This window comes from Muricoccus nepalensis, from assembly GCF_006438825.1.
Lineage (GTDB): Bacteria > Pseudomonadota > Alphaproteobacteria > Acetobacterales > Acetobacteraceae > Roseomonas > Roseomonas nepalensis.
The window spans coordinates 167,678-212,233 of sequence record NZ_RCZP01000008.1; the positions used below are offsets into that span (position 1 = coordinate 167,678).

Below are 44,556 nucleotides of genomic sequence, written 5' to 3' on the forward strand. Positions count from 1 at the left end.
TGGGCCGCGACCTCGGCCGCCTCGGCCACCCGGCGGGTGATCTCGGTGATCGAGGCCGCCATCTCCTCGGCGGCGGCGGCGACCGCGCCGACCTCGCCGCTGGCGCGGGAGGCGGCCTCCGCCACCTCGGCGGCCTCGCGGCCGGAGCGGCCGGCCGTGTCGTGCACCCCGTCCGCCGAGCGGCGGAGCATCTCGACCTCGCCCGCCAGGTTCTCGACGACGGCGCCGACCTCGGCCTCGAAGGTGTCGGCCAGCCGGGCCTCCTCGGTCGCCAGGCGCCAGGTCAGCATCGGGCCGGCATAGGCGCCGGTGCCGTCGCGGATGGCGGAGGCCTGCAGGTCCACCACCTCCGCCGCGGCGCGGAGTCGGGCGCGGTGCGGCAGGCCCGCGGGGTCGGACAGCGTGCCGCAGAGGCCCGCGAGGCCCTCAATCGGCAGCGAGGAGAGGGACTGGCCGAGCACCGGCCCGGTCACGCCGAGGCGGGCCAGCACCGCGCCCATCTCGGCGTTCACGTGGGTCACGCAGAGGGAGGGGTCGACGGCCATTAGGCCGAGCGGCATCTGCTCGATCATCTGCGCCTGGGCGAAGGCGCGGCCGACCGTGCCGCGGAGATCCTCGAGCGCGGCCGCGATCCGGCCGGTCTCGTCCTTGCGGGTGCCGTCCGCCGTCTCGGCGCGGCCGGGCGGGGAGGTGTCGCCGGAGGCGATCGCCCGCACCCGCACGGCGGCCCGGCGGAGCGGGGCGCCGATCGCGCGCGCGGTCGCCCAGGAGAAGCCCAGGAGGATCAGCGCCACGGCGCCGCCCATCGAGAGGGTCACGCTCTCCACCGTCGCCATCGCCTCGTTCGTCAGGGCCCGGTGCCCGGCCTGGTCGTCGCGCAGCAGGCGGCTGGCCTCGTCGAGGGCGTCGCGCATGGCCTGGCTGGCGGGCTCCGCCTCCTCCCGCCGGATCTTCGCGAGGTCCGCCTGGGCGCTGAGGATCGTCTCGGACGCCTCGGCGAGGCCCGCCGCGATGGTGCCGAGCCGGTCCACGTCCTCCTTCAGCCGGGGGGAGAGCGCGAAGGACTGCACGCCGCGGAAGTGGACGCGCTGCTGGGCCAGGGCGCGCCGGGTGCGGCGGGCCTGGGTGTCCTCGCCGGTCACGAGGTAGCGCTGCACAGCCAGCCGCGCCTCGTTCACGCCGTTGCTGAAGGTGATAACCCGGGCGCGCACCTCGTCGAGCTGGGCGCGGTCGGGCACCTCGAACTCGAGGGCGCCGAGCACGGCCTCCATGCCCTGGTCGAACTCGCCGTTCACGCCGTAGAGCCGGTTGTCGCGCGCCTCGATCATGCGGGTCCGCGCCGCCAGCACCCGCGACAGAGCGCCCTCGTAGCGGCGGATGGCGGGGAGGGCGGCCAGGGCGGCGTCGCGGGCGGCCGGCAGCGGGGTCTGGGAGGCCGCGTCCTCGGCGATGCGGGCGGCGGCGGCGAGCGAGGCGCGGCCGCTCCGCTCGGCCTCCTGCGCGGCGGCCAGCGTCTGGGCGGTGCTGAGGTCGGCCTCGGCCAGCGGGGCGCGGCCGGCGTTGGTCGCGGCCTGCTCGATGAGGGCGACCACCCGGGTCGCGGTGGAGAGCTCGTCCTGCTGGCGGGACATCTCCCGCACTTCCATCCACACCATCCCGACGAGGCCCGCGAGCAGGGAGAGGCTCAGGCCCGCCGTGGCGGCCATCTTTTTGGCGACGGAGAGATTCTGGAAGACGTGCATGGTCCGGAGGAGGCTCCTGCGAATGGTCCCCTTGGAATGCCACGGCATTCCCTAATCCCCGGATAAGACCCCGCTCCCTTTGCGGAGAGGTCCGTTACCGCGCGGCTTGCGGCGGACGCGCGGAGGGGGCAGATCGGCCGGCGTGCTGCACCTCATCAAGCTGGCCGTGGGGCCGAAGGACGTGGAGGCCCTGGAGAAGGGCCAGGCCCGGCGCGCCCTGGCCGGCGAGGGGCTGCGCCACGTCACGCGGATGACGCCCCGGCGCGCGCCGGAGATCCTGCAGGGCGGGTCCATCTACTGGGTGGTCGCGGGGGTGCTGCGCGTGCGCCAGCGGATCGTCGCGATCGAGCCGGTGCGGCGCGCCGACGGCAGCGCCGCCACCGCCCTCGTCCTCCAACCGGGCCTCGTGCCCGTGCACCCGCGGCCGATGAAGCCCTTCCAGGGGTGGCGCTACCTCGAGGCCGCGGCCGCGCCCCCGGACCTGGCCGCGGGCGACCACGCGGCGGAGGGCATCGAGGCCCTGCCGCCGGCGCTGCGCCGCGCCCTCATGGACCTCGGCCTGCTCTAGCGCCTCCCTTCCTGGCGACCCGGTGACGCCCGGCCGGGCGCGTGCTAGGGCCGCATCACGCCATGGCCCGCATCCCATGTTCCGACGGCTGACGCGCCATCCGCGCTTCCTCTCCCTGGCCGCCCGGCTGCTGGGGCTCTACGTCGCCCTCGCCCACCGGACGACGCGCTGGACCCTCGTGGCCGACGGCGCGACCGAGGCGCTGCGCGGCGGCCTGGCGGAGGGCCCGGTGATCCTTGCCTTCTGGCACGAGCGGCTGACGCTGGGGCCGGGCCTCTGGGTCACGATGCGCGGGCGGGTCCCGGCGCTCGCGCCGAAGCGGCCGCAGGTCCTCGTCTCCCGCCACCGGGACGGCGTCTTCATCGGCGAGGTCGTGGCCCGCTTCGGGCTGGAGACGATCCACGGCTCGAGCGCGAAGGGCGGCGCCTCCAAGGGCGGCAGCGCGGCGCTGCGGGCGATGCTGCGGGTGCTGCGCGGGGGGGGCGTGGTGGCGGTCACGCCGGACGGTCCGCGCGGGCCGCGGCGGGTGGCCGCGCCCGGGGTCGGGCAGCTCGCGGCCCTCTCGGGCGCGCCGGTCTTCACCTACGGCGCCTCGACCACGCGCTGCCTTCGCCTGCGCTCCTGGGACAAGGCCATGATCCCCCTGCCCTTCGGCCGCGGGCTGATGGTGCTCCTGCCCCCCTTCGTCGTGCCGCCCGAGGCCGGCGAGGCCGGGCGCGCCGCGGTGGAGGCGCTGCTGACGGAGGCCTGCGACGCCGCCGATGCCTGGGCCGAGGCGGCCCGCGTGGGCCCCCGCGCAGGCCCTGGCGAGGCCGCGGCGCTGGCGGCGGCCCGCGCCCTGGCGAGCCGCGCCCCGCCCGCCCTCGCGACGGAGGCGGCCGCCTCCCGCCCGGACGAGGCGCGGCGCGCTTGAGCGGCGCCCCCGATGGCGGCTGGCGCGCCGCCCTGCCCCTGGCCGCCTGGCGCGGGGCCACGACGCTCGGCGCCGCCCTCCTGCCCCTCTGGCTCACCCACCGCGCCCGGCTCGGCAAGGAGGACCCGGCGCGGCTCGGCGAGCGCCGCGGCGCGGGGGCGGACCGGCCGGCGGGGCCGCTGCTCTGGCTGCACGGGGCGAGCGTGGGGGAGAGCCAGTCCGCGCTGCCGCTGCTGGAGGCCCTGGCCGAGCTCCGGCCCGACCTTCACTTCCTGTTGACCACGGGCACGCTGACCGCGGCGCGGCTGCTGGAGGACCGCCTGCCGGCCTCGCTCCGCCCGCGGGTGCGGCACCGCTTCGTGCCGCTCGACGTGCCCGCCCACGCCGCCCGCTTCCTCGATGGCTGGCGGCCGGACGCCGCCGTGCTGATCGAGAGCGAGATCTGGCCCAACCTCATCCTCGCGGCGCGGGCACGGGGCGTGCCGCTGGCGCTGGTGAACGCGCGGGTCTCGGCGGGGTCGGCACGCGGCTGGGGGCGGCTGCCGGCGGTGGCCCGGCGGCTCTTCGGCGCCTTCGGGCTCGTCATCGCCCAGACCGAGGAGGACGCGGCGCGGCTGCGCGCCCTGGGGGCGGAGGGCGCGCAGTCCTGGGGCAACCTCAAGTTCGCGGCGCGCCCCCTCCCCGCCCCCCGCGCCGCCCTGCGCGCGCTGCGGGAGGCGATCGGCGGGCGGCCGGTGCTGCTGGCCGCGAGCACCCATCCCGGGGAGGAGGCGCAGGTCGCCGCGGCGCGGGCGCAACTCCAGGAGAGGCTGCCGGGGCTGCTCACCATTCTCGCCCCGCGCCATCCCGAGCGCGGCCCGGCCCTGGCGCGGGAGCTGGAGGAGGCGGCGCCCGGCGCGGTCGCGCGGCGCGCGGCGGGCGACCTGCCGGGGCCGGGCACGGCCTTCTACGTCGCCGACACGATCGGGGAGCTCGGGCTGCTCTACCGGGTGGCGGGGGTGGCGCTCATCGGGGGCTCGCTGGTGCCGCACGGGGGGCAGAACCCGCTCGAGGCCGCGCGGCTGGGCTGCCCCGTGCTGCTCGGCCCCCACACCGACAACTTCGCGACCATCGCGGCCCGGATGGTCGAGGAGGGCGCGGCGGAGCGGGTGGCCGATTCGGGCGCGCTGGCCGAGGCGGCGGCGGCCGTGCTAACGGAACCCGACCGGGCCCGGTCCATGACCTCGGCCGCCGCCCGGATCGCGGCGGATGCGGGGGCCCTGCCCGAGCGGATGGCCGCCGCGATCGAAGCCCTGCTTCCCGAGCCCGCCCCTGCCTGGGACGGGATCCGGGCCGCCACCGCCACAGGATAAGGACGCCCGACGGCACCATGCGTGCCCCCGATTTCTGGACCGGGGATGGCAGCGGAATCGCGCCCTTCCTCCTCTCCCCCTTCGCGGCGCTCTACGCGGCGGCCACGGCGCGGCGCGTGGCCAGGCCCGGCTGGCGCGCCCCGGTGCCCGTGATCTGCTGCGGCAACGCGACGGCCGGCGGCGCGGGCAAGACCGGGCTCGCGCTCGACATCGGCATGCGCCTCGCGAACCGCGGCGTGGCCGTGCACTTCCTCACCCGCGGCTACGGCGGCACGCTGCGCGGCCCCGTGCGCGTGGAGCCCGGCCGGCACGACAGCAAGGCGGTCGGCGACGAGGCGCTGCTGCTGGCGGCCGAGCGCCCGACCTGGGTGGCCGCCGACCGCGCCGCCGGCGCGCGCGCGGCCATCGAGGCCGGCGCCCAGGCGCTGGTGATGGACGACGGGCTGCAGAACCCGACGCTCGAGAAGGACCTCTCCCTCCTCGCGATCGACGGCTCCTACGGCTTCGGCAACGGGCGGGTCATCCCGGCCGGGCCGCTGCGCGAGCCCGTGGCGGCCGCGGTCTCGCGCGCGCAGGCGGCGGTGCTGATGGGGGCGGACGAGTGCGGGGCGCTGGCCCAGCTTCCCCCGGGGATGCCGGTGCTGCGGGCGCGGACGGTGCCGGGGCCGGAGGCGGCGCAGCTCGCAGGCCAGGCGGTCTTCGCCTTCTGCGGCATCGCCAACCCCCGGAAGTTCTTCACCACGCTGTCGGAGGCGCGGGCGATCATCGCGGGGCGCGCGGCCTACGCCGACCACTACCCCTACGACGCCGGCGACATGCGGGAGCTGCTGGCCGAGGCCGACCGGCTACGCGCCATCCCCGTGACGACCAGGAAGGACTTCGTGCGCATCCCCCCCGCCTTCCGCGCGCGTGTGACGGTGGTGACGGTGACGCTCGCCTGGGACGAGCCGGCGCGGCTGGAGGCGATGCTCGACCCGCTGGCCGCGCGGGTTCCCGTTCCCGCATGAGCGTGCCCCGGCGCGCGGTGCTGCTGGACCTCGACGGCACGCTCGTCGATTCCCGGCCGGGCATCCTCGGCAGCTACGCGGCGGCGCTCCGCGCCCTCGGCCACGAGCCCGACCCGGCGGTGGACCTCACCTGGGTGATCGGCCCGCCGCTCGACGACGTCATGGGCGAGGTGCTGGCCCACTACGGCGACGACCGCGCGGCGGAGGCGGTCGCGGCCTACCGGGCGGACTACAACGCGCGCGGCTATCTCGGCTCCACCCCCTATCCCGGCATCGCGGAGGCGCTGGCGGCGCTGCGGGCGGAGGGGTTCGCGCTGCATGTCGCGACCTCCAAGCGGACGGTGCCGGCGCGCCTCATCCTCGAGCATCTCGGCCTCGACGCGATGCTCGACGGCATCCACGGCTCGGAGCCCGGCGGCGCGCTGGACCACAAGCCGGAGCTCCTCGCGGCGGTGCTGGCGCGGACGGGCCTCGCGCCGGAAGGCTGCGTCATGGTGGGCGACCGCCGCTTCGACATCGCGGGCGCGCAGGCCAACCGGGTGCGGTGCATCGGCGTGCTCTGGGGCTTCGGCGCGCGGGACGAACTGGAGCGGGCGGGCGCGGACCGGCTCGCGGGGTCGCCCGGCGAGCTCCCGGGGATGGCGGAAGCGCTGCTCGACCGGCGCTAGGCGCTGCCGCGCTGCAATCGAGAATGCGTCCCGATTGCGTCCAAGCACCTGATTCCTTTGCTATTTCCCTCGGCGCTCGCGCGGGCTACCAAGGGGCATGAAACGCTTCGAGGACCTCACCGAGGCCGAGACCCTCGCCCTGGCCATCGCCAACGAGGAGGAGGACTCGCGGATCTACGCGACCTTCGCCATGCGCCTGCGGACCGACTTCCCCGCCACTGCCGCCGTCTTCGACGGGATGGCGACCGAGGAGGGGGAGCACCGGAACCTCCTGCTGGCGCTCTACGAGCGGAAGTTCGGCAAGGAGCTGCCGCTGATCACCCGACAGGACGTGCGCGGCTTCCTGCGCCGCAACCCGATCTGGCTGGCCGAGGAGCTGCGGATCGAGGTGGTGCGGCGCCAGGCCGCGGTGATGGAGCTGGAGGCCGGCGAGTTCTACGCCCGCGCCGCCGCCCGCGCGCGCGACACCGAGGTGCGGCGCCTGCTCGGCGACCTCGCGCTGATCGAGAAGAAGCACGAGGGCGTGGCGGAGCGGCTGACCGAGACGCACCTCACGGAATCCGCGGTCGCCGACGAGAACGCGACGGCGCGGCGGCTGCTGGTGCTGCAGGTGGTGCAGCCGGCGCTGGCCGGGCTGATCGACGGCTCGGTCTCCACCCTCGCCCCGATCTTCGCCGCGGCCTTCGCGACCCATTCCCCGCACGAGACCTTCCTCGTCGGCCTAGCGGCCTCGGTCGGCGCGGGGATCTCGATGGGGCTGACGGAGGCGATGTCGGACGACGGCGCCATCACGGGGCGCGGCCGGCCCTGGATCCGCGGCCTCGCCTGTGGGCTGGCGACGGCCATCGGCGGCCTCGGCCACACGCTCCCCTACCTCATCCCCGACTTCTGGACGGCCACCATCGCCGCGGGCGCGATCGTAGTGCTGGAGCTGATCGCCATCGCCTGGATCCGTTGGCGCTACATGGAGACGCCCTTCGCGGCGGCGCTCGTGCAGATCGTGCTCGGCGGGCTGCTCGTCCTCCTGGCGGGGATCCTCATCGGCAGCGGGTGAGCGCGCCCCTCAGGCGAGGTAGCGCCCGCGCAGGTGCTCCATGAAGTCGGCCGCCTCCAGCGGGCGGCCGGTCGCGGCGCGCATCAGGTCCTGGAAGCCGAGCCGGGACCCCTGGCCGTGCACACGCGCGCGCAGCCAGCCCAGGAGGGGCGCGAAGTCGCCGCGCGCGAGGGCGCGGTCGAGGCCGGGCACCGCCGCGCGCGCCGCCGCCATGAGCTGCGCCGCGGCCATGGCGCCGAGCGTGTAGGAGGGGAAGTAGCCGAAGGCGCCGTCGTGCCAGTGAATGTCCTGCAGGCAGCCGCGGCGGTCGTCGGGCGGGGTGATGCCGAGGAGGCGCTCCATCCCCTCCGCCCAGGCGCCGGGAAGGTCGGCCACGGCCAGGTCGCCGCCGATGAGGGCCTGCTCCAGCCGGAAGCGGAGGATGACGTGGGCGGGGTAGGTCAGCTCGTCCGCCTCTGTCCGGATGAAGCCGCGCTCCACCCGGCGCCAGAGGCGGGCGAGGTTCTCCGGCGCGTAGGGGGCGGGATCGCCGCCGAAGGCCGCGTGCAGCTCGGGGCCGAGCCAGGAGAGGAAGGCGTCGGACCGGCTCGCCTGCATCTCGATGATGAGGCTCTGGGATTCGTGCGTTGCCATGCCCGAGGCCTCGCCCACCGGCTGGCGCGCCCATCCGGCGGGCAGCCCGCGCTCGTAGAGGGCGTGGCCGGTCTCGTGGAGGATGCCGAGCATCGCCTGCTCGAAGCTCTCGGGCACGTAGCGCGTGGTGATGCGGACGTCCGTCGGCGTGCCCCCGCAGAAGGGGTGCAGGCTCTCGTCGAGGCGGGCGTGGTCGTAGTCGAGGCCGACGCGCTCGGACAGGCGGCGGCCGAGGGCGCGCTGGGTCTCGGTGGCGAAGGGACCCTGCGGGCGCACCGGCGCCGGGCGGGAGGCCTGGATCTCCTCGGCGCGCGGCAGGGCGTCGGCGAGGAAGGCCTCGTAGGCCGTGAAGATGGGCTCCACGTCGGCCGCGCCGATGCCGGGCTGGAAGCCGTCCATCAGCGCGTCGTAGGGGGTGAGGCCGGTCGCGGCCGAGAGGGCGGCCGCCGCCTCGCGCTGGAGGGCGACCACGGTCTCGAGGAAGGGGCGGACGGCCGCGAAGTCGGAGGCGGCGCGGGCCTCGCGCCACACCTTCTCGCAGGCCGAGTTGGCGCGCGCCGTCGCTTCCACGAGGCTCTCGGGCAGGGCCGTCGCGCGGCGGTGGGCGCGACGCATGAGGGCCAGGTTGGCGGCGTCCCACTCGCCCTCGGCCGTGGCGGCGGCGAGGTCCTCGGCCATCTCGGGCGCGACCAGCAGGCCGTGGGCGACGCCGGCCAGCACCGCGAGTTGCTCCCCGCGCGCCGCGCCGCCGCCGGGCGGCATCATCGCCGAGGCGTCCCAGCCGAGCATGGCCGAGGCTTCGCCGAGGGTGGCGATGCGGGCGAAGCGGCCCTTCAGCCGCGCGTAGGGCTCGTTCATGTCTCGTCCTTGCGGAGGGCCCAGGCGACCAGCACCCCGACCAGGGAGGCGGCCAGGCCGTACCAGGTGATGGCGTAGCCGAGATGGGAGTTGGCTGGGCGCGGGAGGGTCGCGGCGCCCTGGGGAAGGGCGTCGGGGCGGGCGCCCGGGGACGCGAGGGCCACCAGCAGGTCCGGCATCACCCCGGGCAGGCCGAGGGCCGCGCCGATCGCGCGGGGATCGGCCGTGTAGAAGCGCCGGCCGGCGGTGTCGTCGGTCGCGGCGAAGGTGTCGCGGTCCTGGGGCGGGGAGACGTAGCCGGTGACGGAGACCGGCCCCTCCGGCCGCTCGATCGCCGCGCCCCGGCGCTCCAGCGGCACCCAGCCGCGGTCCACCAGGACGGCCGGGTGCCCGTCCCGCTCCAGCGGGGTGATCAGGCGCGTGCCGAGGACGGGGCCGCGCACCTCGACGCCGAGGATGGCCTCCAGGTCGTAGCGGAAGCGTCCCGTCGCCTCGACCTTGGAGAAGGCGACGGGGCGGTCGCCGAGCGGCACGGGGGGCCCGGCCTCGGCGCTGGCGATCTGCGCCAGGAGGTCGTTCTTCCAGTGGAGGCGCCGGACCTGCCAGGTGCCGAGCGCGAGGAGGATGGCGAGGACGGGGATGGAGGCGAGGACGGCCGGGAGGATGCGCCGGGCACGGGGCGACATGGGGGGCCTTTCAAACGACGAACCCCGCCCGGCCGGCCGAGGGATCGGCAGGCCGGACGGGGCTCGGGCGCGCGAGGGGGTCCTGCGTCAGTGCTGGGCGATCTCGCCCGCGCCGAACAGGTAGATGCAGATGAAGAGGAACAGCCAGACCACGTCGACGAAGTGCCAGTACCAGGCGGCCGCCTCGAAGCCGAAGTGGCGCTTGGGCGTGAAGTCGCCGCCCCAGGCGCGGATGAAGCAGACGAGCAGGAACAGCGTGCCGACGATGACGTGGAAGCCGTGGAAGCCCGTCGCCAGGAAGAAGGTCGAGGGGTAGATGCCGCCGCCCGAGAAGGCGAAGGGCGCCTCCGAGTACTCGATCGCCTGGAGAGTGGTGAAGAAGAGGCCGAGCCCGACGGTGAGCGCGAGGCCCTGCAGCATCCCCCTGCGGTCGCCCTCGATGAGGGAGTGGTGCGCCCAGGTGACCGTGCAGCCCGAGAGCAGCAGGATCATCGTGTTCAGGAAGGGCAGGCCGAAGGGGTCGAAGGTGTGGATGCCCTTGGGCGGCCAGATCGCCGTCTCGGCGCCCGCGACGTGCTCCGGGTAGAGGGCGAAGTGGAAGTAGGCCCAGAAGAAGGCCACGAAGAACATCACCTCGGAGGCGATGAACAGCGACATGCCGTAGCGCATGCCGATGCGCACGATCGGGGTGTGCACGCCGGGCTGCTTGGATTCGCGCACCACGTCGCGCCACCAGAAGGTGGCGGAGGCCAGAGTGCCCACGAGGCCGATCCCGAACATCCAGTGGATGTTGTAGTGGGCCCAGAGCACGATCCCGAAGAGCATCGCGCCCGCCGAGAAGGCGGAGACGAGCGGCCAGGGGGACGGGTCCACCAGGTGGTAGGGGTGCTTGTGCGGCGGCGGCGGCTCGGAGGCGTCGATCGCCATGCCGGCCGTGGTGGTGTCGAGAGCCATAGCGCGTCCTGGTGAAGCGGGGCCGAGCCCGTTGTGGCCTGGGGCTGGCGCCCCTTCGGTAACGCGGGACCAAGGCCCCGGCTGTGCGTCGCATCAATCCCGCAAACGGCCCCAGGGATCAAGGGTCCCGGGGCATCAAGGCGCCGGCGCGCCCTTGCCGCGGGGCGACCCGGCGGGAGCGCTCAGCGCGGCGGGGCGGCCGGCGAGGCGGCGCGGCCGACATGCGGGCCGGCGCTGGCGAGCGCCCCCGTGCGCTCGGCATCCGCCATGGTGCGGAAGAAGGTGTAGCTGAGGGTGATGGTCCGGATGTCGCGCGTCTCCGGGTCCTTCGCCATGGCGGGGTCCACCCAGAAGCTGACGGGCATCTCGACGGACTGGCCGGGCCGCAGGGTCTGGGCGTCGAAGCAGAAGCAGGCGGTCTTGTGGAAGTACTTGCCGACCACCTCCGGCGTCACGTTGTAGGTGGCCACCCCCTCCACGGCGCGCTCGGCCGGGTTGGCGGCGCGGTAGAAGGCCAAGCCGGATTCGCCGAGATGCACGGGCATGGCGTTCTGCGCGGCCTCGAAGCGCCAGGGCAGCGAGGGGTGCGTGGTCGCGGCGAAGCGGACCGTCACCTGCCGCTCGGTCGCGCCCGGCGCCGCCGGGCCGCCGGTCTGCACCGTGCCGTTGTAGCCGGTCACCCGGCAGAAGGCGGCGTAGAGGGGCACCGCGGCGAAGGAGAGGCCGACCATGCCGGCGACGGTCGCGAAGGTCGCGACGGCGATGCGGCGGTTCCCCGAGCGCTGGCGGGGGGAGGCCTCTCGCGGGGATCGGGGGATGGGCGCTTCGGGCATGGGGTTCAGATGTGCCTCGCGCGGCCCGCCTCAAGAGCCCGCCTCAGGAGACGGACGAGGTGAGCTTGGCCATGGTGATGAAGAAGAAGATGACGACGAGGGCGATCAGCACGATCAGCATGCCGATGTTGCGGCCGCGGCGGCGCCGGTAGAACTCGGCCTCCTCCTCCTTGCTCATGGAGGGGGCCGCCACGGGAAGTTGGGGCTGGGGCATCAGAGAAGTCCTGCCGAACGGAGCCAGTGGTCCACGGCGAGCGCGCCGAACAGGCCGGCGAGGTGAAGGAGGGAGAAGCGGAAGGCCCCCCGGGCCGCGGCGTCCCGCCGGAGGCTCACGCCCGCCGCGTCCTGCGGCTCCGCCAGCACGCGCCAGGCGTGGTAGAGGAAGCCGGCGCTGAGCGAGAGGGCGTAGGCGCCGTAGACCCAGCCGGCGAGGCCGAGGAGGGTCGGCAGCAGCGCCAGCGGCGCGAGCGCCACCGTGTAGAGCATGATCTGCCGCCGCGTCTCGCGGGCGCCGGCCACCACCGGCAGCATGGGCACGCCGGCGCGCTCGTAGTCCTCGTGCGCCCAGAGGCTGAGCGACCAGAAATGCGGCGGCGTCCAGGCGAAGACGATGGCGAAGAGGATCAGCGGCAGCACGTCGAGATGCCCGGTCACGGCGACCCAGCCGATGATCGGCGGGAAGGCGCCGGCGGCGCCGCCGATGACGATGTTCTGCGGCGTGCGGCGCTTCAGCCAGACCGTGTAGATCAGGACGTAGAAGAGGATGGAGCCGAGCAGCCAGGCGGCCGCGGCCCAGTTGGTGGCGAGCCCCATGAGGACGACCGACATGCCGCCGAGGAACACGCCGTAGGCGAGCCCCGCGCCGGGCTCGATCCGCCCGGCCGCGATGGGCCGGCGGGCGGTGCGGCGCATCATCGCGTCGATGTCGCGCTCGTACCACATGTTGATGCAGCCGGCCGCACCCGCGCCTACCGCGATGCAGAGGATCGCGACGGCGCCGAGGACGGGGTGGATGTGGCCGGGCGCGACCAGCATCCCGACCAGCCCCGAGAAGACGACGAGGGTCATCACCCGGGGCTTGAGGAGCGCGAACCAGTCGCGCAGCTCGGACCAGTCGGTGGCGGCCTGGAGGGGGGATACGGCGAGGGGGGCCGTGGCCCCCCTCCTCATCATGTCACTCATGGTGACGCTCCATATCGTTCCCGCGCGGCCATCCGCAACCGGGAAGCCGCCCCGCTCAGCGGATATGCGGCAGCTCGTCGAAGGTGTGGAACGGCGGGGGGGAGGAAACCTGCCACTCCAGCGTCGTCGCGCCCTCGCCCCAGGGGTTCGCCGCGGCCTTCTCCTTGCGGACGAAGGTCAGGACGACGACCCAGATGAAGAGCAGGAACGAGGCGGCCGAGATGTAGGACCCGATCGAGGCCACCATGTTCCAGCCCGCAAAGGCGTCAGGGTAGTCCGGGTAGCGGCGCGGCATGCCCTGGGCGCCCAGGAAGTGCATGGGGAAGAAGGTGATGTTGACGCCGACGAAGGTCGTCCAGAACTGCACCTTCCCCCAGAACTCCGGGTACTGGTAGCCGCTCATCTTGCCGATCCAGTAGTAGAAGCCGGCGTAGATCCCGAACACGGCGCCCAGCGACAGCACGTAGTGGAAGTGGGCGATGACGTAGTAGGTGTTGTGCAGGATCACGGTCACGCCCGCGTTCGCCAGCTTCACGCCGGTGACGCCGCCCACCGTGAACAGGAAGACGAAGCCGATCGCGTAGAGCATGGGCGTGCGGAGATCGAGCGAGCCGCCCCACATGGTCGCGATCCACGAGAAGATCTTGATGCCCGTGGGCACGGCGATGATCATCGTCGCCGCCATGAAGTAGGCCCGCGTGTCCACCGAGATGCCCGAGGTGAACATGTGGTGCGCCCAGACCACGAAGCCGACCACGCCGATGGCGACCATGGCGTAGGCCATGCCGAGGTAGCCGAAGATCGGCTTGCGGGAGAAGGTCGACAGCACGTGCGACACGATCCCGAAGGCTGGCAGGATCATGATGTAGACCTCGGGGTGCCCGAAGAACCAGAACAGGTGCTGGAACAGCACGGGGTCGCCGCCGCCCTCGGGCTTGAAGAAGGAGGTGCCGAAGTTGCGGTCGGTGATCAGCATGGTGATGGCGCCGCCGAGCACGGGCACGGACAGCAGCAGCAGGAAGGCGGTGACGAGCATCGCCCAGACGAAGAGCGGCATCTTGTGCAGCGTCATGCCGGGGGCGCGCATGTTGAAGATGGTCGTGATGAAGTTGGCCGCGCCGAGGATCGAGGACGCGCCCGCCAGGTGCAGCGCGAAGAGCGCCATGTCCATGGAGGGACCGGACTGGTAGGTGCTGTCCGAGAGCGGCGGGTAGATCGTCCAGCCCGCGCCGGCGCCCTGGCCGACGAACATCGACCCGACCAGCAGCATGAAGGCCGGCACGATCAGCCAGAACGAGATGTTGTTCAGGCGCGGGAAGGCCATGTCCGGCGCGCCGATCATGATCGGCACGAACCAGTTGCCGAAGCCGCCGATGAGGGCGGGCATGACCACGAAGAACACCATCACCAGCCCGTGGGCCGAGATCATGGCGTTCCAGGCCTGGCCGCCGGAGAAGATCTGCATCCCCGGCTGCTGCAGCTCGATCCGCATCAGGATCGAGAGCGTGACGCCCACGAAGGCCGCCACGACCGCGAAGATGATGTAGAGCGTGCCGATGTCTTTGTGGTTGGTCGAGAACAGCCAGCGGGACACGAAGCCCGGGGCGTGGTCGTGGTGGTCGTCGTGGCCGCTATGGGCCGTGTCGTGCGCGGCTTGCGCCATGGTCTCTCTCTTCCTGTCAGGCCGCCTTACCGGCGGGCCTCCACGGAGGGGGTAGCGGCAGCGGCCGGGGCCGCGCGCTCAGGGCTTGCGGCCGAGGCCGCGCCCTCAAGGCTTGCGACCGACGTGGCGCGGTCGCGCTCAGGCCAGCCGGGGGCGCTGCCCTCGGCGAACTTCGTCTTCGCCTCGGCCGCCCAGGCCTCGAACTCGGCCTTCGGCACGGCGCGGACGGCGATCGGCATGAACCAGTGGTTGTTGCCGCAGATCTGGTTGCACTGGCCGTAGAAGGTCCCCTCGCGGTCGGCGCGGAACCAGGTCTCCAGCGTGCGGCCGGGGATCGTGTACTTCTGCACGCCGAGGCTCGGCACGAAGAAGGAGTGGATCACGTCGTGCCCGGTGGTCAGCACCCGGATGGTGGCGCCCACCGGGATCACCAGGGGGTTGTCCACCGCCAGGTTGCGGAGCTGGCCGGGGCGCAGCTCGCCCTCGGGGATGGGGTAGCTGTCGAAGGCGAAGGCGCCGTTGTCCGGGTACTCGTAGTGCCAGTACCACTGACGCCCCTGCACGTTGATCGTCATCTCCGGGTCCCGCGCCCGGTCCTCGTAGTAGATGAGGCGGAAGGAGGGGATGGCGATGACGAGCAGGATGAGGACGGGGACCACGGTCCAGGCGATCTCGAGCACCGTGTTGTGGCTCGTGCGCGAGGGGTTCGGGTTGCGGCTCGCCGAGTAGCGGAAGATCACGTAGGCCAGCAGCCCGGCCACGAAGATCGTGATCCCGATGATGATGTAGAGGACGAGGTCGTTGAAGTCGTGGATCGCCGCCTTCACCGGCCCGAAGGCGTCCTGCAGGCCCAGCCCCCAGGGCACGGGCGCGCCCAGCGCCTGCCCGCCCGGGGCCGGGTCGGGCGATTGCGCGAAGGCCCCGCCGGCGGCGAGGAGCGTTAAGCCCAGGGCTGTCGAGAGAGCCCGTGTTGTCGAGAAAATCCGCCGCATTCCGCCGTCCTGCTCCGGTGTCCCGCGGGCCGCGCACCGCGCGCCCGGCGGCCACGCGCCGCTTCAATGTCCCGTCCCGGCGCATCGCGCGCCGGCCAGCCCCGTTCCGCGCCGGGCGGGGGGCTTCGGCCGACACTAATCACGCGGCGCCGCGACGCACAAGATTGGGTGGGTTCGCGCGGGGGAAAGATGCCGCCCGAACTTATCCTTGAAGAACCTTCGGCGGGGTGGCGCGCACCCGGGTTCCGGCCGCGGGGAGGCGCCTAGCCGGGCGCGGCGACCTCGCCCTCGGCCTCGCCCTCGGCGCCGTCCTCCGTCACGTGGTCGACCATGTCGGTCAGCATGGAGCGGACGTGCTGGTCCATCACCGCGTAGAAGACCTGCCGCCCCCGCCGGTCCGCCTGCAGCAGGCGGGCGGCGCGGAGAAGCCGGAGGTGGTGCGAGACGAGGCTGCCTGAGATGCCGATCCGGTCCGCCATCTCCCCCACGGAGGCCGGGGCGTCGAGGCAGGCCAGGATGATGCTCAGCCGCGTGGGGTCGCTCATCAGGCGGAACATCTCGGCGAGTTCCACCACCTGGTCGTCGCCGATCCTGCCGCGCACCGTGCACCTCACCGTCTTCGGAGCCGAGTCTCGGGGGATGGAGGCCGTCTGTCCAGGCCGCCGTCCCGCTCCGCCGGGTGAAGCGCGCCGCCGGCCGTCAGGCCTCGACGGCCACCAGCCTCGAGCGCTCGGGCTGGCGCCAGGGCGAGGGGCCGCGGGACGCCCCCTCGGCGAGCCACGCCTCCATCGCCAGCCGCGCCCGCCAGGAGAGCGCCGAGGGCGGTCCGTAGCCGATGACCAGGCGACGCAGCGCGCTGCCGCGGGGCGCGACGAGGTCCGCGCCGTCCCGCAGGGCCGCCAGCGCGGCGTGGGCCCAGCGGGGCGGGACAGGCCGGCCAGCCTCGGCGAGGAGGACCGGCGCCCTGGGCCGGCCGAACTCCTCGGCCCAGGCGGCGGCGCGGCGGACCGACCCGGCCGCGTCGCCGGGCGCGGGCTCGACCCGCAGCGGAAAGGGGTACTCGCGGGCCATCGCCTCGACGAGGGGAAGCGCGGCCGCGGGGTCGGCGGCGAGGATGAGGACCGCCAGGCTCCCCGGCGCGACCGGCACGCCGCCCGCGGCGCGAGACGCGGCCAGGGACAGCAGGATGTCGCGGATCGAGGAGACCTGCCCAGGCGGCACGGGCACGGCCACCACGGCCGCGGGCGGCGCGGGACCGCGGGCGCTGTCCGCGAGGCGGACCGGGGCGGGGAGGAGGAGATCGGCGTCCATCGTGCGATGGAGGACCGGGAGGGCTTTCCCCTTCGTTAAGGGCGGGCGCGAGGGCCAGCGGTTCTGTCGTCGCGATTTCGAATCGACCGGCGTGGGGATGGCGCCCCTTCCCCCGGGGGTGGCGCCGCGCCATCTGGGGGCAATGCGCCGACGCCGCCTCCTCTCCGCCCTTCCCCTCCTGCCGCTGCTCTGGCCTCCGGCGCCGGCCGCGGCCCAGGGCGCGCCCCCTGCCCTCTCCGCCCGCGACCGGGCGGACGTCCAGCGGGTGGAGGCCTACCTCAACGCGCTCACGACGCTCCGCGCGCGCTTCATCCAGATCGCGCAGAACGGGGCGACTGCGCAGGGCACGGCGCTGATCTGGCGGCCGGGACGGATGCGCTTCGACTACGACCCGCCGGAGCCGCTGCTACTCATCGCGAACGCCGGCCAGTTCATGCACTACGACAAGGAGCTGCGGCAGCCCTCCATCGTGCCGGTCGGCTCCACCCCGCTCGGCATCCTCCTCCGGGAGCGGATCGTGCTGTCGGGCGACGTGACGGTCGCGGGGGTCCAGCGCGAGGCGGGGCTGCTGCGGGTCACGGTGTTCCGCACGGCCAGCCCGGCGGAGGGGCGCATCACGCTCGTCTTCGCGGACAACCCGATGGAGCTCCGGCAGTGGCTGGTGGTGGACGGCCAGGGGCGGACCACCCGCGTCACCCTCTCCGCGATCGAGACCGGGGTGCGGCTCGAGCGGGCGGTCTTCGACTTCAACGACCCGCGCTTCATGGCGGGGCCAGTGGACAACAACTAACCGGCGCTTCGCGGAACGGGCCGATTCGCAACGGTTTCAGCGGATTGGCCCGGGCCCGTCGGTGGCCGGCGCGTCACAGGGCAGCTTCCGTGACGCTTCTGCCTTGAAACGGACACCCTTCCACTGCGACATAGGGTGCATGAGGCCCCTGATTGGCATTTCCTGCTGCGTGAAGCCGTTCGGTCCCACCGGGATGCCGAACCACGCGGCGTCCGACCACTACGTGCGGGTGGTGCTCGGCCCGGTCGGGGGGATGCCGGTGCTTCTCCCGGCCGCCGGCGAGGACGTCTCCCGTGAGCTTCTCTCCCGCCTCGACGGGCTGCTGCTGACCGGAAGCCGGTCGAACGTCTGCCCCGTCTACTACGACGGCCCCTGCCACGCGGAGGGCACGCCCGAGGACCCGGCGCGCGACGCGACGACCCTGCCGCTCATCCGTGCCGCGGTGTCCGAAGGGGTGCCGCTGCTCGCGATCTGCCGCGGCTTCCAGGAGCTGAACGTCGCCCTCGGCGGCTCACTGGATCAACGAATTCAAGACCTTGATGGCCGAATGGACCATTCGACGCCGAGCGACCAGACGCTGTCCCGCGTGAAGACGGGCAAGGCGCACCCGGTGCGGGTAGCGCCCGGCAGCGGCCTCGCGCGGCTCTGGGCGGGGCTCGACTACGACCCTTTGGCTGTGCCGGTGAACTCGCTCCACAACCAGGGCGTGGCCCGCGCGGCGCCGCGCCTGCGGCCCGAGGCCTGGGCGCCCGACGGCACCATCGAGGCCGCGAGCATTGACGGCGCGCCCGGTTTCGCGGTCGGCGTGCAATGGCATCCGGAATACGACTGGGAGCGCGACGCGCTCTCCCGTCGCATCTTCGATCGTTTTGGCGAGGCGGCGCTTTCCTTCGCCGCGCGCCGCGCCGCGGGCGGCGGCTTCGCCCTGCCGGCCGCGGCCGAGTAAACGGGCTTACGGGGATGCGCGGGTGTCAGGCGAACTGACACTCACGCGGCTGTGATCCCGTATTGGGGAGTCCGCTTTGCATTCCACCTGTGGATATTGGTAATCTTGCGATGCTGGTGATGAGCCAGTGGTGGCCGGCCTCCCCTGCCGGCTCGCCCGACCAATAAGGTAAATCCGATCGGAAGTAGCGTACCCCGGCGCCCGGTGACCCCCCTCACCGGGCGCCACTTTTTTGCGCGGCGCGCCCGCCTTTCCGGCCCCTCCCGGCGGGCTTATACCGGCGGCCGTTCCCGGAACCTGATCGGACGCAAGCCCATGGCCGACTACGTCATCGCCCCGCCCCCCGTCGCGGCCCTGCCCGTGCGCGGCGGCGGCCTCTTCCCCGTGCGGCGCATCTTCTGCGTCGGCCGCAACTACGCCGAGCACGCGCGCGAGATGGGCAGCGACCCCGACCGCGAGCCGCCCTTCTACTTCACCAAGCCGGCTGACTCGATCGTCGTGAACGGTGCCGACATGCCCTACCCGACCGAGACGAAGGACCTGCACCACGAGATGGAGCTCGTCGTCGCCATCGGCGTCGGCGGGTCCGACATCCAGGAGGGCGACGCGCTGAACCACGTCTGGGGCTACTGCGCCGGCCTCGACATGACCCGCCGCGACCTCCAGAACGCCGCCAAGAAGACCGGCCGCCCCTGGGACATGGGCAAGGCCTTCGACCACTCCGCGCCCATGGGTGAGCTCGTTCCGGCCGGCTCCATCGACCCGGGCAAGGGGCTGATCGAGCTGAAGGTGAACGGCCAGGTCCGACAGACCTCCGACCTCTCGAAGATGATCTGGGCGGTGCCCGAGGTGATCGCGAACCTCTCCCGCCTGGTCCAGCTCGCCCCCGGCGACCTCATCATGACGGGCACGCCGGAGAACGTGGCCGCCGTGGGGAAGGGCGACCTCCTGGAGGGCGTGATCGAGGGCGTGGGAACGGTCTCGGTCCGCATCGCCTGATCGACCCGCAACGACTGATGACCAAGTCCGCCGAAGCGGCCGCCTGGATTTTTCAAGAGTCGCCGAACATCTTCGATGGCGCGGCCGCCGCGTGCGAACAACCGACAGGATTGATCCGATGGCTGGTGACACACAGCGAAGGATACATCTTGCCTGGCCAGCCCGCCTTTGTTTGGAGGGCTGGTTCCAGAGGTGGCTTCGTGGCGGCAGGCGTGATCAGCGCACCGCCTGAGCCTGACGTATTAAGTGCGGGGGACCTCCAGCATTGGCATGCGGCGAAGGCCCGGGACCTCTCCCGTTCATCAAGATGGTGGGTGCCGGTCCAAATGCGGCGACGCTTCAAAGCGGGCCAGTACAGCCGCGAACGGCTGAAGGCCCATCCTATTCTTGGCTCGCAGCAGCCGATATGCCCGGCGCATGTCGGGAGCAATTTTGCGGTGAGCGCAGAATGCCTTAACGCATTAAGAGTACTACTCAAGTGATGACGTTGTCACTGCGCGTGGCCACCTGGAACATCAACTCCGTCCGCCTCCGCGCACCGCTGCTCGCCGGCGTCGTGGAGGCGCTCGACCCCGACGTCCTCTGCCTGCAGGAGACGAAGACCCCGGACGAGCACTTCCCCCACGAGGCCGCGGAGGCACTCGGCTACGCGCATCGCGTCATCCGGGGGATGAAGGGCTACAACGGGGTCGCGGTTCTGTCCCGCCACCCTCTCTCGGTGCTGCCGGACGGGCGGGACTGGTGCGGCAAGGGCGACTGCCGCCATCTCGGCGTGGCCGTGGACCGGCCGGGCGGGCCCGTGGAGATCCACAACTTCTACGTCCCCGCCGGGGGCGACGTGCCCGACCCCGCCGCCAACCCCAAGTTCGCGCACAAGCTGGACTTCCTGGCCGAGGTCACCGCCTGGACCGCCGCGCGCGGCCCGGCCCGGCGCGCCGTCCTCGTCGGCGACCTCAACATCGCGCCGCTCGAGCACGACGTCTGGAGCCACAAGCAGATGCGGGACGTCGTCTCGCACACGCCCGTGGAGGTCGAGGCCATCGCCCGCTGGCGGGAGGCGGGCGACTGGCACGACGCGCTGCGCCACTTCGTGCCGGAGGAGGAGAAGCTCTACACTTGGTGGTCCTACCGGGCGAAGGACTGGCGGGCCGCGGACCGAGGGCGGCGGCTGGACCATGTCTGGGTGAGCCGGGACCTCGCGCCCGGCCTCGCGCGCCACGCGATCCTGAAGGACGCGCGGGACTGGGCGCAGACGAGCGACCACGTGCCCGTGCTGGTGGAGGTGGCGGTCTAGCCTCCCGGACCCCGCCCCTCAGGCCTCGGACGGGTCGTAGCGCAGGCCCTGCGCCTCGAACCGGGTCATGTAGTTCACGAGGTAGGTCACCACCGCCTCGACGATCCGGTCGCCCTTCTCCTTCGTCGCCCGCCCCGGCGCGCCGGTCGCGCCGTGGCGGGTCAGCTCGTCGAAGGTCCAGATCTCCTTCATCAGCGGGTCCACCTTCGGCACCATGCCGCGGGCCTCGGCCATGTTCATGAGCTCGGGGAAGAGGCTGAGGCCGATGGAGGTCTCGACCTCCCCAGCGTGGCCCCAGCCGTTCCAGACCTCGAACAGGTCCTTCGGCAGCATGTGCGGCACCACCACCCACCAGTCGAGGATGGCGAGCGACATCCCGGGATGCGCCACCTTCACCTCCCGCGCCGCGATCTCCGCGCAGGGGATGTTGCCGTCATGGCCGTTGAGGATCACCACGCGCTCGATCCCCCAGTGGTGCAGGGACAGGAGCATGTCCTTGATGACCCGCACCTGCGTGTCGCTGGAAAGCGAGATGCAGATCGGCTTGTGGCGGTAGTGGTCGCTCATGCCGAAGTTCAGCGGCGGCAGGACGACAGTGGAGGCCAGTTGCTCCGCTGCCCGCACCGCCAGGGCGTGGGCGGTCAGGGCGTCCGTGCCGAAGGGCATGTGGTCCCCGTGGCTCTCGCAGGCGCCGATGGGGACGATGGCGGCGGTGAAGCCGCCCTCCTCGAACAGCTTCGTGTTCAGGTGCTCGAGCCGGACCTGCCGCATCGTGCCCTCCGCGATGGATGTCGCCCGGCGCCGCGATCCGGGGCCGGGCGACGATCATGCGCTCAGGCCGTGCGATCGGCCATGGCGGGGGCGGAGGCGTGGGCCAGCGCCGCCTGGGCCGCCGCCAGCCGCGCGACCGGCACGCGGTAGGGCGAGCAGGAGACGTAGTCGAGCCCCATGCTCTCGCAGAACTGGATCGAGGCCGGGTCGCCGCCGTGCTCGCCGCAGATGCCGAGCTTGAGGCCGGGCTTGGTGGACCGCCCCTTCTCGGTCGCGATCTGCACCAGCGCACCCACCCCCTCGAGGTCGATGGAGACGAAGGGGTCCTTCGGCAGGATGCCGCGCTCGACGTAGAAGGGCAGGAACTTGCCGGCGTCGTCGCGCGACAGGCCGAAGGTGGTCTGGGTGAGGTCGTTGGTGCCGAAGGAGAAGAAGTCGGCGCTCTCGGCGATCTTGTCGGCGACGAGCGCCGCGCGCGGCAACTCGATCATGGTGCCGACGAAGTACTCGATCGTCGTGCCGGCCTCGGCGAAGACCTCCTTGGCCACGCGGTCAATCTGCTCGTGGCTGATCTCGAGCTCCCGCTTGGTGGCGACCAGCGGCACCATGATCTCGGGCACCGGCGCCAGCCCCGCCTCCTTGGCGACGATGATCGCCGCCTCGAAGATGGCGCGGACCTGCATCTCCGCGATCTCGGGGTAGGTCATCGCGAGCCGGCAGCCGCGGTGGCCGAGCATGGGGTTGGCCTCCGACAGGTCGGCCGCCCGGCGCTTCATGGTGGCGAGGTCCGCGCCCAGGCTCGCCGCCACCTCGGCCAGCTCCTCCTCCTTGTGGGGCAGGAACTCGTGCAGCGGCGGGTCGAGCAGGCGGATCGTGACGGGCAGGCCCGCCATGATGCGGAACAGCTCCACGAAGTCGTCGCGCTGGAAGGGCAGCAGCTTGGCCAGCGCGTCGCGGCGCCCGCCCTCGGTCTCGCTCATGATCATCTGGCGCACGGCGCCGATGCGGGCGGGGTCGAAGAACATGTGCTCGGTGCGGCAGAGGCCGATGCCCTCTGCGCCGAACTTGCGGGCGGTGTCGGCGTCGAGCGGCGTCTCGGCGTTGGCGCGCACGCGGAGGCGCCGCACGCCGTCGGCCCAGCCCATCAGCGTCTCGAAGTCGCCGGACAGCTTCGGCTCCACCATGGCGACGGTGCCGGCGAAGACCTCGCCCGTCGCGCCATCCAGCGTGATCGTCTCGCCCCCCCGCACCTGCACGCCGCCGGCGGAGAGGATCTGGGAGGAGTAGTCCACCACCACGCCGCCGGCGCCGGCCACGCAGGGCCGGCCCATGCCGCGCGCCACCACCGCCGCGTGGCTGGTCATGCCGCCGCGGGTGGTGAGGATGCCGCGGGCCGCGTGCATGCCGTGGATGTCCTCGGGCGAGGTCTCGATGCGGACCAGGATGACGCTCTCGCCCTTGGCCGCGCGCGCCTCGGCCTCGTCGGCCGTGAACACCACCACGCCGCAGGCCGCGCCGGGGGAGGCTGGCAGGCCGCGGGTGAGCAGGGTGCGCTTGGCGCTCGGGTCCAGCGTCGGGTGCAGGAGCTGGTCGAGCGAGCCCGGGTTCACGCGCCGCACCGCCTCAGTCCGGTCGATCAGCCCCTCGTTCGCCATGTCGACGGCGATCTTGAGGGAGGCCGCGGCCGTCCGCTTCCCGTTGCGGGTCTGCAGCATGTAGAGCTTGTTGCGCTGGACGGTGAACTCGATGTCCTGCATGTCCGCGTAGTGCTTCTCGAGCCGGTCGCGCACGGCGACCAGCTCGGCGTAGGCGGCGGGCATCTCCGCCTCCATGCTCCGCTCGCCGGGCTTGGCGCGGGCCTCGCTCATCGGCTGGGGGGTGCGGATGCCGGCGACGACGTCCTCGCCCTGAGCGTTGATGAGGTACTCGCCGTAGAAGACGTTCTCGCCCGTGCTGGGGTCGCGCGTGAAGCACACCCCCGTCGCGCAGTCGTTGCCCATGTTGCCGAAGACCATCGCCTGGACGTTGACGGCCGTGCCCCAGGTCGCGGGAATGTCGTGCAGGCGGCGGTAGGTGATGGCGCGCTGGTTCATCCAGCTCCCGAACACCGCGCCGATCGCGCCCCAGAGCTGGGCGTGGGGGTCCATCGGGAAGTCGGCGCCGGTCACCTGGCGGACCATGTCCTTGTACTCGCCGGCAACCCGCTGCCAGTCCTCGGGGGAGAGCTGGGTGTCCTCGTTGACGCCGCGAGCGAGCTTCGCCTCCTCGATGATCTCCTCGAAGCGGTGGTGGTCCACGCCGAGCACGACCGAGCCGTACATCTGGATGAAGCGGCGGTAGCTGTCCCAGGCGAAGCGGGCGTCGCCGGAGGCCTTGGCCAGGCCCTGCACGGTCTCGTCGTTCAGGCCGAGGTTCAGCACCGTGTCCATCATGCCGGGCATGGAGACCCGGGCGCCCGAGCGGACGGAGACGAGCAGCGGGTTGGCGGCGTCGCCGAAGCGGGCGCCCACGGCCGCCTCGATGCGCTCCAGCGCCTCCTTCACCTGGCCGGTCAGGTCGGCCGGGTAGGTGGAGTTGTTGGTCGTGTAGTAGGTGCAGACCTCGGTGGTGATGGTGAAGCCGGGGGGCACGGGCAGGCCGATCGAGGCCATCTCCGCCAGGTTGGCGCCCTTGCCGCCCAGCAGGTTCCGCATGTCCGCACGACCGTCGTTCCGGCCGGCTCCGAAGCCGTAGACCCAGCTTGTCATGACCTGTTCCTTCAAGCCTCGATGCGCGCGATGTCGGCGAGCTCGTCCATGGCCCCGCGCAGCAACGCCAGCAATCCTAGCCGGTTCCCGCGCAGTTCCCTATCCGGGTCGTTAACGGTTACACGATCGAAAAAGGCATCGACCGGCGCGCGCAGCGGCGCGAGGGCGGACATCGCCCCCGCGAAGTCCTCGCGCGCCAGCGCGGCGCGCACGGCGGGGCGGGCGGCTTCGAGCGCCGCGGCCAGGGCCATCTCCTCGGGCGCGCGGAGGAGGTCGGGCCGGATGGCGGCGGCGAAGGCCTGCCCGTCCTTCTTCTCCTCGATCCGCAGGATGTTGGCGGCGCGCCGATAGGCGGAGAGGAGGTCCGTGCCCTCGGCGGTGGAGAGGAAGTCCCGCAGCGCGTCGGCGCGCGCCAGCAGCCGGTTCAGGTCGTCGTCCCCCGAGGTGCCGAAGGCGGCGGCCACGAGGTCGTGGCGCAACCCCTCGGCCCGCATCTGCACGCGCAGGCGCTCGGCCAGGAACTCGACCACGCCCTGGGCGAAGGCGGCGACCATGGGGGGGTGGAGGGAATCCGCCGGTGGCTTCCAGCCGGCATTCATCCGCTCCGCCGCGACCGCCATGCCGAACTCGGAAGTGGCCGTGGTGCCCTGGGCCATGGGGTAGCCGAAGAAGGCCTCGGCCACCGCGTCCGCCAGCGGCAGGCGCAGACCGTTCTCGCGGACGATGCGGATGACGCCGAGCGCCGCCCGGCGCAGCGCGTAGGGGTCGCCCGAGCCGGTCGGGCGCTCGTCGGCCGCGAAGAAGCCGGCGAGCTGGTCGAGCTTGTCCGCGAGCGCGACCGCGACCGCGACCGGCTCGGACGGCACGGCGTCCCCCGGGCCAAGCGGGCGGTAATGCGCGCCGATCGCCTCGGCCACGCGCGGGTCCTCTCCGGCGTGCAGCGCGTAGTAGCGGCCCATCACGCCCTGGAGCTCCGGGAACTCGCCGACCATGCCGGAGGCGAGGTCCGCCTTGGCCAGGCGGGCGGCCCGCGCCGCCAAGTCCGGATCGGCGCCCACCATCGGGGCCAGGTGCCGCGCCAGCCGCTCCAGCCGCCGCACCCGGTCCCCCTGGGTGCCGAGCTTCGCGTGGAACACGGCGGCGTCCAGCTTCGGCAGGAAGGATTCCAGCGGCTGGCGGAGGTCGAGGTCCCAGAAGAAGCGGGCATCGGAGAGGCGGGCGCGCAGCACGCGCTCGTTCCCGCCGACGATGGCGGCGCCCCCGTCCTTCGCGGCGATGTTGGCGACGAGGGCGAAGTGCGCGGCCGGGCGGCCGTCGGCGTGCCGCAGCGCGAAATAGCGCTGGTTCACCCGCATGGTGGTCCGCATGAGCTCCGGCGGCAGGTCCATGAAGGCGTCGTCGATGCGGCCGAGCAGGGGGACCGGCCACTCGACGAGGCCGGCGACCTCCGCCAGCAGCCCGCGGTCCGGCACCACCTCCAGCCCCTCGGCGGCGGCCAGCGCCGCGATGCCCTCCTCGATCAGCCGCTCGCGCTCGGGGGCGCCGGGGATGACGGAGCGCGCGCGGAGCCCCGCCTCGTAGTCGGCCGCGGAGGCGACGGCGAAGGCGCCGGGGGACTGGATGCGGTGGCCCTCGGTGAGGTCGGCGGCCCGCAGCCCGTGGGCGGCGTCCCCGCCCTCGGCGAGGGAGAGGGGGACCACGGCGCCGTCCAGCAGGCAGAGGATCCGCTGTAGGGGCCGGACCCAGGCGAGGTCCGAGGTGCCCCAGCGCATGGACTTCGGCCAGGGAAAGCGGCGGATGAGCGCCGGAATGGCCTCGGACAGCACCTCCGCGCTCGGGCGGGGGGCGTTGCGCAGGCGGAGGAGGAAGGAGGCGCCGGACTTCTCGGGGCGGGCGAGGATGGTCAGCCCCTCCGCCTCGTAGACCGGCGCGTCCGAGGCCCCGGCCGCGGCGCGCATGGCGGCCACCGCGGCCTCCGGCAGGGCATGCTTGCGGGCGAAGCCGCCCAGCGCGGCCTCGGGGGCGCCGAGGCGGGGCCCCTTCTCCTCGCGCTCGCTCGCCGGGGTGGCGGCGGGGAGGCCCGCGACGAGGGCGATGCGGCGCGGCCCGTGCAGGGTGCGCGGAGCCTCCAGTGCGAGGCCGGCGGGCTTCAGCGCTTCCGCCAGCAGCCGCGCGAGGTCCTCGGCCGCGCGGGCCTGCATGCGGGCGGGGATCTCCTCGGAGAGGAGTTCCAGCAGGAGCTCGGCCATCAGGCGGCCTCCCCCGAGAGCCAGCCCTCGCAGCAGCGCTTCGCCAGCGCGCGCACGCGGCCGATATAGGCGGCGCGCTCCGTCACGCTGATGGCGCCGCGGGCGTCGAGCAGGTTGAAGCTGTGGCTCGCCTTGATGCACTGGTCATAGGCCGGCAGCGGCAGGCCCGCGTCGCAGAGGGCGTTGCACTCCTCCTCGGCCTCCGCGAAGTGGCGGAACAGCACGGGCACGTTCGCGTGCTCGAAGGAGTAGGCGGAGAACTCGCGCTCGTTGCGGAGGAACACGTCGCCGTAGGTGAGGCCGGCGGAATTGAAGGCGAGGTCGTACACGTTCTCGACGCCCTGGATGTACATCGCCAAGCGCTCCAGCCCGTAGGTCAGCTCGCAGGAGGGCACGGCGCAGGGAATGCCGCCGACCTGCTGGAAGTAGGTGAACTGCGTCACCTCCATCCCGTCGCACCAGACCTCCCATCCAAGCCCCCAGGCGCCGAGCGTCGGGCTCTCCCAGTCGTCCTCGACGAAGCGGATGTCGTGCAGGAGGGGGTCGATGCCGATGGCGCGGTAGCTCTCGACCAGCAGGGACTGCGGGTCGGGCGGGCTCGGCTTCATGATGACCTGGTACTGGTAGTAGGCGCCGAGCCGGTTCGGGTTGTTGCCGTAGCGCCCGTCCGAGGGGCGGCGGCTGGGCTGGACGTAGGCGGCGCGCCAGGGCTTCGGGCCGAGGGCGCGGAGCGTCGTCGCGGGGTGGAAGGTGCCCGCGCCCATCTCCAGGTCGTAGGGCTGCAGGATCGCGCAGCCCTCGCGCGACCAGAAGGCGTGCAGCGCGAGGATCATGTCCTGGAAGGGCAGCGGCCCGCCGCTGGGGCGGGTTCCGCCGGGCGCTGGGCTGGTCGTGGGGCTGGTCATGGCGGCGCCGGTATAGGGTCGGCCGCCCGGGGCCGGCAAGGAAGGCCCCCGGCCCAGGGCTCAGAGCCCGAGGCGGCTCCAGGCCGTGCGCGCCTCGATCGCGGCGAGCGCCCCCTCGGCGGCGGCGGCCGGTGTCCAGCCCTCCGCGAGGGACGCGCCCGAGAGCAGCCGCCACGGCAGGCGCGGGCGGCGGGCGCCGAGGGGGACGATCCTCGCCTCCTCGCCGAAGCGCCGCGTCACCTCGCCGCGGAGGTCGCCGAGCCGGTCCACGAGGCCGAGGTCCAGCGCCCGCCGGCCCGTCCAGAAGCGGCCGCTGAACAGGGGCTCGCCCTCCTTCCGCAGGCGCTCGCCGCGGCGGGACTCGACCCAGGCGATGAACTCGTGGTGCAGCCCGGCCATCAGCTCCCGCAGGCGCTCCTGCTGGGCGGGGTCGGCGGGGCGGAAGGGGTCGAGGAAGGACTTGTCCTCCCCCGCCGTCACCAGCCGCCGCTCGATGCCGAGGCGGGCGATCGCCTCCTCGAAGCCGAAGCCCGAGGAGATGACGCCGATGGAGCCAATGATGGAGGTCGGGTCCGCCACGATCTCGTCCGCCGCGCAGGCGAGCCAGTAGCCGCCCGAGGCCGCCGCGTCCTCCACGCAGGCGATGACGGGCACCTTCTTCTTCCCGGCCAGCTGCCGGATGCGGGCGACGATGAGGGAGGACTGGGCGGGGGAGCCGCCGGGCGAGTTGATGGACAGCACGACCCCCGCGAGGCGCTTGAGGCCGAAGGCGCGCTCCAGCACCGGGTCCAGCGCCGCGGCGGAGAGGGTGGGGCCGGCCAGGCCGTTGGCGCGGGGGGCGATGACGCCCTGCAGCCGCACGACGGCGACGCGGGGGGTGCGGTCGGTAAAGGGGAACTTCATAGGGCCACAGGTCGCGCGCCCCGGCGCCTCTTCAAGGCGCGGCGCGAGGGCGGCGGGCCTGCCTTAATGATGCCGCTTGCACCGCCCCCCGCTTCGCGCGATCTCCGGGGCATGACCGTTGCCAAACCCGTCCTCCGGCGCGACCTCGTGGCGCTGCTCGCGGTCGCCGCCGCCATCGGGCTGATGGTGGCCTACCGCCACGTCTACGTGGAGCCGCGGGCCTGGGGGGCGCTGTGCCTCGACCTCGCCCAGGCGCCGCTGGCCTGCCAGCCGCGGGCGGTGCTGCTCTGGCTGCAGCACTGGCAGCTCTGGGGGGCGGTCGCGATGGGGCTCGGAATCTGGGCCTTCGTCGGCGCGCCCTTCCCCGTGCGGGCGGCGGCGGTGGCGATGGGCGTGATCGCGGTGCTGAACTTCAACGCGACCTGGGGAATGGTCGGCGCGGCGCTCGGCGGATGGGCCTGGGTGGAGGCGAGCGCCCGCGCGGCCCGTCCCGCGGCTCCGTCTGGCCGGACCGGACGAGGAGCCACGCCCTAGCGCGCGCAACCGGGCCATGCCGCCGCGGGATCTTGCCTGGAAGGTCGTGGAGGGCGGGTCGAGCTGCGTGTGAAGGCCCAGCCGCGCGCCCGGCGGGCGGGGCTGCAGGGCCTCTTCGAGGCGGCCGACGGGCCGCGGCTGCGCGTGGCGGTGAACGAGGCGCCGGAGGACGGGCGGGCGAGCCGCGCGGTCTGCGCGGCCGTCGCCGCGGCGCTGGGGATGCCGCCCTCCCGTGTCGTGGTGACGCAGGGCGCCTCATCCCGGGAGAAGACGCTGCGCCTCGAGGGCGACCCGGCGCTACTGGTGGGAAGGCTGGAGGCCTTGGCCCGAAATCCGGGCACGGGGAAGTGCCGGCCTACCGCCCCGAAGGGTTTCGAGCCGGCGCCCCGCCCTGGTGGATCCTAGGCAGCGTTAGGAACGCTCAGGCGGCCATCCGGTTGACCTTGCTCTCGGCGAGGGCGGTCAGTTTTTTGTCGGTCGCCTTCTCCTCCTCAAGGTTCTCCTCCAGCACCGCGGCGCAGTCGGCGCGGCCGAGCTGGCGGGCGAAGGCGATGAGGGTGCCATAGCGGGTGATCTCGTAGTGCTCCACCGCCTGGGCGGCGGCCAGCATGGCGGCGTCGAGCACCTCCTTGTCCGCCACGTCGCCCATGATCTCCTCGGCTTCCTCGAGGATGCCGTCCATGGCCGCGCAGGTGACGCCCTTCACGGGCTGGCCGTGCATCTGGAACACCTTCTCCAGGCGGACGATCTGGTTGCGCGTCTCCTGCAGGTGCAGCTCGAAGCCCTGGCGGAGCTGCGGGTCCGTCGCCTTGTCGATCATCTTGGGCAGCGCCTTCGTGATCCGGTTCTCGGCGTAGTAGATGTCCTGCAGCGTGTGGACGAAGAGGTCGTCCAGGGTTTTGATCGGCTTGGAGAAGAGGCCCATGGGGGATCGCCTTCCGTTGAGGGTTGTCGGGGGTCGATGAAGGGCCGCCCGCCCGGCGACACCCCTGGAACGCCGGGACGCCCGCCTCCGTTGCGCCGGCCGGAAGGCCGCGGGGCCGGGGCGCCGTTATCAGGGTGAAGCGCGGCCCGTCCGGCGCCAGACTGCCCGCCCGTCGCTGGCAGGGAATCGTGGCATGCAGAGCATCACCGAGCCGCTCGTCCTGGACCTCGTGGAATGGGTGGCGCGCGAGCCCCGCGCCTATGCCGAGGTGATGGAGGCCTGGCGCACCTCCTGCCCGCGGCTGATGGTGTGGGAGGAGGCGGTGGACCGCGGCCTGCTCCGGCGCGGCGAGCCGGTGAGGGTCACGCCGCTGGGCCTGCGCGCCCTCGCCGCGGGCGGGCGCGCCCCGGCGCTCAGCCCCGGCTGAGCGGCCCGACCCGCAGCAGCGGCGGCAGGGCGAGGCCCAGGGCGCAGGCCGCCCAGCCCAGGGCCTGGATGTTGTGCGGCCCCTCCAGCGCGGCGCTGGCCAGGGCGCCGGCCAGCAGCACGCCGCCCGCCAGCCATTCCGCCCAGCCGCCGCCCCGCCGCGGCAGGTCGCGCAGCAGCGCGCGGGCGACGACCGCTACCAGCGGCACCGCGAAGGTCGGGAAGGGAAAGTCGCGGTAGCGCGGGTCGAAGACGAGCATCAGCTGCAGCACGGCCGCGGTGAAGGTGAAGAGGAAGAGCAGGTCCTCGAAGGCGAAGGCGCGCCAGTCGCGGAACCACAGGCGGCCGCGGAAGAGGGCGCGCACGCTGGCGCTGGCCTGGGCGCCGTTGCGCAGCGGCTCCACCGGGTCGCCCGAGAGGCGCGCGCCGGCGCGGCGCAGCAGCAGGGCGGCGAGGGCCGACTGTCCCAGGAGGTTGACGATCCCGGCCAGCTTCAGGTGCTCGTCGAAGGCGTAGGGCCAGGTGCCGCAGACGGCGTAGGCGAGGGCGTTGCCGAGGGCGGCCGCCAGCACCGCGAGCGGCCAGAGGCGGGCGCGCGGCCAGAGGCGGGCGGTGGCGGCGAGCATCAGGCCCGACAGCGCCAGGGCGGCCGCCGCGTACCAGGCCCAGCAGGGGTTCTCCCGCACGGGGCCGGCCAGGTCGAACTTCGGCTGGCGGTCGGCGGTCCAGAGGCCCCAGGCGGCGCCCACCGTGCCCTCGTTGCGGTACTTCCAGACCTGGTCGAAGGCCTCGATGAAGTTGTAGTCGAAGCCCTCCTCCTGGCTGAGCTGGATGAAGCGGCGCATGAAGACTGCCTGGTCCACGCGGCTCGGCACCGCGCCCTCGCGCCAGCGGCCGGCGCTCGGCCAGCCGACCTCGCCGATGGCGATGGGCTTGTCGGGGAAGAGCGCCTTCATGCGGCGGTAGACGTCGCGCGTGTGCGCCATGGCCCGCTCCACGCCGAGCGGCTCGTCCTCCCAGTAGGGGAGGATGTGGATGGTGACGATGTCGACGTGCCGCGCGAGCTCGGGGAACTGCGCCCAGAACTCCCAGACATCGGCGTAGGTGACGGGCTGGCGGACGGCGGCCTTCACGCGGTCGAGCTGGCGGGCGAGCTCCTCCACCGGCAGGTCGCGGCGCAGCAGCACCTCGTTGCCGACCACCACCCGCTCGACCACCTCGGGGTGGCGGTTGGCGGTCGCGATCAGGGCCGCGATCTCGCGGTCGTTCTGACGAAGGTCGCGGCCGAGCCAGGCGCCCTTCCACATCTTCACGCCGTGGCGGCCCGCGATCTCGGCGGTCTCGTAGTCGCCCTCGATGCTCGCGTAGCTCCGGATAGCGCGGACGCGCGGCGCGATGAGGGCGATGTCCTCCTCCACCTGGGCGGCGGTCGGGAAGATGTCGCGCAGCGGGCTCTGGCCGTCGCGGAAGGGGGCGAAGGAGACGCTGTTGAAGCGGTCCGCGACCATTGGCACGTCGCCGGCCCGCTCGCGGTTCGGGAACCACCAGAGAAGGACCGTCGCCAGCACGGCCAGGGCGATCGCGGCCGCGAGGGCGGGAACCGGGCGCGCGACGGGCGCGCGGACGGGGGCGGCGGCGGCCGGGGAGCGTGGGGCGGGCATGGGCCACGGGTGTAGCGGCCGGTCGTGGCCCGCGGAAGGCGCGCGCCGCCGGATTGCTGCCGCATTGGAACGTCCCTGGGCGGCGCGCCATTGGAACCCCGCGCCCGCCGCCCCAACTGCCCCCCTCACGATCGGGGAGAGGCGGCATGGCGCGGGACGGGCTGACGGACGACCAGGTGCGAGACCTGCTGCTGGCCACGCGGCGGATCGCGGTGGTCGGCGCCTCGGACAAGCCGGGGCGGCCCTCCAACGGCGTGTTCCACTTCCTTCTCCAGCGCGGCTACACCGCCCTTCCCGTAAACCCGGCGCTGGGCGGGCGGAGCGTGCACGGGATGGGGTCCGTCCCCTCTCTGGAGGAGGCGGGGCCGCTCGACATGGTGGACGTCTTCCGCCGCAGCGAGGAGGCGGGCGTGGTCGTGGACGAGGCCATCCGGCTCGGCGCGAAGTCGATCTGGCTGCAGCTCGGCGTCTGGGACGAGGCGGCGGCGGAGCGGGCGCGGGCGGCCGGGGTGACGATCGTCATGGACCGCTGCCCGGCCATCGAGTGGGGGAAGCTCGGCCTGCCGGACCGGGTCCCGGCCGGGAACTAGACGGCTCGCCGCGTTAGATTAACATCTTGAAAGGTTTCCCCCGGCGGGCCATCTCGCGCCCGTCGCGGGCACCCGCCCGCCACAAGGAGCCATGAGGGACATGACCGAGGAAGAGCGCCGCATCATCACCGGCTACGTGGAGCGCGTCTCCGGCGCCGCGCCGCAGCCGGCCGCGACCTCCGCCGGGCCCTGGGGGGCGCGCAGCGTCCCGAACACCCAGCAGGCCCCGAACCTGCCGCCGGTGGACCCGGAGGCCGACCGCCTGATCGGCGACCTGTTCACGCGCTACCCGGAGGCGCGCTACCGCATCACCCAGACCGCCTTCGTGCAGGAGGCGGCGCTGGTCCAGGCGCAGAACCGCATCCAGGAGCTCGAGTGGCAGCTGGAGAACACCCAGCGCCAGGCGGAGGCGTCGCAGCAGTCGCGCGGCGGGCTGTTTGGCGGCATGTTCGGCGGCGGCCAGCGCCAGCAAGTGCCGATGACGCCCCGGCCGCAGCCGATCCAGCCGCCCATGGGCGCGATGAACCCCGGCATGATGCAGCAGGGGCGCGGCGGCAGCGGCTTCCTCGGCACGGCGCTGACGACCGCGGCCGGCGTCGCGGGCGGCATGGTGCTCGGCAACGCGCTGATGGGCATGTTCTCGGGCGGCGCAGCCCACGCGGCGACGGCGGCGGCCGATGCCGGCATCGGCAGCCTCGGCGGGGCCGCCGGCGCGGCCGGGGGCGGCTTCGGGGAGCAGGCGGTGAGCACGCCCTCCTCCTCGCCCTGGACCGACCCGGGCAGCGCGGGCAACGACGCCGCGCCGGTCTCGGACACCGGCGGCTGGGGCGGCAACGACGCGAGCGGCTACAACGACGGCGGCTTCGACACGAACGCCGGCTACGACGACGCGGCCGGCTACGACGACGCCGGCGGCTTCGACGAGGACGTCTAGCGACGAGCCTCACTTATAGATCCGGCGGGTTCGCCCGCCGGATCCTCATTGACCCTTCCATGGGGCGCGGGGCAGCCTGCGCCCCATGAGCGACTTTAGGGGCCGCATCCCCGACCTCGACCTCGATCTCCTCCGCTGCTTCCAGCAGGTGGCGGAGCGGGGCGGCTTCACCGCGGCGGCGCCGGCGCTCGGCCTCACGCAGTCCGCCATTTCCCTCAAGATCCGCCGGCTCGAGGAGCTGATCGGCAAGCGCCTGCTGGAGCGGACCAGCCGCTCCGTCGCCCTCACCGCCGAGGGGGAGACGCTGCTCGCCTACGCCCGGCGGATGCTCGCGCTGAACGAGGAGGCGGTGCGGCGGCTGGTGGCGCCGCCGGTCAGCGGGCACCTGCGCCTGGGGGTCGCCGACCACTTCGTGCCGCGCAACCTCGCCCCCCTCCTCGCCCGCTTCGCCCGCTCCCACCCCGGCATCCGGCTGGAGGTGGAGGTCGGGCGCTCCCACGAGCTGCGGCGGGCGATGGAGGCGGGCTTGCTCGACCTCGTCCTCGGCAAGCGGCGCGACGGGGAGAGCGAAGGGGCGGTCCTCTGGGCCGAGCCGGTGATCTGGGCCGCCGCCCCCGGCTGGGTGCCGCCGGAGGGCCGCGCCCTGCCGCTGGCCATGCTGCCGGCCGGCTGCATGTTCCGCGACCGCGCGCTGGCCGCCCTCTCCCGCGCGGGGCTCGGCTACGAGATCACCTACACCTCCCCGAGCCTGCTCGGCGTCGCGGCCGCGGCGCAGGCGGGGCTGGGCGCCACGGTGATCGGCGCCTCCGGCCTGCCGGAGGGGTTGGCGCCGCTGGCGGGGCTGCCGGGGCTCGGCTCGGCCGAGATGGCGGTCTTCGGGGACCTCGCGGGGCTGGCGCCGCTGGCGGGGCCGCTGGTGGCCGCGATCCGGGAAACGGTGGCGCGGGCGGCGCCGCTGGCGGCCTGACGGGTCTGCGAATCCGGCATTTGACCGGGACTCGGGCGCGGGCGCAGGTTCGCGCCATGACCGACGCCCCCGCCCCCGCGCCCCCCCTCCCCGACCGGGACTGGCGGATCATCGGGCTGATCGGGACCGGGCACTTCCTCTCCCACTTCTACATGCTCTGCCTTGCGCCGCTCTTTCCCATCTGGCGGGAGGAGTTCGGCGTGTCCTACGCGGTGCTCGGCCTCTCGGTCGCGCTGATGGCGGCGATCACGGGGCTGCTGCAGACGCCGGTCGGCTTCCTGGTGGACCGCCACGGGGCGCGGCCCTTCCTGGTGGGGGGCACGCTGCTGATGGCGCTCTCCATCGCGGCCATGGCGCTCGCGCCGAACTACTGGGTCGTGCTCGGGCTCGCGATCACCTCGGGCATCGGCAACTCGGTGATCCACCCGGCGGACTACGCGATCCTCGGCAGCAGCATCGGCGAGAGGCGGATGGGGCGCGCCTTCGCCATGCACACCTTCACCGGCAACCTCGGCTTCGCGGCCGCGCCGCTCGCGATCGGGCTGATGACGCAGACGCTCGGCCTCGGCTGGCGGCCGGCGCTGCTGGCGGCGGGGCTGGCCGGCGTGCCGGTGGTCGCGGCCATCGTGCTGCAGTCCCGCATCCTGCGGGACCAGGCGCGGCCGAAGAAGCACGCGGCGCCGCTCGGGCGGGAGGTGCTGCTGTCGCGCACGATGCTGATGTTCTTCGCCTTCTTCCTTCTCTCCTCCATGGCGGGGGTGGGCGTGCAGTCTTTCCTCATCGCCATGCTCGACAAGCTCTGGGCCACGCCGCTGGCGGTCGCCTCGCTGACGCTGACGGGCTACGTCATGGGGGCGACCGGGGGCGTGCTCATCGGCGGCTGGTATGCGGACCGCTACGCGAGCCACTTCACCTTCGTGACGGCGCTGACGGCCCTCTCCATCACCCTCCTCCTCGCCATCGGCCTCCTGCCGCTGCCGGACGCGGCGCTGCCGGTCGTGGCGCTGGTCGCGGGCGGCGCGCTCGGCGCGTCGCGCACGCCGCGGGACGTGATGGTGAAGCACGCGGCGCCGCCGGGGCAGATGGGGAAGGTCTTCGGCTTCATCTCCTCGGGCCTGCCGCTCGGCAGCGCCATCACGCCCGTGCCCTTCGGGCTGATGCTCGACCACGGCGTGCCCTGGCTGGTGATGCCGACGGTCGCGGCGCTGCTGGTCGCCTCCCTGTTCTGCGCGGGCACGGCGCGGGGCGGGGCGCTGCGGGCCGCGCGGGTGCCCGCCCCCTCCCCTCTCCCGGCCGAGTAGCGTGGTCCTGGCCGCGCCCTTCGACCTCGCGCTCGAGGCGCTGGGCTGGGTCGGCACCGCGGCCTTCGCGACCGCCGGCGCGCTGACGGCCGCGCGCAAGCGGATGGACCCGGTGGGGTTCCTCCTCGTCGCGGGGGTGACGGCCTTCGGGGGCGGGGCGCTGCGGGACCTGCTGCTCGGGCTGCCGGTCGCCTGGCTCGGGCGGCCGGACCTCGCGATCCTGGCCGCGAGCTTCGCGCTGGCGGTGTTCTTCGCGGCGCCGGCCTTGCAGCGCCGGGTCGCGCTGCTGCTCTGGGCGGACGCGGCGGGGATGGCGGTCTTCGCGGTGCTGGGCGCCGAGGCGGCGCTGCGGGCGGGCGCCGCGCCCTGGGTCGCCGTGCTGATGGGCGTGATGACCGCTAGCTTCGGCGGCGTGATCCGGGACGTGGTCTGCGGGGAGATCCCGCTCATCCTGCGGCGCGAGATCTACGCGACGGCCGCGGCGCTGGGCGCGGGCGGCTTCGTGGCGCTGGAGGCGATGGGCACGGGGCGGACCGTCGCGATCGCCTCCGGCGCGGCGCTCGCCTTCCTTCTCCGCGCCGCGGCGCTGGGCGGGGGGTGGTCGCTGCCGGCCTATGGCGGGGCGGCGGCGGAGCGCGGCGACGGGCCCTGACGCCCGCCGCCGGGAAGGTTCCCCGGGGTCAGTCGCCCCCGCTCTTGGCGACGGGCAGCGGCCCGACGGGCACCGGCTGCGGCCCCGCGCCGGCGATGGGCTGGCTGCCCATGGCGTTGCGCAGCTTCACGGGATCGAGCTCCCCCTCCCAGCGCGAGATCGCCAGGCAGGCGACGCCGTTGCCGACGAGGTTCGTCAGCGCGCGCACCTCGCTCATGAACTTGTCGATGCCGATCAGCACCGCCAGCGCGGCGATCGGGATGTCCGGGATGACCGAGAGCGTGGCGGCCAGGGTGATGAAGCCCGCGCCCGTGACGCCCGAGGCGCCCTTGGAGGTGAGCATCGCCACCAGCAGGATCGTCATCTCCTGCCCGAAGGTGAGATGGGTGTTCGTCGCGTAGGCCAGGAACATCGTGGCCAGCGTCATGTAGATGTTCGTGCCGTCGAGGTTGAAGGAGTAGCCCAGCGGCACGGTGATGCCGACGACCTTCGGCGAGGCGCCCAGCGCCTCCATCTTGCGCATGATCTGCGCCAGCACGCTCTCGGAGGAGGAGGTGCCGAGGACGATCAGCAGCTCCTCCTTGATGTAAGCGATGAAGCGGAAGATCGAGAAGCCGCAGAAGCGGGCGATGGTGCCCAGCACCACGATGACGAAGAAGAGGGCCGTCAGGTAGAAGGTGGCGACCAGCTCCGCCAGGCGGGCGAGGGAGCCGAAGCCGTAGGCGCCGATGGTGAAGGCCATGGCGCCAAAGGCGCCGACGGGCGCGGCCTTCACGACGATGCTGACGATGCCGAAGAAGATCGCGCTCATGGAATCGACGGCGTGCGAGATCGGCTCGCGCAGGCGCTCCGGCAGGGCGTTGATGGCGAAGCCCGTCAGCACGGCCAGCAGCAGCACCTGCAGCAGGTCGCCGTTGGCGAAGGCGCCGATGAAGGTGTCGGGGATGATGGCCATCAGGTGCGAGGCCACGCTGTCGTTCGCGGCGCGCTGCGCGTAGCCCTGGATGGCCGTCGCGTTCATCTGGCTGGGGTCGATGTTGAAGCCCTCGCCGGTGCGGAAGATCTTCGCGACCGCGAGCCCGATGAAGAGGGCGAAGGTGGAGACCACCTCGAAGTAGAGCAGCGCCCGCAGGCCGACGCGCCCGACGCTGCGCGCGTCCCGCACGGAGGCGATGCCGTGGACGATGGTGAAGAACACCACCGGGGCGATCACCATGCGGATGAGCTTGACGAAGCCGTCGCCGAGCGGGCGCATCGCCTCGCCCGTGTGCGGCCAGATCACGCCGACCGTGATGCCGAGCGCGATCGCGATGAGCACCTGGACATAGAGCAGGGATAACGCGCGTCGGACCATGGACCCCTCCCGTGCAGCGAGGGCCGCTGCACCGGCCCCCGCCTTGAAGGCAGGAGAGATAGGTTAGATCGCATAGACAAGACAAATGATGGAGCGGTCCGGCCGGAGGGCGACCAAGTCATGGCGGACTATTGCCGCCCCGTATTGGGTTAACTCCTCTTCACCTTACTTGGGGTTCATCCGGGCGTTCCCGCTAGAGGCCGGCTTCGGCCGGCGGGGCCGCCCAGGGGGCCAGGGCCGCGGGGGGCGGGGCGGCGAGGGGGGCGGCCATCATCCGCGGCGCCGCCGGCACCGCCTTGCCGGCCGGGCGGCGCTGCAGCGACCAGTTCGCCTGCATCCGCACCTCCGGGTTGGGAACCGTCCAGCAGGCGCCGTCCGCGTCCATGAAGACCACCCACAGGAGGTGCGCTTCCGGCCCGTAGTCGATCATGAAGTGCGCCAGCCCGGGGCCCCGGCTGGTCTCCATCGGCAGGGGCGGATCGAGCTGCAGGATCATGGCGAACGAACGGGGATCGCCGGCAGCCGGTTGCCGTTTCCCGCGCCCAAGTTTTCCACCGGACGCAACTTGACGAAAAGCGAAACGACCAGGGTTCAGGCGGCGTCGAGGCCGAGCAGCTCCGCGTAGCGGGGCGTGGCCTTCAGCCCCGTCCCGGTGAGGACCACCGCCACCCTCTCCCCCGGGCGCACGGCGCCCGCGGCCGCGAGCTTCCCGAGGGCCGCCGCCGCCTGGGCGCAGGTCGGCTCGACGTAGATGCCGGTGCGGGCAAGGGCGAGCGAGGCCTCGGCGATCTCGGCCTCCTCCAGCAGCACGGCACCCCCGCCGCTGCGGCGGATCGCGGCCAGGACCTCGCGCGGGCGGATCGGCTCGGCGATGGCGGTGCCCTCGGCGATGGTCGGGCGGGGGGGCTCGGGGGGCAGGCCCAGCACCGCCCGCGCCAGCGGCCCGCAATGCGCGGGCTGGGCGGCGTAGAGGCGGGGGAGGCGCACGATGGCACCGGCGCGCCGCAGCTCCCCGAAGCCGATGTCGCAGCCGAGCACGTTGGAGCCGGCGCCGCAGGGGATGACCACCGCGTCCGGCGCCTCGAAGCCGAGGTCCTCCCACAGCTCGTAGGCGAGGGTCTTGGTGCCCTGGAGGAAGAAGGGGTGCCAGTTGTGGCTCGCGTAGAAGAAGCCCGAGGCCGGGTCGCGGCCCTGGCGCAGCGCCTCCTCCGCGCAGTCCTGGCGGGAGCCGGGGGTGAGCTGGATCTCCGCCCCGGCGGCGCGGGACTGGACCGTCTTGGCCGGCGAGGTGCTGTCGGGCACGAGGATCCGCGCCCGCATCCCGCCGGCCGCCGCGTAGGTGGAGATGGCCGCGCCCCCGTTGCCCGAGGAGTCCTCGAGTACGGCCGAGACGCCCTGGTCGCGCAGCAGCGAGAGCATCACGGCGGCGCCGCGGTCCTTGAAGGAGCCGGTCGGCATCAGCCACTCGCACTTCAGCAGCGCGTCGACGCCGCCCAGGCGGCGCGGCAGGAGCGGCGTGCGCCCCTCCCCCATCGTGATCGGCTCGCGCGGGCGGAAGGGCAGGGCGGCGGCGTAGCGCCAGAGGCCGGGGGCGGCGGGGTCGATCGCGTCGCGGCCGATGCCGGGAAGGTCCGTCAGGAGGAGGGGCTGCCCCTCGTCGCCGCACCAGCGCGGCGTCTCGATCGGCCAAGTCCGGCCGCTGGAGGGGTCGAGGTAGGCGGCCAGGGGGTCTCTCCATCGGCAGGGGCGCGGGACGGCCGGCAACCTGTCTTGCGGGCGCGGGGACGGCAAGGGATACCCCTCGCATGAACGACCGCACCGACGCCGAGGCGGTGGCCGCGCTGGCCGCCGACCTCGTCCGAATCGACAGCCGCTCCTTCGTCTCCAACCTCCCCGTCGCGGACCGCATCGAGCCGCTGCTCGCCGGCTTCGCGGTGGAGCGGCTGGACTTCCAGGACGCGGCCGGCGTCGCCAAGCGCGTGCTCGTCGCCCATCGCGGCGGGCCGGGGGGCCTCGCGCTGTCCGGCCACATGGACACCGTCCCCGACACGGGCTGGGAGGAGGACCCCTTCTCCGCCCGGCTCGACGGCGAGGGGCGGATGCACGGGCTCGGCACGGCCGACATGAAGGGGCCGCTGGCCGCCTGCATCGTCGCCGCCCGCGGGCTGCCGGCCGACGTGCCGGCCACGCTGCTGATCACGACGGACGAGGAGACCACCAAGGCCGGCGCCGCCCTCATCGCCGCGCAGTCCGACCTCGCGCGCCGCGCGGCGCTGCGCGGCATCATCGTCGCCGAGCCGACCGGCCTCGCGCCCGTGCGCGGGCACCGCGGCACCGTCAACTTCACCGCCGTGGCGAGCGGCAGCCAGGCGCATTCCTCGACCGGCGCGGGCGTGAACGCGAACCTCGCGCTCATCCCTTTCCTCGTGGAGATGCGCGCGCTGCACGACCGGCTGCGGGAGGACCGCGCCGGCTGGGACGAGGCCTACGAGCCGCCCTTCCCCGACTTCAACATCGTCATCGACAACCACGGCACGGCCATCAACGTCACCGTCGCCCGCGCGACGGCCCGGATGAAGTTCCGCTACTCGCGCGGGCTGGACCCGGCGCCGGTGATCGCGGCGGTGCAGGACGCGGCCGACCGCGCGGGGCTTGCGCTCAGCTTCGTGGTGGACGGCTCCCCGCCCGAGTTGCCGGCCGACCACCCGCTGGTCGCGGCCGCCGTTGCGGCGACGGGGAAGCCTGCCGGCACCGTGCCTTTCGGGACCGACGCGACGCGGCTGAACGCGCTGGCGCCCTGCGTGGTGCTGGGCCCGGGCGACATCGGCGTCGCGCACACGCCGCGGGAGCACGTCGCGGTGGCCGAGCTCGCCGCGGCCGTGCCGCTGTTCCGGGCGCTTCTTGCGGGGCGCTGAGGGCGACGCGGCCGGCCGGGCGAGGCCTTCGGGCCGCCGGCCGCGCCGCCGCCTATGTTCTACCTCTCAGAATTTTGACGCTCTTCTTCCGCATTCCCTGAACCGCGACCGCCCGGCCGGCGTTGGCATGTTTCGGCGAAGGAAATGCCGGGACCGCCATCGGAGAAGGGTCATTGATGCCTGAGTTGCGCGACGCGGTGGGTGGCCGGCCGACGGAGGCGTTCAGCGCCGGAAAGCGGGTCCTCCAGGCGTTCCGGCGCGCGCAGCGCGAGGCATCTCATTCTGAGCCGAAGGAGGCCTTCGGGCGACCGGGAACGCTGCCGGCGGAACGAGGGCTAGGCTGCCCGCGCTGATGATGCCCGCCAGCCTTCGTTCCGCGGTCTCCGGCCTGGAACAGGCCGCCTGAGGCCACGCCGTTCCGGCGCCGCATGAACTACCCGACAACCGACGAACAAGGACACCGACGATGCAGGAAAGCACCCAGAGCCTCTACGTGACCGGTCTGGTCAACGCCCGCGCCCTCGAGACGCAAGCGATCGAGCTGCTGAGCCGCCAGGTCGAGCGGCTGGAGAACTACCCGGAGATGGAGGCCGCGCTGCGCGCCCACATCAAGGAGAGCGAGGCGCAGCGCGGGCGCCTGGACGAGATCCTCTCCTCCATGGGCGAGTCGAACTCCTCGGTGAAGGACTTCGTCACGGGCCTCATGGGCAACGTGGCCGCCCTCGCTCACGCGCCGATGCAGGACGAGGTGCTGAAGAACCACATGGCGAACTACGCCTTCGAGCACTTCGAGATCGCTTCCTACAAGTCGCTGCTCGTCTTCGCCGACATGGTCGGCGACACGAAGTCGCCGACCGCCCTCACGCAGTCGCTGCGCGAGGAGGAGCGGATGGCGCAGTGGGTGGAGGACAACATCGACGCGACGGTGCGCACCTTTGCGACGCGCGCGGCGCAGGGCCAGAAGGCGGGGGTCTGATCCGGCGGGGGGCCTCGGCCCCCCTCCACCCGGTTCCAACACCCAGCGGAGAACGCGCCATGAATTCAACTGGCATCCTCAACCGTCGCACCCTCGGCGTCGCCCTCGCGGGGGCGACCCTCGCGGGCTGCGCCGCCTCGGCGGACCAGGGCATGACCACGCGCCAGATGGCGGCGAGCACCGACCCCGTCTCGCTGCGCACGACGGCGGTGCAGGGCGGCACCTTCCTCATGCAGACGGCGCAGCTCGGCACCACGAAGGCGCAGCGCCCGGACCTCCGGCGCTTCGCGACCTTCGAGAACAGCGAGCAGCAGGGCATCATGCAGGCGCTCGCCTCGCTCGGGCAGGCCGTGGCCCCGCCCCCGCCGCCGGCGGACAAGGCGACCATGCTGCGCAACCTGCAGTCGGCGAACGGGGCGGAGTTCGACCGCCTCTTCGTCGCGGCGCAGATCCAGGGCCACCAGGAGGCGCTCACGGTCTACAACGCCATCATCGAGAGCAGCGGCTCGCCCGCCTCCGACAAGGCGGTCGCCATCCTGGCGGCGGACCGCATCCGCGAGCACCTCGCCTTCCTGCAGGCGCCGCCGTCCCGCGCCTGACGGGCGCCGAAGGCAAGGGGCGCGGCCGGCGGTGACGCGGGCCGCGCCCTTTTTTCGTGCGGGTGGCGGGCCCGTCAGGCCTCCTCGAGCGCCTCCAGCCAGCGCGCGGCGCGGGCGCGGATGGCCGAGAGCCGCTCGGGCGGCATCCTCTCCAGCGCGTGGATCGACGGGCGCAGGCGCGGGTTGGCGGCGAAGCGGTCGCGGTGCCGCGCCAGGAAGTCCCAGTAGAGGCTGTTGAAGGGGCAGGCCCCCTCCCCCGCCGCGTCGCGCACGTCGTAGGCGCAGCCGCGGCAGTAGTCGCTCATGCGGTTGATGTAGGCGCCGCTGGCGGCGTAGGGCTTGGACCCCATGATGCCGCCGTCGGCGTGCAGCGCCATGCCCTGGACGTTCGGCAGCTCCACCCACTCGTAGGCGTCGGCGAAGACGATCAGGTACCACTCGTTCACCGCCTCCGGCGCGAGGCCGGCGAGGAGGGCGAGGTTGCCGGTGACCATCAGCCGCTGGATGTGATGCGCGTAGGCGTGGTCGCGCGTCTGGCGGACCACCTGGCGCACGCAGTTCATGCGGGTCTCGCCGGTCCAGTAGAAGCCGGGCAGCGGGCGCTCGGCCGCAAGGGCGTTGAGGCTGCGATAGGCGGGCATCCGGCTCCAGTAGACGCCGCGCACGTATTCCCGCCAGCCCAGCACCTGGCGCACGAAGCCCTCGGCGGCGGCGAGGGGGATGTGGCCCGCGCGGTAGGCGGCCTCGGCGGCGGCGACCACCTCCCAGGGCAGCAGCAGGCCGAGGTTGAGGCTGGTGGAGACGAGGGCGTGGAAGAGGAAGGGCTCGCCCGACGCCATCTGGTCCTGGTGGAGGCCGAAGCCCGGGAAGCGGCGGGCGACGAAGTCCTCCAGGGCGCGGACAGCCTCGGCGCGGGTGACGGGCCAGCCGAAGCCCTCCAGCGTGCCGAAATGGTCCGGGAAGAAGCGTTCCACGAGGTCCATGACCTCCCGCGTGACGGCGTCGGGCGCGACGGCCGGGCGGGGCGGCACGGGGGGCAGGCGGCGGAGCGGGGCGCGGTTCTCGCGGTCGAAGTTCCAGGCGCCGCCGAGGGGCGTGCCGTCCGCCTCCATCAGCACGCCGTGGGTACGGCGCATGGCACGGTAGAAGAACTCCATGCGGAGGTTCCGCTTCTCCCCGGCCCAGCGGCGGAACTCGGGGAGGGAGCAGAGGAAGCGGTCGTCCTCGAGGATGTCGACGGGCACGCCCGCGGCCTCCTCCCAGCCCTGCATCGCCTCCAGCAGGCGCCACTCCCCGGGGTGGGTGACGACGATGCGGGAGGGGCGGAGGTCGCGCGCTGCCCGCAGCACCTCGCCCTCGAGGCTGCCGGTGTTCGCGGGGTCGTCCAAGCGGACGTGGCGGACCCGGAGGCCGAGCGCCGCCAGCGCCCCCGCGAAGTGGCGCATCGCCGAGAGGACGAGCACGATCTTCTGCTTGTGGTGGCGGACATAGGTGCATTCCGCCATCACCTCCGCGAGCAGGACCGTGTCCGCCGAGGGGTCGAGGTCGCGCAGGCTGGCGAGGCTTTCCGAGAGCTGGTCGCCGAGCACCAGCCGCAGCGCGCCGGCCATGGGCAGGGCTAGCGCGTGGCGCCGGGCTCCCAGAGCACGTCCTGCCCCGTGTTCAGGCTGCGCGCGAGCACGAAGAGGTGGTCGGAGAGGCGGTTGAGGTAGCGCACGGCGTCGCCGTTCACCGTCTCGGCCGCGGCGAGGGCCACGACCGCCCGCTCCGCCCGGCGCGCGAGGGTGCGGGCGAGATGGGCGTGCGCCGCGGCCGGGGTGCCGCCCGGCAGGATGAAGGAGCGGAGCGGCGGCAGGCCCTCGTTCATGGACTGCAACTCCCGCTCGAGCCGCAGGCACTGCTCGGCGGTGACGCGCAGCCCGCCCTCCTCGCCCGGGACGGACAGGTCCGCCCCGAGGTCGAAGAGGTCGTTCTGGATGCGGCCGAGCATCGCGTCCTCCTCCTGCGCGGTGTGGAGGCGCAGCAGGCCGATGGCGGTGTTGGCCTCGTCCACGGCCCCCAGCGCCTCGATGCGCGGGGCGTCCTTCGGCACGCGCTCGCCGTTGCCGAGCGAGGTCTCCCCGCGGTCGCCGCCGCGGGTGGTGATGACGTCGAGCTTGACCATGCCGTCTCCTGGATCCTGGGGATCATGTGGCGTCGCGGCGGCGCCCTTCCAGGCAAGGCGCCGCCCCGCGTGGGGCGGGAGGCGGAGAGCGGCCGCGGCTGGTGCCGCCGGGCCACAGCGCGCCCGGCCTTAGTCGAGCCGGAAGACGACCCGGTAGTCCCGGGTGCCCCAGACCGGCGCGCCGTCGCGGAGGGAGGGGAGGAAGCGGCAGCGGCGGATGCCTGTGCGCGCCGCCTCGTCGAGGACGAAGGAGCCGCTCGGCTCCGTCACCTGCGCCTCCACCACCCGGCCGTCGTCGGAGACGCGGAGGCGGAGGTTCACCGCGCCGGTGACGCCGCGCGCGCGCTCGGACGCGGGATAGGGGATCAGGTCGGGGCAGCCGGGCTGGGGGGCGCCGACCGGGCGGCTCTCGCCGGGCCCGCCCAGGGTGCCGGCCCCGAGGCGGACGGCGCCGGCCGCCGGGGCGGCCTCCGCCAGGCGCGAGGGCGCGGCGGGGGGCGACGCGGTCGGCGGCGCGGCGCGCGGCGGGGCGGGCGGC

46 protein-coding genes (1 of these 46 running past the window's edge) are annotated in these 44,556 nt (G+C 73.4%); 22 read left to right on the plus strand and 24 right to left on the minus strand.

Annotated features, from left to right (window positions below; genetic code table 11):
* Positions 1-1,742, minus strand: partial view of a methyl-accepting chemotaxis protein gene (locus EAH89_RS31815; RefSeq protein WP_162861312.1) — the 5' portion only. 574 nt of this gene lie to the left of the window's left edge; 1,742 of the gene's 2,316 nt are visible here — the first part of the coding sequence; the start codon lies at positions 1,740-1,742; its stop codon lies beyond the left edge, outside the window.
* A 142-nt stretch (positions 1,743-1,884) separates the two neighbouring features.
* On the opposite strand from EAH89_RS31815, the gene EAH89_RS11285 reads away from it, so the two are divergent.
* The 6 genes from EAH89_RS11285 (at position 1,885) to mbfA (ending at position 7,304) form a co-directional block, all read left to right on the plus strand.
* The gene (locus tag EAH89_RS11285) at positions 1,885-2,310 is read left to right on the plus strand and encodes a DUF1489 family protein (RefSeq protein WP_140882996.1); all 426 of its coding nucleotides are present in this window, start codon (positions 1,885-1,887) and stop codon (positions 2,308-2,310) included.
* Positions 2,311-2,386: 76 nt separating this feature from the next.
* A complete protein-coding gene (locus EAH89_RS11290; protein WP_140882998.1) occupies positions 2,387-3,223 on the plus strand; it encodes a lysophospholipid acyltransferase family protein in 837 nt (278 codons plus the stop codon).
* On the plus strand, positions 3,220-4,575 hold the full coding sequence (locus EAH89_RS11295; RefSeq protein WP_241666964.1) for a 3-deoxy-D-manno-octulosonic acid transferase: 1,356 nt from the start codon (positions 3,220-3,222) through the stop codon (positions 4,573-4,575). Before EAH89_RS11290 ends, EAH89_RS11295 begins: the two co-directional genes overlap by 4 nt.
* A 17-nt stretch (positions 4,576-4,592) precedes the next feature.
* Positions 4,593-5,582 carry a tetraacyldisaccharide 4'-kinase gene (gene lpxK, locus EAH89_RS11300; RefSeq protein ID WP_140883000.1) on the plus strand — a complete coding sequence of 330 codons (990 nt, stop codon included), beginning with the start codon at positions 4,593-4,595 and terminating at the stop codon, positions 5,580-5,582.
* Positions 5,579-6,250 carry an HAD hydrolase-like protein gene (locus tag EAH89_RS11305; RefSeq protein WP_140883002.1) on the plus strand — a complete coding sequence of 224 codons (672 nt, stop codon included), beginning with the start codon at positions 5,579-5,581 and terminating at the stop codon, positions 6,248-6,250. The genes lpxK and EAH89_RS11305 overlap by 4 nt, the downstream gene beginning before the upstream one ends.
* Positions 6,251-6,347: 97 nt before the next feature.
* The gene (gene mbfA / locus EAH89_RS11310) at positions 6,348-7,304 is read left to right on the plus strand and encodes an iron exporter MbfA (RefSeq protein ID WP_140883004.1); all 957 of its coding nucleotides are present in this window, start codon (positions 6,348-6,350) and stop codon (positions 7,302-7,304) included.
* A gap of 9 nt (positions 7,305-7,313) precedes the next feature.
* On the opposite strand, the gene EAH89_RS11315 is transcribed toward mbfA, so the two are convergent.
* The 10 genes from EAH89_RS11315 to EAH89_RS11355 form a co-directional block, all read right to left on the minus strand.
* A complete protein-coding gene (locus tag EAH89_RS11315) occupies positions 7,314-8,795 on the minus strand; it encodes a carboxypeptidase M32 (protein WP_140883006.1) in 1,482 nt (493 codons plus the stop codon).
* Positions 8,792-9,481, minus strand: coding sequence for an SURF1 family protein (locus tag EAH89_RS11320; RefSeq protein WP_140883008.1), 690 nt, complete (start codon positions 9,479-9,481; stop codon positions 8,792-8,794). The genes EAH89_RS11315 and EAH89_RS11320 overlap by 4 nt, the downstream gene beginning before the upstream one ends.
* An 87-nt stretch (positions 9,482-9,568) precedes the next feature.
* Complete coding sequence (locus EAH89_RS11325; protein ID WP_140883010.1) at positions 9,569-10,435, minus strand: cytochrome c oxidase subunit 3; 867 nt, start codon at positions 10,433-10,435, stop codon at positions 9,569-9,571.
* Positions 10,436-10,617: 182 nt separating this feature from the next.
* Positions 10,618-11,268 (minus strand): cytochrome c oxidase assembly protein, encoded by a 651-nt coding sequence (locus EAH89_RS11330; RefSeq protein ID WP_140883012.1) that lies wholly within the window; start codon positions 11,266-11,268, stop codon positions 10,618-10,620.
* Positions 11,269-11,311: 43 nt separating this feature from the next.
* Positions 11,312-11,482, minus strand: coding sequence for a hypothetical protein (locus EAH89_RS31755; RefSeq protein WP_162559123.1), 171 nt, complete (start codon positions 11,480-11,482; stop codon positions 11,312-11,314).
* Positions 11,482-12,450: a heme o synthase gene (locus EAH89_RS11335; RefSeq protein WP_140883014.1), complete on the minus strand. Its 969-nt coding sequence runs from the start codon at positions 12,448-12,450 to the stop codon at positions 11,482-11,484. Before EAH89_RS11335 ends, EAH89_RS31755 begins: the two co-directional genes overlap by 1 nt.
* Before the next feature lie 55 nt (positions 12,451-12,505).
* Positions 12,506-14,113, minus strand: a complete 1,608-nt coding sequence (gene ctaD / locus EAH89_RS11340; protein WP_140883015.1) for a cytochrome c oxidase subunit I — start codon at positions 14,111-14,113, stop codon at positions 12,506-12,508.
* 26 nt (positions 14,114-14,139) lie between these two features.
* Positions 14,140-15,105, minus strand: a complete 966-nt coding sequence (coxB, locus tag EAH89_RS11345; protein ID WP_140883017.1) for a cytochrome c oxidase subunit II — start codon at positions 15,103-15,105, stop codon at positions 14,140-14,142.
* 263 nt (positions 15,106-15,368) lie between these two features.
* Positions 15,369-15,707: an ArsR/SmtB family transcription factor gene (locus tag EAH89_RS11350; protein ID WP_241666965.1), complete on the minus strand. Its 339-nt coding sequence runs from the start codon at positions 15,705-15,707 to the stop codon at positions 15,369-15,371.
* Between the two features lie 97 nt (positions 15,708-15,804).
* A complete protein-coding gene (locus EAH89_RS11355; RefSeq protein WP_140883019.1) occupies positions 15,805-16,416 on the minus strand; it encodes a hypothetical protein in 612 nt (203 codons plus the stop codon).
* Positions 16,417-16,558: 142 nt separating this feature from the next.
* On the opposite strand from EAH89_RS11355, the gene EAH89_RS11360 reads away from it, so the two are divergent.
* The 5 genes from EAH89_RS11360 (at position 16,559) to EAH89_RS11380 (ending at position 20,445) form a co-directional block, all read left to right on the plus strand.
* On the plus strand, positions 16,559-17,206 hold the full coding sequence (locus EAH89_RS11360; RefSeq protein ID WP_140883021.1) for a LolA family protein: 648 nt from the start codon (positions 16,559-16,561) through the stop codon (positions 17,204-17,206).
* 139 nt (positions 17,207-17,345) lie between these two features.
* On the plus strand, positions 17,346-18,152 hold the full coding sequence (locus EAH89_RS11365) for a gamma-glutamyl-gamma-aminobutyrate hydrolase family protein (protein ID WP_140883023.1): 807 nt from the start codon (positions 17,346-17,348) through the stop codon (positions 18,150-18,152).
* Between the two features lie 315 nt (positions 18,153-18,467).
* Positions 18,468-19,151, plus strand: a complete 684-nt coding sequence (locus EAH89_RS11370; RefSeq protein WP_140883025.1) for a fumarylacetoacetate hydrolase family protein — start codon at positions 18,468-18,470, stop codon at positions 19,149-19,151.
* Between the two features lie 17 nt (positions 19,152-19,168).
* Entirely contained in the window at positions 19,169-19,633 is a 465-nt protein-coding gene (locus EAH89_RS11375) for a hypothetical protein (protein ID WP_140883027.1), read from the plus strand.
* Positions 19,633-20,445 carry an exodeoxyribonuclease III gene (locus EAH89_RS11380; RefSeq protein ID WP_140883029.1) on the plus strand — a complete coding sequence of 271 codons (813 nt, stop codon included), beginning with the start codon at positions 19,633-19,635 and terminating at the stop codon, positions 20,443-20,445. The genes EAH89_RS11375 and EAH89_RS11380 overlap by 1 nt, the downstream gene beginning before the upstream one ends.
* Positions 20,446-20,463: 18 nt before the next feature.
* On the opposite strand, the gene EAH89_RS11385 is transcribed toward EAH89_RS11380, so the two are convergent.
* The 5 genes from EAH89_RS11385 to EAH89_RS11405 form a co-directional block, all read right to left on the minus strand.
* Entirely contained in the window at positions 20,464-21,216 is a 753-nt protein-coding gene (locus tag EAH89_RS11385; RefSeq protein ID WP_140883031.1) for a creatininase family protein, read from the minus strand.
* A gap of 62 nt (positions 21,217-21,278) precedes the next feature.
* Positions 21,279-23,963 (minus strand): pyruvate, phosphate dikinase, encoded by a 2,685-nt coding sequence (ppdK, locus tag EAH89_RS11390; protein ID WP_140883033.1) that lies wholly within the window; start codon positions 23,961-23,963, stop codon positions 21,279-21,281.
* Between the two features lie 11 nt (positions 23,964-23,974).
* Positions 23,975-26,212: a glycine--tRNA ligase subunit beta gene (gene glyS, locus EAH89_RS11395; protein WP_140883035.1), complete on the minus strand. Its 2,238-nt coding sequence runs from the start codon at positions 26,210-26,212 to the stop codon at positions 23,975-23,977.
* Positions 26,212-27,117, minus strand: a complete 906-nt coding sequence (locus tag EAH89_RS11400; RefSeq protein ID WP_140883037.1) for a glycine--tRNA ligase subunit alpha — start codon at positions 27,115-27,117, stop codon at positions 26,212-26,214. Before EAH89_RS11400 ends, glyS begins: the two co-directional genes overlap by 1 nt.
* A gap of 60 nt (positions 27,118-27,177) precedes the next feature.
* The gene (locus EAH89_RS11405; RefSeq protein WP_140883039.1) at positions 27,178-28,020 is read right to left on the minus strand and encodes a S49 family peptidase; all 843 of its coding nucleotides are present in this window, start codon (positions 28,018-28,020) and stop codon (positions 27,178-27,180) included.
* 111 nt (positions 28,021-28,131) lie between these two features.
* Between EAH89_RS11405 and EAH89_RS11410 the strand changes: the two genes are divergently transcribed.
* The gene (locus tag EAH89_RS11410) at positions 28,132-28,554 is read left to right on the plus strand and encodes a hypothetical protein (protein ID WP_140883041.1); all 423 of its coding nucleotides are present in this window, start codon (positions 28,132-28,134) and stop codon (positions 28,552-28,554) included.
* A 69-nt stretch (positions 28,555-28,623) separates the two neighbouring features.
* The gene (locus EAH89_RS11415) at positions 28,624-28,959 is read left to right on the plus strand and encodes a DUF167 family protein (protein WP_241666966.1); all 336 of its coding nucleotides are present in this window, start codon (positions 28,624-28,626) and stop codon (positions 28,957-28,959) included.
* Between the two features lie 16 nt (positions 28,960-28,975).
* On the opposite strand, the gene EAH89_RS11420 is transcribed toward EAH89_RS11415, so the two are convergent.
* On the minus strand, positions 28,976-29,479 hold the full coding sequence (locus tag EAH89_RS11420) for a YciE/YciF ferroxidase family protein (protein WP_140883045.1): 504 nt from the start codon (positions 29,477-29,479) through the stop codon (positions 28,976-28,978).
* 193 nt (positions 29,480-29,672) lie between these two features.
* On the opposite strand from EAH89_RS11420, the gene EAH89_RS11425 reads away from it, so the two are divergent.
* Entirely contained in the window at positions 29,673-29,906 is a 234-nt protein-coding gene (locus EAH89_RS11425; RefSeq protein ID WP_140883047.1) for a hypothetical protein, read from the plus strand.
* Here the strand turns inward: EAH89_RS11425 and EAH89_RS11430 are convergent.
* On the minus strand, positions 29,893-31,566 hold the full coding sequence (locus EAH89_RS11430) for a glycoside hydrolase family 17 protein (protein ID WP_241666967.1): 1,674 nt from the start codon (positions 31,564-31,566) through the stop codon (positions 29,893-29,895). The genes EAH89_RS11425 and EAH89_RS11430 overlap by 14 nt on opposite strands.
* Before the next feature lie 146 nt (positions 31,567-31,712).
* Here EAH89_RS11430 and EAH89_RS11435 point away from each other — a divergent pair, with 146 nt between their 5' ends.
* The 5 genes from EAH89_RS11435 to EAH89_RS11455 all read left to right on the plus strand — a co-directional run bounded on the left by EAH89_RS11435 (position 31,713) and on the right by EAH89_RS11455 (position 36,010).
* Positions 31,713-32,156, plus strand: coding sequence for a CoA-binding protein (locus EAH89_RS11435; RefSeq protein WP_140883049.1), 444 nt, complete (start codon positions 31,713-31,715; stop codon positions 32,154-32,156).
* 100 nt (positions 32,157-32,256) lie between these two features.
* Positions 32,257-33,090, plus strand: coding sequence for a DUF2076 domain-containing protein (locus EAH89_RS11440; RefSeq protein ID WP_140883051.1), 834 nt, complete (start codon positions 32,257-32,259; stop codon positions 33,088-33,090).
* 85 nt (positions 33,091-33,175) lie between these two features.
* Entirely contained in the window at positions 33,176-34,057 is an 882-nt protein-coding gene (locus tag EAH89_RS11445) for a LysR substrate-binding domain-containing protein (protein ID WP_140883053.1), read from the plus strand.
* A gap of 56 nt (positions 34,058-34,113) precedes the next feature.
* Positions 34,114-35,358, plus strand: a complete 1,245-nt coding sequence (locus EAH89_RS11450; RefSeq protein ID WP_140883055.1) for an MFS transporter — start codon at positions 34,114-34,116, stop codon at positions 35,356-35,358.
* A 1-nt stretch (position 35,359) separates the two neighbouring features.
* Positions 35,360-36,010: a trimeric intracellular cation channel family protein gene (locus EAH89_RS11455; protein WP_241666968.1), complete on the plus strand. Its 651-nt coding sequence runs from the start codon at positions 35,360-35,362 to the stop codon at positions 36,008-36,010.
* Positions 36,011-36,038: 28 nt separating this feature from the next.
* Here EAH89_RS11455 and dctA read toward each other — a convergent pair whose 3' ends face one another.
* The 3 genes from dctA to EAH89_RS11470 form a co-directional block, all read right to left on the minus strand.
* On the minus strand, positions 36,039-37,364 hold the full coding sequence (gene dctA / locus EAH89_RS11460; protein WP_140883057.1) for a C4-dicarboxylate transporter DctA: 1,326 nt from the start codon (positions 37,362-37,364) through the stop codon (positions 36,039-36,041).
* A 193-nt stretch (positions 37,365-37,557) separates the two neighbouring features.
* On the minus strand, positions 37,558-37,860 hold the full coding sequence (locus tag EAH89_RS11465; RefSeq protein WP_194152322.1) for a hypothetical protein: 303 nt from the start codon (positions 37,858-37,860) through the stop codon (positions 37,558-37,560).
* Positions 37,861-37,955: 95 nt separating this feature from the next.
* A complete protein-coding gene (locus tag EAH89_RS11470; protein ID WP_140883059.1) occupies positions 37,956-39,128 on the minus strand; it encodes a threonine synthase in 1,173 nt (390 codons plus the stop codon).
* Between the two features lie 41 nt (positions 39,129-39,169).
* Here EAH89_RS11470 and EAH89_RS11475 point away from each other — a divergent pair, with 41 nt between their 5' ends.
* The 3 genes from EAH89_RS11475 (at position 39,170) to EAH89_RS11485 (ending at position 41,854) form a co-directional block, all read left to right on the plus strand.
* Entirely contained in the window at positions 39,170-40,279 is a 1,110-nt protein-coding gene (locus EAH89_RS11475) for a M20/M25/M40 family metallo-hydrolase (RefSeq protein WP_140883061.1), read from the plus strand.
* A gap of 466 nt (positions 40,280-40,745) precedes the next feature.
* Positions 40,746-41,255, plus strand: a complete 510-nt coding sequence (locus EAH89_RS11480; protein WP_140883063.1) for a ferritin-like domain-containing protein — start codon at positions 40,746-40,748, stop codon at positions 41,253-41,255.
* 59 nt (positions 41,256-41,314) lie between these two features.
* Positions 41,315-41,854 (plus strand): DUF4142 domain-containing protein, encoded by a 540-nt coding sequence (locus tag EAH89_RS11485; protein ID WP_140883065.1) that lies wholly within the window; start codon positions 41,315-41,317, stop codon positions 41,852-41,854.
* A 74-nt stretch (positions 41,855-41,928) separates the two neighbouring features.
* On the opposite strand, the gene EAH89_RS11490 is transcribed toward EAH89_RS11485, so the two are convergent.
* The 3 genes from EAH89_RS11490 to EAH89_RS11500 all read right to left on the minus strand — a co-directional run.
* A complete protein-coding gene (locus EAH89_RS11490; RefSeq protein WP_140883067.1) occupies positions 41,929-43,464 on the minus strand; it encodes a cryptochrome/photolyase family protein in 1,536 nt (511 codons plus the stop codon).
* A gap of 8 nt (positions 43,465-43,472) precedes the next feature.
* Entirely contained in the window at positions 43,473-44,018 is a 546-nt protein-coding gene (locus EAH89_RS11495; RefSeq protein WP_140883069.1) for a cob(I)yrinic acid a,c-diamide adenosyltransferase, read from the minus strand.
* A gap of 129 nt (positions 44,019-44,147) precedes the next feature.
* A partial coding sequence (locus EAH89_RS11500; protein WP_140883071.1) for an energy transducer TonB occupies positions 44,148-44,556 on the minus strand: 409 nt, incomplete at its 5' end.

Bases quoted from the DNA above. Each gene is read 5' to 3' on its own strand.
- EAH89_RS11490 (WP_140883067.1), bottom strand. From the start codon at position 43,464: ATGGCCGGCGCGCTGCGGCTGGTGCTCGGCGACCAGCTCTCGGAAAGC.
- EAH89_RS31755 (WP_162559123.1), bottom strand. From the start codon at position 11,482: ATGCCCCAGCCCCAACTTCCCGTGGCGGCCCCCTCCATGAGCAAGGAG.
- EAH89_RS11435 (WP_140883049.1), top strand. From the start codon at position 31,713: ATGGCGCGGGACGGGCTGACGGACGACCAGGTGCGAGACCTGCTGCTG.
- EAH89_RS11325 (WP_140883010.1), bottom strand. From the start codon at position 10,435: ATGGCTCTCGACACCACCACGGCCGGCATGGCGATCGACGCCTCCGAG.
- ctaD (WP_140883015.1), bottom strand. From the start codon at position 14,113: ATGGCGCAAGCCGCGCACGACACGGCCCATAGCGGCCACGACGACCAC.
- EAH89_RS11400 (WP_140883037.1), bottom strand. From the start codon at position 27,117: ATGACCAGCCCCACGACCAGCCCAGCGCCCGGCGGAACCCGCCCCAGC.
- EAH89_RS11305 (WP_140883002.1), top strand. From the start codon at position 5,579: ATGAGCGTGCCCCGGCGCGCGGTGCTGCTGGACCTCGACGGCACGCTC.
- EAH89_RS11355 (WP_140883019.1), bottom strand. From the start codon at position 16,416: ATGGACGCCGATCTCCTCCTCCCCGCCCCGGTCCGCCTCGCGGACAGC.
- EAH89_RS11380 (WP_140883029.1), top strand. From the start codon at position 19,633: ATGACGTTGTCACTGCGCGTGGCCACCTGGAACATCAACTCCGTCCGC.
- EAH89_RS11375 (WP_140883027.1), top strand. From the start codon at position 19,169: ATGACCAAGTCCGCCGAAGCGGCCGCCTGGATTTTTCAAGAGTCGCCG.
- EAH89_RS11365 (WP_140883023.1), top strand. From the start codon at position 17,346: ATGAGGCCCCTGATTGGCATTTCCTGCTGCGTGAAGCCGTTCGGTCCC.
- EAH89_RS11440 (WP_140883051.1), top strand. From the start codon at position 32,257: ATGACCGAGGAAGAGCGCCGCATCATCACCGGCTACGTGGAGCGCGTC.
- EAH89_RS11330 (WP_140883012.1), bottom strand. From the start codon at position 11,268: ATGCCCGAAGCGCCCATCCCCCGATCCCCGCGAGAGGCCTCCCCCCGC.
- mbfA (WP_140883004.1), top strand. From the start codon at position 6,348: ATGAAACGCTTCGAGGACCTCACCGAGGCCGAGACCCTCGCCCTGGCC.
- EAH89_RS11475 (WP_140883061.1), top strand. From the start codon at position 39,170: ATGAACGACCGCACCGACGCCGAGGCGGTGGCCGCGCTGGCCGCCGAC.
- EAH89_RS11480 (WP_140883063.1), top strand. From the start codon at position 40,746: ATGCAGGAAAGCACCCAGAGCCTCTACGTGACCGGTCTGGTCAACGCC.
- EAH89_RS11450 (WP_140883055.1), top strand. From the start codon at position 34,114: ATGACCGACGCCCCCGCCCCCGCGCCCCCCCTCCCCGACCGGGACTGG.
- EAH89_RS11430 (WP_241666967.1), bottom strand. From the start codon at position 31,566: ATGCCCGCCCCACGCTCCCCGGCCGCCGCCGCCCCCGTCCGCGCGCCC.
- coxB (WP_140883017.1), bottom strand. From the start codon at position 15,105: ATGCGGCGGATTTTCTCGACAACACGGGCTCTCTCGACAGCCCTGGGC.
- EAH89_RS11485 (WP_140883065.1), top strand. From the start codon at position 41,315: ATGAATTCAACTGGCATCCTCAACCGTCGCACCCTCGGCGTCGCCCTC.
- EAH89_RS11420 (WP_140883045.1), bottom strand. From the start codon at position 29,479: ATGGGCCTCTTCTCCAAGCCGATCAAAACCCTGGACGACCTCTTCGTC.
- ppdK (WP_140883033.1), bottom strand. From the start codon at position 23,963: ATGACAAGCTGGGTCTACGGCTTCGGAGCCGGCCGGAACGACGGTCGT.
- lpxK (WP_140883000.1), top strand. From the start codon at position 4,593: ATGCGTGCCCCCGATTTCTGGACCGGGGATGGCAGCGGAATCGCGCCC.
- EAH89_RS11335 (WP_140883014.1), bottom strand. From the start codon at position 12,450: ATGAGTGACATGATGAGGAGGGGGGCCACGGCCCCCCTCGCCGTATCC.
- EAH89_RS11445 (WP_140883053.1), top strand. From the start codon at position 33,176: ATGAGCGACTTTAGGGGCCGCATCCCCGACCTCGACCTCGATCTCCTC.
- dctA (WP_140883057.1), bottom strand. From the start codon at position 37,364: ATGGTCCGACGCGCGTTATCCCTGCTCTATGTCCAGGTGCTCATCGCG.
- EAH89_RS11465 (WP_194152322.1), bottom strand. From the start codon at position 37,860: ATGATCCTGCAGCTCGATCCGCCCCTGCCGATGGAGACCAGCCGGGGC.
- EAH89_RS11405 (WP_140883039.1), bottom strand. From the start codon at position 28,020: ATGAAGTTCCCCTTTACCGACCGCACCCCCCGCGTCGCCGTCGTGCGG.
- EAH89_RS11410 (WP_140883041.1), top strand. From the start codon at position 28,132: ATGACCGTTGCCAAACCCGTCCTCCGGCGCGACCTCGTGGCGCTGCTC.
- EAH89_RS11320 (WP_140883008.1), bottom strand. From the start codon at position 9,481: ATGTCGCCCCGTGCCCGGCGCATCCTCCCGGCCGTCCTCGCCTCCATC.
- EAH89_RS11370 (WP_140883025.1), top strand. From the start codon at position 18,468: ATGGCCGACTACGTCATCGCCCCGCCCCCCGTCGCGGCCCTGCCCGTG.
- EAH89_RS11495 (WP_140883069.1), bottom strand. From the start codon at position 44,018: ATGGTCAAGCTCGACGTCATCACCACCCGCGGCGGCGACCGCGGGGAG.
- glyS (WP_140883035.1), bottom strand. From the start codon at position 26,212: ATGGCCGAGCTCCTGCTGGAACTCCTCTCCGAGGAGATCCCCGCCCGC.
- EAH89_RS11290 (WP_140882998.1), top strand. From the start codon at position 2,387: ATGTTCCGACGGCTGACGCGCCATCCGCGCTTCCTCTCCCTGGCCGCC.
- EAH89_RS11385 (WP_140883031.1), bottom strand. From the start codon at position 21,216: ATGCGGCAGGTCCGGCTCGAGCACCTGAACACGAAGCTGTTCGAGGAG.
- EAH89_RS11425 (WP_140883047.1), top strand. From the start codon at position 29,673: ATGCAGAGCATCACCGAGCCGCTCGTCCTGGACCTCGTGGAATGGGTG.
- EAH89_RS11315 (WP_140883006.1), bottom strand. From the start codon at position 8,795: ATGAACGAGCCCTACGCGCGGCTGAAGGGCCGCTTCGCCCGCATCGCC.
- EAH89_RS11360 (WP_140883021.1), top strand. From the start codon at position 16,559: ATGCGCCGACGCCGCCTCCTCTCCGCCCTTCCCCTCCTGCCGCTGCTC.